General features: G+C 61.5%; 51 protein-coding genes and 2 pseudogenes (2 of these 53 only partly in view). 30 read left to right on the top strand and 23 right to left on the bottom strand.

The features are described 5' to 3' along the window. On the top strand, positions 1–714 hold the 3' portion of the coding sequence (locus HJC00_RS12735) for an AraC family transcriptional regulator (protein WP_221123557.1). The gene continues 285 nt to the left of window position 1, outside the view; the window shows 714 of its 999 coding nt (coding positions 286–999); its start codon lies off the left edge, out of view; it ends in the stop codon at positions 712–714. 51 nt (positions 715–765) lie between these two features. On the opposite strand, the gene HJC00_RS32485 is transcribed toward HJC00_RS12735, so the two are convergent. The 3 genes from HJC00_RS32485 to HJC00_RS12725 form a co-directional block, all read right to left on the bottom strand. Then, a complete protein-coding gene (locus tag HJC00_RS32485; protein ID WP_405048786.1) occupies positions 766–1,041 on the bottom strand; it encodes a hypothetical protein in 276 nt (91 codons plus the stop codon). Further along, positions 1,029–3,323 carry an FdhF/YdeP family oxidoreductase gene (locus tag HJC00_RS12730; protein WP_221164116.1) on the bottom strand — a complete coding sequence of 765 codons (2,295 nt, stop codon included), beginning with the start codon at positions 3,321–3,323 and terminating at the stop codon, positions 1,029–1,031. The genes HJC00_RS32485 and HJC00_RS12730 overlap by 13 nt, the downstream gene beginning before the upstream one ends. Before the next feature lie 95 nt (positions 3,324–3,418). Further along, positions 3,419–5,347, bottom strand: a complete 1,929-nt coding sequence (locus tag HJC00_RS12725; protein WP_221164115.1) for a diguanylate cyclase — start codon at positions 5,345–5,347, stop codon at positions 3,419–3,421. 232 nt (positions 5,348–5,579) lie between these two features. Here HJC00_RS12725 and HJC00_RS12720 point away from each other — a divergent pair, with 232 nt between their 5' ends. From HJC00_RS12720 to HJC00_RS12680, 9 genes and pseudogenes are all read left to right on the top strand, one after another. Beyond that, positions 5,580–6,605 (top strand): aldo/keto reductase, encoded by a 1,026-nt coding sequence (locus HJC00_RS12720; protein ID WP_210632165.1) that lies wholly within the window; start codon positions 5,580–5,582, stop codon positions 6,603–6,605. Between the two features lie 27 nt (positions 6,606–6,632). Beyond that, positions 6,633–6,980 (top strand): DUF488 domain-containing protein, encoded by a 348-nt coding sequence (locus HJC00_RS12715; RefSeq protein ID WP_221164114.1) that lies wholly within the window; start codon positions 6,633–6,635, stop codon positions 6,978–6,980. A 79-nt stretch (positions 6,981–7,059) separates the two neighbouring features. Next, positions 7,060–7,581 (top strand): DUF4142 domain-containing protein, encoded by a 522-nt coding sequence (locus HJC00_RS12710; RefSeq protein WP_221147149.1) that lies wholly within the window; start codon positions 7,060–7,062, stop codon positions 7,579–7,581. A gap of 7 nt (positions 7,582–7,588) precedes the next feature. Beyond that, positions 7,589–7,909 (top strand): cupredoxin family copper-binding protein, encoded by a 321-nt coding sequence (locus HJC00_RS12705; protein WP_210632162.1) that lies wholly within the window; start codon positions 7,589–7,591, stop codon positions 7,907–7,909. Between the two features lie 36 nt (positions 7,910–7,945). Further along, the gene (locus tag HJC00_RS12700) at positions 7,946–8,656 is read left to right on the top strand and encodes an RNA polymerase sigma factor (protein WP_210632161.1); all 711 of its coding nucleotides are present in this window, start codon (positions 7,946–7,948) and stop codon (positions 8,654–8,656) included. Between the two features lie 387 nt (positions 8,657–9,043). After that, entirely contained in the window at positions 9,044–10,408 is a 1,365-nt protein-coding gene (locus HJC00_RS12695) for a TadE/TadG family type IV pilus assembly protein (RefSeq protein ID WP_210632160.1), read from the top strand. Then, positions 10,405–10,935: a TadE/TadG family type IV pilus assembly protein gene (locus HJC00_RS12690; RefSeq protein ID WP_210632159.1), complete on the top strand. Its 531-nt coding sequence runs from the start codon at positions 10,405–10,407 to the stop codon at positions 10,933–10,935. The genes HJC00_RS12695 and HJC00_RS12690 overlap by 4 nt, the downstream gene beginning before the upstream one ends. Position 10,936: 1 nt before the next feature. After that, on the top strand, positions 10,937–11,521 hold the full coding sequence (locus HJC00_RS12685) for a TadE/TadG family type IV pilus assembly protein (RefSeq protein ID WP_210632158.1): 585 nt from the start codon (positions 10,937–10,939) through the stop codon (positions 11,519–11,521). An 83-nt stretch (positions 11,522–11,604) separates the two neighbouring features. Then, positions 11,605–11,862 (top strand): annotated as a pseudogene (locus tag HJC00_RS12680) (hypothetical protein); the annotation flags it as partial. Positions 11,863–11,946: 84 nt separating this feature from the next. Here HJC00_RS12680 and HJC00_RS12675 read toward each other — a convergent pair. Next, positions 11,947–12,786: a hypothetical protein gene (locus tag HJC00_RS12675; RefSeq protein ID WP_221164113.1), complete on the bottom strand. Its 840-nt coding sequence runs from the start codon at positions 12,784–12,786 to the stop codon at positions 11,947–11,949. 305 nt (positions 12,787–13,091) lie between these two features. Here HJC00_RS12675 and HJC00_RS12670 point away from each other — a divergent pair, with 305 nt between their 5' ends. Next, positions 13,092–13,928 (top strand): pyrroline-5-carboxylate reductase, encoded by an 837-nt coding sequence (locus HJC00_RS12670; protein ID WP_311044174.1) that lies wholly within the window; start codon positions 13,092–13,094, stop codon positions 13,926–13,928. Here HJC00_RS12670 and HJC00_RS12665 read toward each other — a convergent pair. Next, complete coding sequence (locus HJC00_RS12665) at positions 13,925–14,473, bottom strand: cupin domain-containing protein (protein ID WP_085781805.1); 549 nt, start codon at positions 14,471–14,473, stop codon at positions 13,925–13,927. The genes HJC00_RS12670 and HJC00_RS12665 overlap by 4 nt on opposite strands. Positions 14,474–14,613: 140 nt before the next feature. Here HJC00_RS12665 and HJC00_RS12660 point away from each other — a divergent pair, with 140 nt between their 5' ends. After that, positions 14,614–15,948, top strand: coding sequence for an aspartate aminotransferase family protein (locus tag HJC00_RS12660; protein ID WP_210632155.1), 1,335 nt, complete (start codon positions 14,614–14,616; stop codon positions 15,946–15,948). A gap of 48 nt (positions 15,949–15,996) precedes the next feature. Here the strand turns inward: HJC00_RS12660 and HJC00_RS12655 are convergent, their stop codons facing one another. Beyond that, the gene (locus HJC00_RS12655; protein ID WP_221164112.1) at positions 15,997–16,482 is read right to left on the bottom strand and encodes an Lrp/AsnC family transcriptional regulator; all 486 of its coding nucleotides are present in this window, start codon (positions 16,480–16,482) and stop codon (positions 15,997–15,999) included. 11 nt (positions 16,483–16,493) lie between these two features. On the opposite strand from HJC00_RS12655, the pseudogene HJC00_RS12650 reads away from it, so the two are divergent. Continuing rightward, a pseudogene (locus tag HJC00_RS12650) lies at positions 16,494–16,775 on the top strand (amidohydrolase); the annotation flags it as partial. 31 nt (positions 16,776–16,806) lie between these two features. Here HJC00_RS12650 and HJC00_RS12645 read toward each other — a convergent pair. The 3 genes from HJC00_RS12645 to alr all read right to left on the bottom strand — a co-directional run bounded on the left by HJC00_RS12645 (position 16,807) and on the right by alr (position 20,339). After that, positions 16,807–17,826 carry an AraC family transcriptional regulator gene (locus tag HJC00_RS12645; protein ID WP_210632154.1) on the bottom strand — a complete coding sequence of 340 codons (1,020 nt, stop codon included), beginning with the start codon at positions 17,824–17,826 and terminating at the stop codon, positions 16,807–16,809. Positions 17,827–17,906: 80 nt separating this feature from the next. Then, entirely contained in the window at positions 17,907–19,175 is a 1,269-nt protein-coding gene (locus HJC00_RS12640) for a D-amino acid dehydrogenase (RefSeq protein WP_221164111.1), read from the bottom strand. A gap of 30 nt (positions 19,176–19,205) precedes the next feature. After that, positions 19,206–20,339 (bottom strand): alanine racemase, encoded by a 1,134-nt coding sequence (alr, locus tag HJC00_RS12635; RefSeq protein WP_221164110.1) that lies wholly within the window; start codon positions 20,337–20,339, stop codon positions 19,206–19,208. A 124-nt stretch (positions 20,340–20,463) separates the two neighbouring features. Between alr and HJC00_RS12630 the strand changes: the two genes are divergently transcribed. Next, complete coding sequence (locus HJC00_RS12630) at positions 20,464–20,928, top strand: Lrp/AsnC family transcriptional regulator (protein WP_221156241.1); 465 nt, start codon at positions 20,464–20,466, stop codon at positions 20,926–20,928. 146 nt (positions 20,929–21,074) lie between these two features. Here the strand turns inward: HJC00_RS12630 and HJC00_RS12625 are convergent, their stop codons facing one another. Further along, positions 21,075–22,838, bottom strand: coding sequence for a bifunctional diguanylate cyclase/phosphodiesterase (locus tag HJC00_RS12625; protein WP_221156243.1), 1,764 nt, complete (start codon positions 22,836–22,838; stop codon positions 21,075–21,077). Positions 22,839–23,254: 416 nt separating this feature from the next. Between HJC00_RS12625 and HJC00_RS12620 the strand changes: the two genes are divergently transcribed. The 4 genes from HJC00_RS12620 to HJC00_RS12605 are packed head-to-tail and all read left to right on the top strand — an operon-like array spanning position 23,255 to position 27,110. Next, positions 23,255–24,568 (top strand): CmpA/NrtA family ABC transporter substrate-binding protein, encoded by a 1,314-nt coding sequence (locus HJC00_RS12620; protein ID WP_097601190.1) that lies wholly within the window; start codon positions 23,255–23,257, stop codon positions 24,566–24,568. 58 nt (positions 24,569–24,626) lie between these two features. After that, positions 24,627–25,520: a nitrate ABC transporter permease gene (ntrB, locus tag HJC00_RS12615; RefSeq protein WP_221164109.1), complete on the top strand. Its 894-nt coding sequence runs from the start codon at positions 24,627–24,629 to the stop codon at positions 25,518–25,520. A gap of 11 nt (positions 25,521–25,531) precedes the next feature. Beyond that, positions 25,532–26,329, top strand: coding sequence for an ABC transporter ATP-binding protein (locus HJC00_RS12610; RefSeq protein ID WP_085781813.1), 798 nt, complete (start codon positions 25,532–25,534; stop codon positions 26,327–26,329). Between the two features lie 46 nt (positions 26,330–26,375). Next, positions 26,376–27,110 (top strand): 4'-phosphopantetheinyl transferase superfamily protein, encoded by a 735-nt coding sequence (locus HJC00_RS12605; protein ID WP_221164108.1) that lies wholly within the window; start codon positions 26,376–26,378, stop codon positions 27,108–27,110. Here HJC00_RS12605 and HJC00_RS12600 read toward each other — a convergent pair. From HJC00_RS12600 to HJC00_RS12590, 3 genes are read right to left on the bottom strand one after another with little or no spacing between them, the layout of a single operon-like run. After that, entirely contained in the window at positions 27,068–28,426 is a 1,359-nt protein-coding gene (locus HJC00_RS12600) for a lysine N(6)-hydroxylase/L-ornithine N(5)-oxygenase family protein (RefSeq protein ID WP_221164107.1), read from the bottom strand. The two genes, HJC00_RS12605 and HJC00_RS12600, sit on opposite strands and share 43 nt — an antisense overlap. Beyond that, positions 28,423–32,415 carry a non-ribosomal peptide synthetase gene (locus HJC00_RS12595; protein WP_221164106.1) on the bottom strand — a complete coding sequence of 1,331 codons (3,993 nt, stop codon included), beginning with the start codon at positions 32,413–32,415 and terminating at the stop codon, positions 28,423–28,425. The genes HJC00_RS12600 and HJC00_RS12595 overlap by 4 nt, the downstream gene beginning before the upstream one ends. Before the next feature lie 18 nt (positions 32,416–32,433). Next, positions 32,434–32,652: an MbtH family NRPS accessory protein gene (locus HJC00_RS12590; RefSeq protein ID WP_210632133.1), complete on the bottom strand. Its 219-nt coding sequence runs from the start codon at positions 32,650–32,652 to the stop codon at positions 32,434–32,436. A gap of 194 nt (positions 32,653–32,846) precedes the next feature. On the opposite strand from HJC00_RS12590, the gene HJC00_RS12585 reads away from it, so the two are divergent. The 3 genes from HJC00_RS12585 to HJC00_RS12575 are packed head-to-tail and all read left to right on the top strand — an operon-like array spanning position 32,847 to position 36,449. After that, the gene (locus HJC00_RS12585; protein WP_210632190.1) at positions 32,847–33,836 is read left to right on the top strand and encodes a GNAT family N-acetyltransferase; all 990 of its coding nucleotides are present in this window, start codon (positions 32,847–32,849) and stop codon (positions 33,834–33,836) included. Then, positions 33,833–35,251 (top strand): MATE family efflux transporter, encoded by a 1,419-nt coding sequence (locus HJC00_RS12580; protein ID WP_221164105.1) that lies wholly within the window; start codon positions 33,833–33,835, stop codon positions 35,249–35,251. Before HJC00_RS12585 ends, HJC00_RS12580 begins: the two co-directional genes overlap by 4 nt. A gap of 10 nt (positions 35,252–35,261) precedes the next feature. Next, on the top strand, positions 35,262–36,449 hold the full coding sequence (locus tag HJC00_RS12575) for a PLP-dependent transferase (protein ID WP_210632131.1): 1,188 nt from the start codon (positions 35,262–35,264) through the stop codon (positions 36,447–36,449). Here HJC00_RS12575 and HJC00_RS12570 read toward each other — a convergent pair. Continuing rightward, complete coding sequence (locus HJC00_RS12570; RefSeq protein WP_221164104.1) at positions 36,340–36,996, bottom strand: sigma-70 family RNA polymerase sigma factor; 657 nt, start codon at positions 36,994–36,996, stop codon at positions 36,340–36,342. The two genes, HJC00_RS12575 and HJC00_RS12570, sit on opposite strands and share 110 nt — an antisense overlap. A gap of 164 nt (positions 36,997–37,160) precedes the next feature. On the opposite strand from HJC00_RS12570, the gene HJC00_RS12565 reads away from it, so the two are divergent. The 3 genes from HJC00_RS12565 to fhuB are packed head-to-tail and all read left to right on the top strand — an operon-like array spanning position 37,161 to position 40,476. Beyond that, the gene (locus tag HJC00_RS12565; protein WP_221164103.1) at positions 37,161–37,652 is read left to right on the top strand and encodes a GNAT family N-acetyltransferase; all 492 of its coding nucleotides are present in this window, start codon (positions 37,161–37,163) and stop codon (positions 37,650–37,652) included. A gap of 32 nt (positions 37,653–37,684) precedes the next feature. Then, positions 37,685–38,515, top strand: a complete 831-nt coding sequence (locus tag HJC00_RS12560) for an iron-siderophore ABC transporter substrate-binding protein (RefSeq protein ID WP_221164129.1) — start codon at positions 37,685–37,687, stop codon at positions 38,513–38,515. Further along, positions 38,515–40,476, top strand: coding sequence for a Fe(3+)-hydroxamate ABC transporter permease FhuB (fhuB, locus tag HJC00_RS12555; RefSeq protein WP_221164102.1), 1,962 nt, complete (start codon positions 38,515–38,517; stop codon positions 40,474–40,476). Before HJC00_RS12560 ends, fhuB begins: the two co-directional genes overlap by 1 nt. 10 nt (positions 40,477–40,486) lie before the next feature. Here the strand turns inward: fhuB and HJC00_RS12550 are convergent, their stop codons facing one another. After that, on the bottom strand, positions 40,487–41,236 hold the full coding sequence (locus HJC00_RS12550; protein ID WP_221147114.1) for an SDR family oxidoreductase: 750 nt from the start codon (positions 41,234–41,236) through the stop codon (positions 40,487–40,489). A 96-nt stretch (positions 41,237–41,332) separates the two neighbouring features. On the opposite strand from HJC00_RS12550, the gene HJC00_RS12545 reads away from it, so the two are divergent. After that, entirely contained in the window at positions 41,333–42,250 is a 918-nt protein-coding gene (locus HJC00_RS12545) for an AraC family transcriptional regulator (protein WP_210632126.1), read from the top strand. 12 nt (positions 42,251–42,262) lie between these two features. On the opposite strand, the gene fhuF is transcribed toward HJC00_RS12545, so the two are convergent. Both fhuF and HJC00_RS12535 read right to left on the bottom strand, forming a co-directional pair. Further along, complete coding sequence (gene fhuF, locus HJC00_RS12540) at positions 42,263–43,048, bottom strand: siderophore-iron reductase FhuF (protein WP_210632125.1); 786 nt, start codon at positions 43,046–43,048, stop codon at positions 42,263–42,265. 4 nt (positions 43,049–43,052) lie between these two features. Beyond that, entirely contained in the window at positions 43,053–45,227 is a 2,175-nt protein-coding gene (locus HJC00_RS12535) for a TonB-dependent siderophore receptor (protein ID WP_221164101.1), read from the bottom strand. A 381-nt stretch (positions 45,228–45,608) separates the two neighbouring features. Between HJC00_RS12535 and HJC00_RS12530 the strand changes: the two genes are divergently transcribed. Beyond that, a complete protein-coding gene (locus tag HJC00_RS12530) occupies positions 45,609–46,283 on the top strand; it encodes a L,D-transpeptidase (protein WP_210632123.1) in 675 nt (224 codons plus the stop codon). Between the two features lie 14 nt (positions 46,284–46,297). Continuing rightward, positions 46,298–46,834: an OmpA family protein gene (locus HJC00_RS12525; protein WP_210632122.1), complete on the top strand. Its 537-nt coding sequence runs from the start codon at positions 46,298–46,300 to the stop codon at positions 46,832–46,834. A gap of 285 nt (positions 46,835–47,119) precedes the next feature. Here the strand turns inward: HJC00_RS12525 and HJC00_RS12520 are convergent, their stop codons facing one another. Both HJC00_RS12520 and HJC00_RS12515 read right to left on the bottom strand, forming a co-directional pair. Beyond that, the gene (locus tag HJC00_RS12520; protein WP_210632121.1) at positions 47,120–47,590 is read right to left on the bottom strand and encodes an Hsp20 family protein; all 471 of its coding nucleotides are present in this window, start codon (positions 47,588–47,590) and stop codon (positions 47,120–47,122) included. 234 nt (positions 47,591–47,824) lie between these two features. Beyond that, positions 47,825–50,290 carry a glycoside hydrolase family 3 C-terminal domain-containing protein gene (locus HJC00_RS12515; RefSeq protein WP_221164100.1) on the bottom strand — a complete coding sequence of 822 codons (2,466 nt, stop codon included), beginning with the start codon at positions 50,288–50,290 and terminating at the stop codon, positions 47,825–47,827. A gap of 169 nt (positions 50,291–50,459) precedes the next feature. On the opposite strand from HJC00_RS12515, the gene HJC00_RS12510 reads away from it, so the two are divergent. Then, the gene (locus HJC00_RS12510; protein ID WP_221164099.1) at positions 50,460–51,089 is read left to right on the top strand and encodes a TetR/AcrR family transcriptional regulator; all 630 of its coding nucleotides are present in this window, start codon (positions 50,460–50,462) and stop codon (positions 51,087–51,089) included. Here the strand turns inward: HJC00_RS12510 and HJC00_RS12505 are convergent. Next, on the bottom strand, positions 51,086–51,931 hold the full coding sequence (locus HJC00_RS12505; RefSeq protein WP_221164098.1) for a carboxylesterase: 846 nt from the start codon (positions 51,929–51,931) through the stop codon (positions 51,086–51,088). The genes HJC00_RS12510 and HJC00_RS12505 overlap by 4 nt on opposite strands. 131 nt (positions 51,932–52,062) lie before the next feature. On the opposite strand from HJC00_RS12505, the gene HJC00_RS12500 reads away from it, so the two are divergent. Next, a complete protein-coding gene (locus HJC00_RS12500; protein WP_221156351.1) occupies positions 52,063–52,986 on the top strand; it encodes a LysR family transcriptional regulator in 924 nt (307 codons plus the stop codon). A 65-nt stretch (positions 52,987–53,051) separates the two neighbouring features. On the opposite strand, the gene HJC00_RS12495 is transcribed toward HJC00_RS12500, so the two are convergent. The 3 genes from HJC00_RS12495 to HJC00_RS12485 form a co-directional block, all read right to left on the bottom strand. Next, entirely contained in the window at positions 53,052–53,936 is an 885-nt protein-coding gene (locus HJC00_RS12495) for a DUF6030 family protein (protein WP_221164128.1), read from the bottom strand. Between the two features lie 350 nt (positions 53,937–54,286). Then, entirely contained in the window at positions 54,287–55,009 is a 723-nt protein-coding gene (locus tag HJC00_RS12490; RefSeq protein ID WP_210632115.1) for a response regulator transcription factor, read from the bottom strand. Positions 55,010–55,022: 13 nt separating this feature from the next. Continuing rightward, positions 55,023–56,261, bottom strand: a complete 1,239-nt coding sequence (locus HJC00_RS12485) for a sensor histidine kinase (protein WP_221147107.1) — start codon at positions 56,259–56,261, stop codon at positions 55,023–55,025. 280 nt (positions 56,262–56,541) lie between these two features. Between HJC00_RS12485 and HJC00_RS12480 the strand changes: the two genes are divergently transcribed. Beyond that, on the top strand, positions 56,542–56,978 hold the start of the coding sequence (locus HJC00_RS12480) for an ABC transporter substrate-binding protein (protein ID WP_210632113.1). 580 nt of this gene lie beyond the right edge of the window; the window shows 437 of its 1,017 coding nt (coding positions 1–437); it begins with the start codon at positions 56,542–56,544; its stop codon lies beyond the right edge, outside the window.

The raw sequence follows: 56,978 nt of genomic DNA, 5'->3' as shown, positions 1-56,978 counted from the left end.
TCGCGCAAGGCCGAGGCCGGGCAAGGCAAACTGCTTCTCTACAACAATTTCGAGCCCGACAGCGTTCTCATGCATGGGCAAGGCAACGTCATCGACGAGTTGCTGATCAACTGGCCCGTCATCCTCCAGGCGATTGGCCAGACATTCGAAATGCCGTTCAGCGGCTCGCTCGACTTGCTGCCGGAACTGGATCTGTCAACGCCGGCCGGTCGGACGATCGGCAACCTCACGGAGACGATCATATCAGGAATGCGCGACGACGGTCCCCTGCTGCAGTCGCCGATCGCCATGGCGCACATGACGCAGGCGCTCGCCGATCTCGTCGTGCGCATCGTGCCGCATCGGCTGTCGCATTTCCTTGAAAAGGCACCCGCCCTTATTGCTCCGAGGCATGTGCGCAGGGCGATCGAGTTCATGCAGGCCAATATCGATCAGCCGATCACCATGCCAAAGGTGGCGCAAGCGGCCGGCGTCTCCAGCAGAGCGCTCGAAACCGGCTTCCGCGCATTCAAGGGAACGTCCCCCGCCGCTTATCTGCTGACGCTTCGCCTGCGCGCGGCGCGGCAGGATCTGATCGATCCCGAGTGCAAGGAGACGATGAAGGCCATCTGCCTGAAATGGGGCTTCTTTCATTTCGGCCGCTTTTCCGCGGTCTACAAGGCAACATATGGCGAATACCCTTCCGATACGAGGAAGCGCGTGGGCCGCCGGTAACTTGCATCTGACGCGCACCGCGACCTTTCAAGTTCGATCTTTGCGCTATGTTTAGAGCGCGGCCAAACTGTAGTGCACTCGCATCGTCCTCGGATCCCGCTTGACGATCCGAAGCTTATCATCACGCTCCGTCAGGGCGCTGAGGTCCCGCAACACAAGGGCATGTGCGATCCCGAGCATACGCGCAAAGGAGCGGCTGTCGGATGCGATCCCGAGCTCGGCAGCAACGAGCAGACCGGCCTGTAGGGAGGTCAGTGCGGCGTCCCCGTCTTGGGTCGCAGCGACAAGGGCAAGAAACCTATCGACCGCTTCGCTCACGCGGCGTATCGCTTGCGCAAGGAAACCATGATCGACTTCGAGGTCGGCGTATCGCTTTCCTCGCCGGCGCTGCCAAGCGGCACGAGCACGTTCAATTCCGGGTAATAACCGGCAATGCTGCCCCGCGGAATATCATAGGGCACGAAGCGGAAATCCGGCGCGATACGCTCGACACCGTCATCGTGCTCGCCGATCACGTCAGCACGGTCACCGGCCTCGGCATTCATCGCCTTCAGATCCGCCGGATGAATGAAGATGACCTGCCGCTCTCCGTAGACGCCGCGATATCGGTCATCGAGACCATAGACCGTCGTATTGTATTGGTCGTGCGATCGGAACGTCTGCAGAGCGAACCGCCCCTCTCCTCTTCGCGCACGCTGGTGCACCGTCTCCTCAGGAAGCGGCTGGCAAGAAAATGATGCTCTGCCTGCCGGCGTCTGCCATTCCCGGTGGGCCGCCGCGTTGCGCAGATGGAAACCGCGCGGCTTGCGCAGGCGCATATTGTAATTCTCGAAGCCGGGAATGGTTGCCTCGATATGATCACGGATGCGGTCGTAGTCGTGGGCAAGCTCCGCCCAGTCGACCACGGAGGAGCCGACCGTCGCCTGCGCAATGCCGGCAATGATGGCGACTTCCGAGCGGAGATGCGGCGAGGCCGGGCGATTGATGCCGGCGGAACCATGCACCATGCTCATCGAATCTTCGACACTGACGAGTTGGGAATTGCCGGCAGCGTTCAGATCCATCTCGGTACGCCCGAGGCAGGGCAGAATGAAGGACGCCTCACCGGGCAGCAGATGCGAATGATTGGGTTTGGTGGCGATGTGCACCGTCAACTTCAGCCGCCGAAGCGCTTTTTCGACCAGTGCGCTGTCGGGCGTCGCACGGGCAAAATTGCCGCCGAGCCCGATGAAGGCCTCGGCCGAGCCGTCGAGCATCGCCCCGATTGCGGCAAGGACGTTGTGGCCATGGTCGCGGGGAACGGAAAAGCGGAAATGTTTCTCCAGCGCATCGAGGAAATCATCCGACGGTTTTTCATTGATGCCGACGGTGCGATCGCCTTGCACGTTGGAATGACCCCGCACCGGGCAAAGACCGGCGCCGGGCTTGCCAATGTTGCCGCGTAGGAACATAAAGTTGGCGATCTCTCGGATCGTCGCCACCGAATGCAGGTGCTGGGTCACGCCCATCGCCCAGGTGCAGATGACCCGTTCGGCCCTGATATAGACATCGGCGGCCCGTTCGACGTCCTGTCGGCTCAGTCCTGATTGGTCTTCGATATCAGCCCAGGCTGTCGCCTCGACCGCTGCCCGGTATTGCGCAAACCCGGCGCAATTGTCGGCCAGGAACGCATGATCGAGGACGGGTGGCAGACCGGCGGCAACCGCAGCGTCTTCGGCAGCCAGCACCGCCTTTGCCATTCCACGCACAGCGGCCATGTCGCCACCGAGCTGCGGTTGCAGATAAAGGCTGGCAATGTCGGTCGAGCCGCCGCGCAGCATCTCGATCTTGTCCTGCGGATCGGAGAAGCGCTCCAGCCCGCGCTCGCGGATCGGATTGAAGACGACGACCCGCGCGCCGCGCATCGCCGCCCGGCGCAGATCGCCGAGCATTCGGGGATGATTGGTGCCGGGGTTCTGGCCGATCACGAAAATCGCATCGGCCTCCTCGAAGTCCTCCAGAAGCACGGTGCCCTTGCCGACGCCGATCGCCTGATTCAGGGCGATTCCACTCGCCTCGTGGCACATGTTGGAACAATCGGGAAAATTGTTGGTGCCGTAGATGCGCACGAACAGCTGATAGAGGAAGGCAGCCTCGTTGCTGGCGCGGCCGGACGTATAGAACTCCGCCCGATTGGGATTATCGAGGCCCTTCAGAATGCTGCCGATCTCGGCAAAAGCATCCTCCCACGCCACCGGCAGGTAACGGTCGCTCGCAGCATCGTAACGCATCGGATGGGTGAGGCGGCCATTGAGTTCCAGTTCGTAATCCGACAACCGGCGAAGCTCAGCGACCGTAGTCGCCGCAAAGAAAGCGGGGGTCGCCCGCTTTTCCGTGGCCTCCCATGCGACGGCCTTCACGCCGTTCTCACAAAATTCGAACGACGATCCGTGTTCCGGATCGCCCCAGGCGCAGCCCGGGCAATCGAAGCCGTCCGGCTGGTTCGCCTTCAGCATCGTCCGCGCACCCGAGACCGGCGTGCCGCTTTGCAGCAATTGTTTGCCGCAGCTTTTCAGAGCGCCCCAGCCGCCAGCCGCCGCCGATTTCTTCCCGATGAATTTTGTGTCCATGCGCGCCCTGTATTGCTGAAGGGCGCTAAACATCAAGGGCGTACGAGCGATGACTCGATAGAAGAAACCTATCGAGAGATTCTGAAGCGCGGAGTTTAACCGGTTTCCTTCAGGGCATGCCCGTTCTCGCGGGAATGCGCCAGGATGCGGTTGCGGCCTTGCGTCTTGGCCTCATAGAGCGCGGCGTCGGCCTCTGCCAAAAGCCGGTTCGGGCTGGTCCGCAGGGTCGCGCCTGTAGCGCAGGATAGGCCGATGCTGGCGGTGACCCGCCCGAATTCGCTGCCGGAATGAATGATATTCTCCTGGGCCAGGCGACGCGCGAATTGCTCGGCGACGATCATCGCCCCCTTGGCGCTGGTATCGGGGAGGAACACGGCGAATTCCTCTCCGCCGTAGCGCGCGACGATGTCCGCGGGCCGACTGACGGCCTGGCGCAGACACTTGCTGACGACGCGCAGGCATTGGTCGCCGGCGGGATGACCATAGGTATCGTTATAGGCTTTGAAGCGGTCGATATCGACCATCAACAGGCTGAAAGGCGTGTTTTTCCTGGCGCTGCCCGCCGTCTCACGCGCGAAGGCCTCGTCGAAAGCGCGGCGATTGACGATGCCGGTAAGCCCGTCGGTCTCGGCAAGATTCTTCAATTGCTCCGCCGACAGCCTGAGCGCGATTTCCGCCTGTTTCGTCGCCGTGATGTCGGAGACGACGGCCATTGCCGTGCCGTCCCCGGAAATCCTTGTGCGGATGCTGCGCCAATCACCGTTGTGAAGCTGAACCTCCTCGTCCTTGTTGCTGTGCAGTGTCGCGGTGGCGGTCTTGATCCACTCTTCCGCATTACCCTCTGCGATAGCGGGCCGCTCGCCGGTTTCGACGACGCGGCGCAGGATGTCGCTGATATGCGCGCCGACCACGCGGGCAGCCCCGGAGAGCGGAAAGGCGTTGCGGTATTGATCGTTGCAGAAGACAAGAAACCCTTTGCTGTCGTACATGGCGATGCCGTCGGACATGTTCGCCATCGCATGTGACAGCAGGTTCTTGCTGTCGCGAAGCTCCCGCTCCAGCGCTGTACGCTCGGTCACATCACGGGTCACGCCTGCAAGGCCGATGATCCGCCCCTGCTTGTCCCTGAGCGGCACTTTGGAAGCGAGCAGGAAACGGCCTTCGATCCGCTCGGTGGAGTCGATCAGCGGCGTCCCTGTCTCCATCACCTGCTGCTCGAGATGATACAATTCTTCTGCGAGCGGCTGCGACATCAGATTGAAATCCGACAATCCGGTCATCTCCGCCGTCGTCCTGAAACGGAAGAGGCGCGTCATGTTTTCATTGACGGTGATGAAGCGGCTGTTTCGGTCCTTCACATAAAGGTAATCCGGCGATTGCGAAAATGCCGTCACCAGAATGCTGCGTTCGAGTTCCCATCGTTGCGTCTTCAGGAGAACAAAGCCACCGAGCAAAGTCGCCAGACAATTCGAGGCCGTCACGGGGAAACCCACGCCGGCCAGCACATGGGCAGCCACGAGAGTGGGAAGCAAGGCCATCGCTGCAACCAGTGTGCCGCCAAGGGCAAGGCCGAGCAGAACGACGTCGGTGAAACCGGGAGATCTCTTGCGGGTCCAGACATGGCCGGCGACGCCGATGCCGGCTGCGCATGCAATGGTGATAATGCCATCGACCATCGCCGTGCCGCCGACGGCAAAGCGGAAGGCGATCGCCAGCGACGCGGCAAAAGCCGCCGCCATCGGCCCCCCGAACATGCCGGCCAATGCCAGCGGCGAAAAACGCAGGTCGATATAGATGCCGGGATGAAACTCGATCGCGAGCAGTATGGACCCGATGGAGGCGCCGCCCGCTATTATCCCGAAGGCGATCTTCTCTTGCGCGAAGGAACGGCGCTGAAACTGGATAGAAAAGAGCGCCCACAGCGACATCGCCAGAGACACGAAGGAAAGGTTGCCACCAAATTGCGTCCAGATGCCATTCACCGCGTTGGGTCCACCTTCCAAACCATGTAATAAACATGTCATACGACAACACTGGTTTGGGCTTCGTTAAGTCGGACAGCCGGTTGCGCCATTCACCGGCTAATGCACCGGATATCGCGCTCTTCTGCGGGATCCGGCCGGATGGGACGCCATTGCCCGGACCACCGCAGACCGAGGTTTCTCACTTCAGTCTCGATTCCACGCAGAAGCGTTATTGGTTAGAATGCAGTGTCGACCACGAGCAGCAAACGAATATGGAATGCGGAGCCTTGACATGAGGACGCGACATTGGGACCGCAGGGGCGACGGCGGGCTGACCTTTACCGAACTCGGGTTCGGCACCGCGCCTCTCGGCAATCTTTATCGGGCGATAACCGATGAAGAGGCGGCAGCAGTCTTGGATGCGGCCTGGCAACACGGCATCCGTTACTTCGACACTGCGCCGCTCTACGGGCTTGGCCTCGCCGAGAGGCGGCTTGGCCGCTTTCTCGCTACGAAACAGCGTAAAGACTTCGTCGTCTCGACAAAAGTCGGCAGGCTCCTCAAGGTCTGTCGACCCGAACAGCGGACCGGCATCGGTAAATTCTTCGACACGCCCAATCGCCGAGAGGTTTTTGACTACAGCTACGATGGCATCATGCGATCGTTCGAAGCCTCTTTCGAGCGCACCGGGCTCGACTGCTTCGATATTCTCTTCGTGCACGATCTGGATGTCTTCAATCACGGCAACCAGGCCGCCTGCGACCATTATCTCGAGCAATTCATGAACGGTGGGTATCAGGCCATGACCTCGCTGCGCGATCAGGGAGTGGTGAAAGCCATCGGTGGCGGAATAAACGAGTGGGAGATGTGCCAGACGCTTGCCGAGCGTGGCGACTTCGACCTGTTTCTGCTTGCCGGACGCTATACTTTGCTCGAGCAGGAGGCGTTGGAATCCTTTCTTCCCCTGTGCGTCGCCCGCAATATCGGCATCGTGCTCGGCGGTCCCTATAACTCCGGCATACTGGTGACAGGCCCGATTGCCGGCGCGCAATACAATTACTCTGACGCCCCGTCACACATCCTCGATAAAGTCCGGCGCATCGAACAAGTCTGCCTGAAATACAACGTCGCTCTCTCGGACGCGGCTCTCAACTTTCCGCTCTTCCATCCGGCTGTCGTTTCCGTCATCCCAGGCGGCCAGTCGATCGATCAGGTGGCGTCCAACGACCGGGCGCGGAACAGACATATCCCTCGCGAACTGTGGGAGGACCTGAAATCGCTGGGCTTGATGCGCGGTGATGCGCCCCTCTCGCGCTGACTTACCTACTTCATTGCGGATGAAAAATTGGCCCTGCGCATCAAACGAATCTACGAGCCGAAAGAAGGCAGGGATGGCACGCGTATTCTGGTCGACAGGCTGTGGCCGCGCGGCTTGAAGAAGCAGGTGGCGGCGGTCGATGTCTGGCTGAAGGACATAGCGCCGAGTCCGGGGCTGCGCCGATGGTTCGGACATGATCCGGCCAAATGGAGCGAATTTCAGCGTCGTTACCGCGACGAGCTCAAAAAGAACTCATCAGCCGTCGAGGAGCTCGAACGCCTGATCGGGCGGTCGGACGCCACGCCTCTCTATTCGGCGAAAGACCAGGCTCACAATCATGCGATCGTGCTTCAAAGTTTTATCGGCGAAGACTGAAGCGCTTCGAAAATTTCCGGGAACCTTTTCGATCGATCTGCATCCAATGCTCGCTTCCATCCGACAAAGGAGACAGATCATGTTCAAACGAATTCTCGGCGCAACCTTCATCGCGGCATCGCTCGGCACCGCCTCGATCGCCGCCGACGCCAAGCCGACCGATCCTCAGATCGCCCACATCGCCTATACGGCGGGGCAGATCGATGTCACCGCCGCCGCGCAGGCGTTGAAGAAGAGCAAGAATGCCGAGGTTATCGAATTCGCCAAAACCATGGAGCGGGACCACAAGGCCGTCAACGACCAGGCGCTCGCCCTCGTCAAAAAGCTGAAGGTGACGCCTGAGGACAACAAGATCAGCCAATCGCTCTCGACCCAGGCGAGCAAGGAACTGAAGACGCTTGACGCCCTCGACGGTGCAGCCTTCGACAAGGCCTATGTCGAAAACGAAGTCGCTTATCACAAGTCAGTCAACGATGCCCTTGCCAAGGTGCTGATCCCCTCAGCTCAGAACAAGGAGCTGAAATCGCTGCTGGAAACGGGCCTGACCCTGTTCAAGCAACACCAGACGCATGCCGAGCATCTCGCTTCGATGATCAAGTAGGGTCGCGATGGGATCGCTGATGAAACTGCTGCCGCTGTTGTTGGCGCAGCTCTGGGCAAGCAGCGGGGTCGCCTCAGCGGCGGAATATCAGGTCACGATCGCGGGCATGAAATTCGGGGTGCCGCCTAACGAGCTGCATGTCGGCGATGTGATCGTCTGGCGAAACGATGATATATTCCGGCATACAGCGACGGCTCGCGACAAGAGCTTCGATGTCGACCTGCCGCCGAAATCGGAGGCGCGGATGACGGTCAACCGGGCGGGAGCGGTCGATTTCTATTGCCGCTTTCATCCCGCCATGACGGGCGAACTGGACGTCCGGCCGTAAGGCCGGGCTCCGATCCAAAGCAATGCGGAGATTTGCATGACAGCCATTGCGGTTCCGGTCGCGCGACGCCGGCAGAATATATCAGCGCTCCCCGATGTCGAACTCGTGCCCCTTGCGAGGCAGGGCGACGAACCCGCCATCCGCGTCATCGTCCAGCGGTACAATCAGCGCCTGTTCCGCACGGCGCGCGCCATTATCCGCAGCGATTGGGAAGCCGAAGAGGTCGTGCAGGCCGCCTATGTCAAGGCCTTCACCAATCTCGCGACATTCCGCGGCGAGTCCGAGCTTTCGACATGGCTGACGCGGATTGCGCTCAACGAGGCGCTGGGCCGCGTGCGCAGCCGAAAGAACACCGCCGGGCTTGAGGAAATCGACATGCAGACGACATCGGGGGGCGGCGAAGTCCTCCAGTTCCCCTCCTCGCTCTCCGCGACCGACCCGGAAAGCGAGCTTTCGCGAAGCCAGGCGCGGCATCTTCTCGAACAGGCCGTCGACGACCTTCCCGACGAATTTCGCGCCATCTTCGTGCTGCGGGATGTCGAGGGCATGAGCACGGAGGAGGCCGCATCCTATCTTGGCATCAAACCCGAAACCGCCAAGACCAGGCTGCATCGGGCGCGGAAGGCGATGCGCCAGTCGATCGAGAAACAGCTCTCGGGCGCATTTGCGGCCCTGTTCCCCTTCGACGGCGCCCGTTGTGCCTCAATGGGCGACCGCGTCATCGCAGTTCTTCGTCAGACATCGTGAGTTCCGACAACAGCACGCGTTTGCTTCGACGCAGCAGGTGACGGGCGCGATTACCCGCGACGCCACCTCTCGTTGGGGCTGGAGTCGCCAACTGAAGGGTGCCGCCGAAGCACGATGATTTCCGCCTTGGGCACGGCTCTGCTGTAACAGGAATATGTCATCGCAGAAGCTCAAAAGACGCCTGCGACCTGCTGAAGCGGCGCCGAGAAGGCTCACCCCGCGCGCCGACAGCGCGGCGATATCCACAATTCGCAAACATATCCGATAAGCGCAGCAAACAGCGAGCCGGCAACGCATCTTCTATCGCGAACGGAGAAATTAACAAACGCTCAAGTTTTCCAGATACATCTTGCTTTTGCTATTTTTTGTCTTGCGTCATGGTGTGTTTTGAAGTCGGCTCTTTCATATGCGCTTGCTCGAATTACGAGCGCCCTCCGCAGTCTCGAAAGGGACAGAGGCGGTAACGTCGCCATCGTCGTCGCGCTCAGCCTCGTGCCGATGCTCATCGCCGTCGGCGCGAGCTTCGACTATATTCGCAGCTACAATGTCCGGCAGAGGATGCAGAGCGATCTCGACGCGGCCCTGATCGCCGCGGTCAAGCAGATCAACAACACCGAGGATACCGACGCTCTCAAGGAGAAGGTTGCCGACTGGTTCCATGCGCAGGTGGACAACAGCTACACGCTTGCTGATATCGACATCGATACCGTGAACCACAACATCACGGCGACGGCGAGCGGCACCGTTCCGACGACATTCATGAAGATCGCCAACATCGAGACCGTTCCCGTCAGCGTGGCAAGCGCCGTCAAGGGCCCCGCCACGTCCTATCTCAATGTCTATATCGTCATCGACACATCGCCGTCGATGCTGCTGGCGGCGACGACGTCCGGCCAGTCGACCATGTATTCCGGTATCGGATGCCAGTTTGCCTGCCACACGGGTGATGCGCACACTATCGGCAAAAAGACATACGCCACCAACTATGACTACAGCAAGGAAAAGGGAATAAAGCTGCGCGCCGATGTCGCCGGCGACGCCGTACGCGAAGTGCTCGACATGATCGACGAATCCGACGAGAATCATGAACGTATCAAGGTCGGGCTTTACAGCCTCGGGGATACGCTTTCAGAGGTTCTGGCACCGACGCTGAGCACGGATACGGCGCGGACCCGCCTCGCGGACGCCAGCTACGGCCTCACCAGCGCGACCTCGAAGGCCGCCACTTATTTCGACGTTTCGCTATCGACGCTCAAACAGAAAGTCGGCGCCGGAGGGGACGGAACCTCCTCGAGCTCTCCGCTCAAACTGGTTCTGCTGCTGACGGACGGTGTCCAGTCCAAACGCGAATGGGTGACCAACGGAGTGGTCTGGAAGAGCGGGAAGGCGATCTCCGGATCCTACTGGAACAAGGTGGCGCCTCTTAATCCCGACTGGTGCGGCTATCTGAAGAACCAATCCAATACGATGGCCGTGCTCTATACCGAATACCTGCCGCTCACTTCGGACTGGGGCTATAACGCAACCGTCGGCTCGACCATGGCGAGCGCCAACTGGAAGAACACCTGGGGCGGCACCATGGACAGCGGCGTGTCGACCAGCATTACGAGACGCGATTATATTCCCTACGCGCTTGCCGACTGCGCATCGTCGAAGAGCCTGTTCATATCGGCATCATCGTCGACGGAGATCACGGCGGGCCTGTCGACGCTCTTCACTCAATATCTCTCTTCCGTCCGGCTGACCCAATGACCGCAAGAAACCGCTTTGCATTGCTTCGCCGCCTGCTCGGCGATCGCAAGGGGGTGGCTGCGATCGAATTTGCGATCCTGGCCCTGCCGCTCTTCATCATGATCTTCGGCATTATCGAAGTGTCGCTGATGTTCTTCGTCAACTCCTCGCTGGACGCTTCCGTTCATAAAATCTCCCGGATGATCCGCACCGGCGAGGTGGCGTCATCGAAGATCACACTGGCCACTTTCAAGAGCAAGATTTGCGACGACATGCTTCTGTCCTTCAGTTGCTCGAGCGGCCTCGTCGTCAAGGTCAGCGTGCTTTCCGACCTGTCCTCCGCCACCCGCGCCGATCCGATCGACGACAGCGGAAATCTCGCCGTCACCCAGACCTATGATATCGGCAAGGGCAGCGACTACATCCTCGTGCAGGCATTCCTGCCCTGGGAGGCCACCGTCAACTTCTTCAGCCTGTCGAGCGCCAAGCTTTCGGACGGCCGCTATCTCCTCGGATCCTCCGCTCTGTTTCGCAATGAACCTTTCTGACATGATCACGAAACGGAACCTCATCCTTCTCGGTCTCGCCCGATCCTGCACCGGCCGCCTCGCATGCGACCGCACGGCCGCTTCGGGCGTGGAATTCGCATTGGTGCTGCCGATCCTGATCGTGCTGCTGTTCGGCACCGTCGATCTCGGCCATGCCCTCACCGTCAGCCGCAAAATAGACGAGATCGCCTCCAGCACAGGCGACATGATCGCGCAGCAGAGCACCTGGACGAAGACCGACGTCACCAAGCTTCTTTCCGGCGCGAGCTTCATCCTGCAGCCCTATGAGACCACCGGGCTGACAATCACGGTCACGGTCAATGACGTCGACAACAGCGGCAAAGCGACGGTCAACTGGTCCGCCGCGTTCAACACCGCGTCGCTTGCTTCCGGGATGGCAAGCGCGATCGACATACCGGCGAAGATCCAGGAGACAGGCGTCCAGGTGGTGCTGACGCGGGTGCAATACACCTTGACGACACCGGTATCGGCATTTTTCTCGAACTTCACCGGGCAGAACGGCTACAGCTTCGACCACCATTTCTTCAATCGCCCGAGAGTCAGCGACACGATCAGTTACAACTAGACTGTATGTTCGTGATCGGTGGATTATGAGATTCCCGGTCGCTTGCCGTCACGTCGACAATGATGCATTGCTCGCCGGCTTGACCTGCCTTCTTAGGCAAGATGAAGGACGGGATTCCCGAGGTCGGGGGCATCGATCTCGCCGATGGATACAGGGCCGGCCGTTTTCATGGCGACATCGGCGGGCAAGCCGATCCCGATCCGCAGGATAGGATAGACGCCTTTCGTATCGCGGCCGAGGCGGCGCGGCTGGTCAGCGCCAAATTTGGGGCCGAGAAGAATGCGGGATCAGCGCGCCATTATGGAGAGCTTGTCAAGACATTGGAACAGCAGAACGATTGAATGACTTTCATATGAGCGCGTCACTGCAACGGCGATCCAGCGCTTCGCCCTGTCGCAGGCCGATAACCGCGAGATCGAGCCGGCTCACCCGGCGAGCTTGACGATGCCGTAGGGATTGAACTTGAACTCATCCACGTCATAGGTGGAATCGAAGGAGAGGCTTGCGCCCCGTGCCTTGAGCGTCGCATCGAGACCCTGCTTGCCGATCTCCCCGGCAACTGCATCCATGATGGCAACGACCTGCCTTTCGCTACCGACCGTCTCCGGCACATAGACCTCCGGCAGCCCCACGAGATGGAAGCCGACGCTTTCCAGATAACCGCGCGCCGAGAGCGGCCTCTTGGCAAAGGCCAGGCGGCCGACGCGCTGCTGGGCGAGCGGATCGCCGGCTTTCTGCGCTTCGGCGCCTTGGCCGATCAGTACTCTCCATCGATCGAGCCCATGTGCGATACCGGCGCTTTCGCCCTTGACGGCAACCGCTCCCGCGTCAATCAGCTGCTCGACGAGACGCAGAGCCGTCATCGACACCTTGATGGTGTCTGCCTGCGTCATGCTCGGCCCGAGGACATAGAGGACGGATTGATGATCGGCGACGGCTTTCTCGTCCGTCTCGTTCCAGGCATCGGGTTCGACCCGATCCCAGCAGACATCGAATGACCGGCTCATTCGGTCATCCGGCTCCGCCTGCGAATAATCCTCATCGACGCTGAAGCCGGTGGCGAAATCACGGATCGCTTTGGCCGCCGCTTCGGACAAGCGGCTGAGGTCGCGATCTCTCCCGAGAAAACAGAGGACATGCCGGGGTGTCACCGACGACGCCTCCTCCTGGGCGATTGTCTCCGGACTGGTGTCGATAGCGAAAGAAGGTTTCCAGCCAACCATGGCCCATAGGGACCCCAACAGCGCGCGACGCAGGATATGCAAGAGCGATGCCTCCGTTCGGCCGAATCTTTACAGCTTCCGCTTGTAAACAAATGACACCCGAAACGAAAGCGGATCTCGCGACTATACGTCGTGCTATTCAATCCCAGATATCCTCTTGAGCAGAGCCTTCAGGGTAGGGATCGTCATCGTCTGCCACCTTTAATCGGGCCGTCCTTTCTTGGGCGATGCGCTGGTTCCATCCGCCGGTCGGGGGCAGCGTCGACAAGATCACGTGAAAAAATTAAATTTGCCTGCAAGCTGTTTTTCTGGCGCAATGGATACCAGGTCGAGAGAAAGGGACTTAAGTGTCTCAAAGAACCGAAAATGAAGCGAATTCGCGGAACGGGCTCGAAGGACATTACCAGGTCAACAGCATCGGATTCGTCGGAACCGGCGTCATCACCGAGGCGATGGTTCGCGGGCTCCTCGCTGAGCCGGCCTATGCCTCGCAGATTCACGTCTCTCCGCGAAGCGCCCACATTGCGGAAACGCTGGCAGGCGAATTCGCCGCCGTGAGGATCGCCAAGGACAACCAGGACGTCGTCGATCGCAGCGACACGGTGTTCCTGGCGATACGACCGCAGATCGCCGAGGAGGTCGTGCGGGAACTGTCGTTCAGGGCCGGGCAGACAGTCGTCAGCGTCGTCGCGGCGACGGAGCGCCAGGCTCTCATCGACTGGATCGGCGCCGACGTGCATCTCGTGCAGGCGATCCCCCTGCCCTTCGTCGCAGCTCGCCAAGGCGTGACCGCCATCTACCCGCCTGATAATACGGTCGCAGCGCTGTTCGACACGCTCGGTGCCGCCGTCCAATGCCAGTCGAGGAAGCAATACGATCTACTCGCAGCCGCAAGTTCGATGATGTCGACCTATTTTGGGATCATGGAAACGGTTGCCGGCTGGCTGGAAAGGAGCGGCCTCGAAAGGGCGAAAGGCCACGCCTACATTGCCCCGCTCTTCGCAAGCCTGGCGCAAAAGGCGAGCGGCCCGGGCGCTGAGCCCTTCAGCACACTGAGCCGCGAATTCGCAACCAGGGGCGGGCTGAACGAGCAGGTTCTGTCCGACTTCGAGAAAAAGGGCGGCATCGCGGCGCTGACCGAAGCGCTCGACGGCGTGCTCGCTCGCATCGAGGGCAGAAACTAAAAAGTAGGCGGCGTGCAGGCGCTGATGACTTCGCAGGCCACCGGCCCGATGCAGCGGAACCGGTGTGGGCGCCGGCTTTCGAAATAGTAAGCGTCACCAGGCCCCAGCACGCGCCGTTCGTCGTCGACCGTGACCTCGAGCCTTCCCGAGAGCACGATCCCGCCCTCCTCTCCCTCGTGGACAAGAGGAATTTTTCCGGTGTCGGCGCCCGGCTGGTAGCACTCCTTGAGCATCTGCAGGCTGCGCCCGAACAAGGTTTCGCCAACCTGCTTGTAGGAAATGGCACCCTTGCCGATCTCCACCAGTTCCTCGGCCGCGTAGAAAGCCTTTTTTGGACGTTCGGGTTCGAAGGCGAAGAATTCCGCCAGCCCGATCGGGATGCCGTCGAGAATTCGCTTCAGGGCTCCAACCGAGGGATTGGAGGCGTTCGATTCGATCAGCGAGATCGTCGAGTTCGGCACACCGGTGCGTTTGGCGAGCTCACGCTGGGAAAGCTTGTGGGCGATGCGGAGATGGCGAAGGCGGCTGCCGATGTCGACTGACATGATGCGGTCCGTTTGCGTTGTCCAGAATAGCTAAAATATGTCAGATGAACCAATATATTTCAACAGCTTGCGCGGGCACAGAAAAGGACTTGTTCGTAAAGGAGAAATCATCATTCTCGGTCCATCCCAAGGAGGCCAGAATGGATCAGCTGAACAAGACGAACGCGCCCGTACTCGAAAATTTCTGGATGCCATTCACGGCGAACCGGCAGTTCAAGGCCACGCCACGGCTTTTGGCCACTGCGGAAGGAATGTATTACACCGACGTCGATGGAAACCGGGTGCTGGACGGCACGGCCGGGCTCTGGTGCTGCAACGCCGGCCACGGCCGCAAGAAGATCGCCCAGGCGGTCGAGCGGCAGCTTGCCACCCTCGACTATGCCCCGACCTTCCAGATGGGGCATCCGATCGCCTTCGATTTCGCCGCGAAGCTCGCGGCAACCGCGCCGGGCGGGGCAGACGCCAATCTCGACCGGGTCTTTTTCACCGGCTCGGGCTCGGAATCGGTCGATACGGCTCTGAAGATCGCCATCGCCTATCAGCGCGCGATCGGCCAGGGCACACGCACGCGCATCATCGGTCGCGAGAAGGGCTATCACGGCGTCGGCTTCGGCGGCATTTCCGTTGGCGGTCTCGTCAATAATCGGCGGGTCTTCCCGCAGATACCGGCCGACCACATGCGCCACACGCTCGACGTCGAGCGCAACGCGTTTTCGAAGGGGCTTCCCGCCCATGGCGTGGAACTGGCCGACGATCTCGAACGCCTGGTGCAGTTGCACGGTGCCGAAACCATCGCCGCTGTCATCGTCGAGCCGATGGCGGGATCGGCAGGCGTTATCCTGCCGCCGAAGGGTTATCTGGAGAAGCTGCGCGCGACCGCCGACAAGCACGGCATCCTGCTGATCTTCGACGAGGTCATCACCGGCTTCGGCCGTCTCGGCACGCCTTTCGCGGTGGATTACTTCGGCGTCGTGCCTGACCTGGTCACCACGGCAAAGGGCCTGACCAACGGCGCGATCCCGATGGGCGCGGTCTTTGCCAGCCGTAAAGTCCATGACGGGCTGATGATCGGACCTGACAATGCGATCGAACTCTTCCACGGCTATACCTATTCCGGCCATCCGGTCGCTTGCGCCGCGGGACTCGCAACCCTCGAAATCTACGAGGAAGAAGGGCTGCTGACGCGTGCATCCGACTTGGCCGAATATTGGCAGGACGCTCTCCATTCGCTGAAGGGCCTGCCCAGTGTCGTCGACATCCGCAATCTCGGACTGGTCGGCGCAGTGGAACTCGCTCCGCGTGACGGGGCACCGGGAACCCGCGCCTACGACGTCTTCGTCGATTGCTTCAAGAAGGGCCTGCTGATCCGTGTGACCGGCGATATCATCGCGCTTTCTCCACCGCTGATCGTCGAGAAAGACCAGATCGACACGATCGTCTCGACGATCGGCGATGCACTGAAGCGCGCGGCATAATCCCACCGCTTCCTGCCGATGCGGTGGCGAACCGGCCACCGCATCGGCTTACTCCAGGGGCACGCCAAGCCCGACTTCGACCCGGTCCATCGCAACAAAGGTGCGGAAGCGCTTGACGTTGTTGTTGCCGAAGAAGAGCCGCCGGGTGAGCGCCTCGTAATCGGCCATCGACAGCACGACGATGACAAGAATGAAATCGGCTTCGCCGGTGACGTAATAGCATTGCTGGATCTCGGGCGCGGCTGCGAACTCCGTCTTCGCCGCCCGCTCGATCTGATCGGCGGTTTCGCTGATCACCTCCACCTCGACGAAGATCGTGATGGACTGCCCGACTGCCTCCGGCGCGACAACCGAGACGTCCGCCCGGATCACCCCTTCCTCCCGCATCCGCTTGATCCGGCGCTGAACGGCGGGCGCGGACAGGTTCACCGCATCGCCGGTCGTGCGCTGCGGGGTCATATTGTCCCGCTGGAGAACGGCGAGAATCTTGCGATCGAAGGCATCGAGAGGCGATGGCTGAACGCGCTTGTTCAAATGGCCGGCTGGTGGTGACCAACCTGCAGACCATCGTCTCCAGGCGACTCGACCCGGCCGATATCGGCGTCGTCTCGGTTACCGAACTGATCACCGACGGAACGCGCAATGCGCTTCCCGGCGTCGCCCGCATTCTCGGCGATGCCCGCAGCTTCCGCTCCGAGATCAGCGAGACGATCGAAAGGCCGATGCGGATAATCGCCGAGGGCACAGAGGTCCTCTACACCAGGGAATTCGTCCCTCTGGCGAACGACCCTGGCTTGACCGAGGAAGCGCTTGCCGTCGCGCGGGATGAATCCCGGCCGTGGTTAGCGCGTCGGCGCCCTAGCGCTTTGCGGTCTGCGACGGCAACTGGCCGAAGCGCTTCCTGTAGTCGGCTGCAAATCGCCCGAGATGGGTGAACCCCCATCTCAGCGCGATTTCGGCGATGGCCTGGGTTCCGTCTGATTCCAGCAGCTCGCGATGGGCGGCAATCATTCTGATTTCATGCAGATAGGCGATTGGAGTGGTGTTCCTGAACTGACGGAAGCCCTGCTGCAAAGTCCGAACGCTTACCTTGGCCGCCACGGCGATTTCGCTGAGGGAGATCGGTTCGGCGATGTGTTCCTGCATGAAATCCATGGCCCATTTCACATGGCGCGGGGCCGGGAGCGGAGCGGCACGCGCCAACTCCTCCGAATAGTGATGGGGACATGTCTCCAGAAGCAGGTAAACCGCCGCATCGCAGAGCGATTTTACGGCCAGTGGTGAGCGCTGCAGCAAGCCGTTGCCAGTGAGACCGCTGTGGAGGTTCGAGACGAGCTGCTGCAGGAGGAATCCCGGACCGGCCGTCAGATCGATGTCGGTATGGAAGCCGATATCGCCGCTGATCGTCCGCTCGCACATATGGGTGAGCTGCGCGGCGATCTTGGCGCGATCGATGAAAAGGCAGAAATGACGGCGGGGGCCGATGATCCTTGTTCCCTTGACGGCGCCCTGTTCCAGGATCACCCCGCGACCGGGTAGCGAATATATCGGCTCCCGCTTGCCGCCGAACAACATCATCCCCTGCGTCGGCAGGAACACAGCCAATCTATCAGCGACCCCGTCTCGCCTGCTGGAAATCGAGCCTTCATAAGAGCAATCGGCCACGCTTACATCTTCCATCGAGATGAAATTGCAGCGATACGCGATGGGCATCGTGCCTTCGGTCGAGACCCTTATTGTGGATGTCGGCGTCGACAGTGCTTCCGCGAGCTCATCCGCGTCGGTTCCGTTCTGCACCGTTGCCCGAAACGACACATTCGATACGGCCGACGATTGGACCACGCTGCCTGGTGCATGCCGATCGGGGCTAACGGACATTCGTGACCTCCTACGGTGATGCCCGCGAGTGACAGGCAATTTGTACCATATCGTTCATTCCTCCTGTCGTCCATTTCGCGTCAGCCGTATCGGCTGATTGCCAGGTCCTTGGCGTCGATTTCGGGCGAACGGTTGCTGACGAGATCGCCGATCAGCCGGGCCGAACCGGTGCTCATGGTCCAGCCGAGCGTGCCGTGACCGGTATTGAGGAACAGGCCGGCGACCTTGGTCGGGCCGATGACCGGCGTGCCGTCCGGCGTCATCGGGCGGAGGCCGGACCAGAAGGAAGCCCTGGAAACATCACCGCCGGGGAAAAGGTCGGTGACGGAATGTTCGAGCGTGCTGCGGCGAGCGAGACCGAGATCATTGGTATAGCCTGATATTTCGGCCATGCCGCCGACGCGGATGCGGTCGCCGAGCCGAGTGATCGCGATCTTGTAGGTTTCGTCCATCACGGTCGATTCCGGCGCGCGTGACGCATCGTTAATCGGGATGGTGAGCGAGTAGCCTTTGACCGGATAGACCGGCAGGCGGATACCAGAGGGCTTCAGCAGCAGCGGCGAGTAACTGCCCAGCGCGACCACCACAGCCTCGGCACTGATCCGCTCGCGGTCCCGAACGGGATCGGGAGCGGTGACAATCCCGCGCACGCGGCCTCCCTCGACATCCAGCGCCTTGATCGTCGTCCCATAGGCGAAACGCACACCGAGCGCCTCGGCTTTGGCGGCGAGCGCATTGGTGAACTTGAAGCAGTCGCCGGTTTCGTCCTTGGGCGTCAGCAGCCCGCCGACGATCTTGTCGCGTACGTGCCTGAGCGCCGGTTCGACGCGAATGCAGCCGTCGCGGTCCAGCAGTTCATAGGGAATGCCGTCGGCGGCCAGCGCCTTGACGTCCTTGGCCGAAGCATCGAGCTGCTGCTGCGTGCGGAACAGCTGCAGGGTTCCCTGCATGCGTTCGTCATAGGTGATGCCGGTTTCTGCGCGAAGCTCGGCGAGCGCAATGCGGCTGTAATCGGCAAGGCGCAGCATGCGGCTTTTGTTGATCGCGTAGCGCTCGGAGCTGCAGTTCGACAGCATCCTCGCCATCCATGAGAGCATGGCCATGTCCAATTTCGGCCGCAGGATGAGCGGCGCATGTTTCATGAACAGCCATTTCATTGCCTTCATCGGAATGCCGGGTGCCGCCCATGGCGAGCAATAGCCGAAGGAGACTTCGCCGGCATTGGCAAAGCTCGTCTCCAGCGCCGGCCCCGATTGCCGGTCGACGACGGTAACCTCATGGCCTGCCTTGGCCAGCTGATAGGCGGATGTGACGCCGACGATGCCGGCACCCAGAACGATGACTTTCATGATGTCCCCAAGAATGAAGCCAGCCGGCTCTCAGCGATATTGCCTGTGATACCGATCGCCGAGACCGGTCAGGATTTCATAAGATATGGTGTCGGCATCGCGCGCAATATCCTCAAGCGTCTGATGCTGCCCGAGCACCTCGACAAGACTGCCGAGCGTCAGCGCGCCTTCGGGCAGCGCCGATATATCCACCGTGATGCTGTCCATCGAAACGCGGCCGACGATCGGCAGGCGCGTGCCCTTGTAATAGACGGCGCCGCGGTCGCTGAGGCAGCGCGGCAGGCCGTCGGCATAGCCGGCGGCAATGGTGGCAAGACACATTTCCCGTTGCGCGACATGCGCGCCGCCGTAACCAACCTTCGTGCCCGGTGATACGGTCCGCGTCTGCACGACGGCGACATCGAGGCTGACGACCGGCTCCATCAGGTTCGGCGCGCCGGCGCTCGCAGCGCCGCCATAAAGCGCGATGCCCGGCCGGGCGAGCACGCCATGATAGGCTTCGCCGAGGAAGACGCCGCCGGAATTGGCGAAGGAGATGTCGAAGCCTGGAAATTCGTCGGCGATGCAGGACATCTCTGCCAGCTGGTCGCCATTCTGCTCGCCATCGGTCTCATCGGCCGAAGCCAGATGGCTCATGATGAACAGGACTTCGATATTGGTGCCATTGCGAAGGGCTGTCGCCAGCTCCGCCCTTTCCTCCGGGGGAAAGCCCAGCCGCGACATGCCGGTGTCGAATTGCAGGACGGCCGGCAGGCAGCGCTTCAGCGCGCGCGCCGCCGCCGACCATTGCTGCCACTGGGCAAGCGAATTCAGAACAGGGACAATATTCATTTCGGCGCAGGCAATTTCATTACCCGGCTGCAAGCCGTTCAGCACGAAAATCTGGGCGTCCTGCGCAAGCACCGGCCGGAGCCTCGCCGCCTCGACGAATTGAGCAACGAAGAAATGCCGGCAATCTTTGCCGTAGAGCGTTTTCGCCACCCGTTCCGCGCCGAGTCCATAGGCATCGGCCTTGACGACGGCGCCCGCACGAACCGGCGCCAGCATCGACACCAGCTTGCGATAATTGCGGCCGAGCGCAGCAAGATCGACCGTCAGGTAGCCTGTAGCCCCCTGCATGGTCGCGGCAGTATGTGCATGCGAAACCAAAATATCGCTGTCCATGTTCACCCTCTTGTTTCCCTGCAGTGTATGAAAGAATAAGCGATATTGCAGGTCAATTTGTCATTGATCATTGCATCCATTGCATCTTATGCGCATGATCGGTGAAAATTTGGAATAATCGATCATGCCCGCCCTTGACACCACAGATCGCAACATCCTCAGGCTCCTGCGCCTCGACGCCCGGATGAGCAATGCCAAGCTTGCCGTCGAGGTCGGCCTGTCGCCGTCTGCTTGCCTCAGACGCATCAAGATCATGGAAAAGACGGGCGTGATCCGCGGCTATACGGCGCTTCTCGATACGAGCAATGCGGATGCGATGATTGCCGTCATCATCAACATCACTCTCGAACGGCAGACGGAGGACTATCTCGACCGTTTTGAGGCGGCCGTCCGCCGCCATCCGGAAATCCGCGAATGTTTCCTGATGACGGGTGGATCCGACTATCTGTTGCGCGTGGAAGTCGCCAATGCCGGCGAGTTCGAACGGATCCACAAGGAAATATTGTCGGCCTTGCCAGGCGTCCTCAGGATTCACTCCAGCTTCTCGATCCGCAATGTCCTGGCGACGCGCACCAAAAATAAGCGATGAGCAGGCGTCGGCCTGAATCGCTCTCCAGTCTTGCAGCCCGCGTCTCCAGACGCGTAGACGACACTGATCCTCGAATTGCTTCCCTGAAGCAGTTGCGGTGTCGGGCCGATCACTCCAACGGAGTCACTGATCACTTCGAGGCTCTGTCAGGCTAACCGGATAGAGTTGGCTTGCCCGAACTCCAATGCTTCCTGCGCCAATCGCCCTGCCAGTTCGGCAAACGACTGCGGCCGTCCAAAAGCATAACCCTGGAGAGTGTGGACGCCAAGATCGGCGAGCACTTTGGCATGCTCGAAGGTTTCCACGCCTTCCGCAATCACCTCCATGTCAAGCGCGCGCGCTATGTCGACCAGCGAACTGACAAGCCGGCGGCTGGGAACGGATTGCAGGATCGGCATCACAAGCTGGCGATCGATCTTGACGCGGTCCGGTCTGAGCTCGAGCAGGCCCAGCAAGGAGGCATGCCCCGATCCGAGATCGTCGATCTCAATGTCGATACCGAAGGACTTGATGGCCTGGATGTTCTGGCGCACCCGATCGCTCAGGCTGTCCAGGAATATCGTCTCTATCAGCTCGAAGCTCAATCGGCCGGGCGGGATGTCATAGCCGCCGAGTTTCGTTGTCAACTCGGGATCATCGAGACGCTCGGCGGAGAGGTTGATCGACAGCCGAACGCGCTCGAGCAGCGAGGCCGAGGATCTCATATCCAATAGGACGGCTCTCAGGATGACATCGTCAAGCTCTGCGACCAATCCGTTCGACGAGGCGAGAGGCAGGAAATGCGCCGGAGCGAGAATTCCTCTCGTCGGATGGTGCCATCTCGCCAGAGCTTCGACGCCGTTTACCCGGAAAGACCTGGCGTCGACCTGCACCTGGTAAAATGGACGGATCTGGCCGAGCGCCAATCCGGATCGCAGATCCTGGACGAGCTGCCTTTCGTTCGCCAGCCTCGAAGCCATCTCGTCGGTAAAAATCTCGGCGCGATTCCGGCCATTCCGCTTGGCGTGGTACAAAGCCAGGTCCGACTGGGAGAGCAGCTTGGCAAAGTCTCCGCTCATGGCGCTGGCAACGCCAATGGAACACTGCACGCTGAGTGCCTGGTCGACACCAGGAAGCGGGCTTTCCAGGCGTCGCTGAATATGATCGAGCACCGCCCTCGTCCTGTCGGGCTCGTCTTCAGTGACGATGACTGCGAACTCATCGCCGCCGAGGCGCGCTGCGACGTCATCTGCGGAAATGGCCTCCAGAAGAATCTCGCTGACATGACACAGAACGAGGTCGCCGACCGCATGCCCGAAGCGATCATTGATCTCCTTGAAATGGTCCACGTCTATATGGAGAAGCGCAACCTTGACGCCCTCCTGCCTGGCAAGCTCGGACAGGGCGAAATCGAAACTACGCCGGTTCAAGAGACCGGTGAGGTGATCGTGATCGGCCGCGAACCGAGCTTCCGCGCGGCTCCTCTCCAGTTCCTTGTTGAGCAGGACGTCGTCGGTCACATCCCATTCGGCGCCGACAAAGCAGGGGTCGCCGGCCACATCGACGAAATAGCGAGCGCGCGAACGCAGATAGCGGATCGCTCCGTCTGGTCGAACAATGCGAAATTCCGATGCGTAATCCGATCTGGTTTCGATCGCCCGCAGAAATATTTCATTGGTCGCCGCCAGATCATCGGGGTGGACGCTGTCCAGCCAGATAACATCAAGCGGCGCTTTCGGAACGCCATAGATCAGCTTGAGCTGCTCGTCCCAGCGCGTCTGATTTTTTGCGATATTGTGTTGCCAGATGCCAATCCTGGATGCCTCAAGAGCCAAGCCAAGCTGGCGAAGCAGATTTTCAAGTTCGACATTCGTTCTGGATCGTTTGCTGCTCAAGGCAATCTCGCTGTTACGTTCGCCCGAGTGTCGCATTGAATATCTTAAAGAGTGCTAATCGAACGAAGGCCAAAAACCCTGTTGGCCAATCAGTCAGCCGATAAACGGCCAGTGCGATGCACAAATATAACGCTCTTGCGAATGCCACCGCCCTGGTAACAGCACAAATACTAATCACATATTCAGACTGCCCAGGAAATAAGCAAGCTGGAACTGACCTATTTTTGCCTTTCAGCTCATGAAGTTACTGCCGTCGCTTTGGACTTGGCACACCAATTGCAGGCCTTCAATGTGCATCGGTCAACGGCGACCGCTGCAGATGGGCGCGACATAAGCGCTTGCGTTAGACATCGACGTCGCAAGGATTGCCATCCGGGATGCACTCATCCCGTGGACGCATTCCGGCGGCGTTTTTTTGCGTCCGAATTCACCAAGCAGAGGGGAACCTGCAGATGAAGAAGATTTCGACGACTGCGATATCGGCAACCGGCATCACCCGCCGGAGCATGCTCAAGACGACTGCAGCGGCCGCCCTCATCGGCGCCGTCAAGACCGCCTTTCCCTCCGGCGCCTTTGCGGCCGGGGCAGGCCCTGAAGTGAACGGCATCAAGCTCGGCTTCATCGCGCTCACGGATTCCGCGCCGCTGATTATCGCCAAGGAAAAAGGCCTGTTCGAAAAATATGGACTTCCGGAAACGGATGTCGCCAAACAGGCGTCCTGGGGTGCGACGAGAGACAATCTCGTGTTGGGCGGCGCAGCCAACGGTATCGACGGCGCTCACATCCTCTCGCCGCTCCCCTATCTCATGCACACCGGCAAGGTGACGCAGAACAACAAGCCGGTGCCGATGGCAGTCCTTGCCCGGCTCAATCTCGACAGCCAGGGCATCTCCGTCGCCAAGGAATATGCCGAAACCGGCGTCCAGCTCGATGCCTCGAAGCTGAAGGCAGCCTTCGAAAAGAAGAAGACCGAAGGCAAGGAGATCAAGGCCGCCATGACCTTCCCGGGCGGCACCCACGACCTCTGGATCCGCTACTGGCTTGCCGCCGGCGGCATCGACCCGAACAAGGACGTTTCGACCATCGTCGTGCCGCCGCCGCAGATGGTGGCCAACATGAAGGTCGGCAACATGGACGTTTTCTGTGTGGGCGAGCCTTGGAACGAGCAACTCGTCAACCAGGGCATCGGCTTCACGGCAGCCACCACCGGCGAGCTCTGGAAGGGCCATCCCGAAAAGGCGCTGGGGCTCCGCGCCGAATGGATCGAAAAGAACCCGAATGCCGCCAAGGCCCTGCTGATGGCCGTCATGGAAGCGCAGCAATGGTGCGACAGCATGGACAACAAGGCGGAGATGGCGGAGATTCTCGGCAAGCGTCAATGGTTCAACGTTCCGACCAAGGATGTGCTCGGCCGCCTGAAGGGCGATATCAATTATGGCAATGGCCGCGAGGTCAAGGCGACCGATCTCTACATGAAGTTTTGGAAGGACGGCGCCTCCTACCCGTTCAAGAGCCACGATGCCTGGTTCATGACGGAAAACATCCGTTGGGGAAACCTGCCGGCGACGACCGATGTGAAGGCGCTGGTCAACCAGGTGAACCGCGAGGATATCTGGCGCGAGGCTGCCAAGGATCTCGGCATCGCTGCTGCCGACATTCCCGCATCGTCGTCCCGGGGCAAGGAAACCTTCTTCGACGGCAAGGTCTTCGACCCTGAAAATCCCTCCGCCTACCTGGAGAGCCTTTCGATCAAGGCCGTCTCCTGATCCCGCCTCCGGCGCGCGACCGGCGCGCCGGCCTTCCATTCCCGTGAGGAGCGCGCTGATGTCCGCCCTGGCAAATAAAGAAAATCCCTCGATCGTCGCCTCTGCAAAGCCGGCGGCGAAGGTTCTGTCATTCTCCGGCAAGCAAGCATCGCGGATCGATTTTCGCCGCGCGGCGCTGACCGCACTTCACAATGTCGTTCCGCCGGCCGTCGTGCTGGCTCTCGTCCTCCTCCTCTGGCAGGCGCTCTGTTCATCGGCGGACGCCTCTCTGCCTTCGCCGCACCAAGTCTGGCGGGATAGCTACGACCTCATCGCCTATCCGTTCTTCAACTACGGCTCCCAGGATATCGGGCTCGGCTGGCGGGTGCTGGTCTCGCTGCAGCGCGTGGCTTATGGCTTCGGCCTTGCCGCAGTCACCGGCGTCATCATCGGGGCGATCATCGGTCAATCGGTCTGGGCCATGCGCGGCCTCGATCCGATCTTCCAGGTGCTGCGCACGGTGCCGCCGCTCGCTTGGCTGCCGCTGTCGCTCGCCGCATTCCAGGATTCCAGCCCTTCGGCGATCTTCGTCATCTTCATCACCTCGATCTGGCCTGTCATCATCAACACCGCCGTCGGCGTCCGCAATATTCCGCAGGACTATCGCAACGTCGCCAAGGTGCTGCGGCTCAACCAGCTCGAATTCTTCTGGAAGATCATGCTGCCGTCGGCGGCCCCTTACATCTTCACCGGCCTCAGGATCGGCGTCGGCCTTTCCTGGCTCGCCATCGTCGCGGCCGAAATGCTGACCGGCGGCGTCGGCATCGGCTTCTTCATCTGGGATGCGTGGAACTCCTCGCGCCTTCCCGACATCATCGTCGCGCTCGCCTATATCGGCATCGTCGGTTTTGCTCTCGACAAGCTGGTGGCCGCGCTCGGCAAACTCGTCACCCGCGGCGCCATGGCCAACTGAGGACCATATCGATGAACGCCTATCTCAAGCTCGATCATATCGACAAGCATTTCGATCGCGGCGGCGTGCGCGCCGAAGTCCTGAAGGACATCAACCTGACGATTTCACAGGGCGAATTCGTCTCGATCATCGGCCATTCCGGTTGCGGCAAGTCCACCCTGCTCAATCTCATTGCCGGCCTGACCCCGGTTTCGGCAGGCGCCGTGCTTCTGGAAAATCAAGAGGTCAACGAGCCGGGCCCGGAACGCGCCGTCGTTTTTCAGAACCATTCGCTCCTGCCCTGGCTGACGGTCTATGAGAACGTGAATCTCGCCGTCTCCAAGGTCTTCAGCCGAACGAAGACCAAGGCCGAGCGACATGACTGGGTGATGGCCAATCTCGACCTCGTGCAGATGGCCCATGCCAGGGACAAGCGGCCCGCGGAGATATCCGGCGGCATGAAGCAGCGCGTCGGCATTGCCCGCGCGCTTTCAATGGAGCCGAAGATCCTGCTGCTCGACGAGCCGTTCGGGGCACTCGACGCATTGACCCGCGCCCATCTTCAGGATGCGGTGATGGAGATCCATAGCCGGCTCGGCAACACGATGGTGATGATCACCCATGATGTCGATGAAGCGGTGCTGCTCTCCGACCGCATCGTGATGATGACCAACGGCCCGGCGGCCCGCATCGGCGAAGTGCTCGACGTCACCATGCCCCGCCCCCGCAACCGCATCGAGCTCGCCTCCGACCGGACATATCTCAAATGCCGCGAGGCCGTGCTCAAATTCCTTTACGAACGCCACCGCTTCATCGAAGCCGCGGAGTAAATCCCGCGGAGATTGCCAATCGGGCCGCGTTACGCATACTGGCCTGATGCAGCAATCAGAAAATCAACCGGCCGCCATCGATGTCGTGCTCTGGAAATATCCGAAGAACGACAGCGGCGAGAAGCGCTGGATGCAGTGGCTTTCACCGAATGAGCGGAAGCGCGCCGCGACCTATCGCTTCGAGCGCGACCGGACCTCGTTCATCGCCGGCCGCTGTCTGCTGCGGCAAGTGCTGAGCGCGCATACCAAGACGCAGCCTGACAAGCTGCTGTTGCAGGCGGATGCGTACGGCAGGCTGAGGGCCGAGGGTCACGACGGGCTGCACTTCAGCCTTTCCAATGCCGACGGGCTGGTGGCCGTCGCCGTCACTTCAGAATGCAGGCGCGTCGGGATCGACTGCGAACGCGCCGACGCCGAAATCGAAGCGGCGGCGTTGGAGAGCTATTGCAGCCTGGACGAACGGCAGTGGCTCGATCAACTGCCTCCGGGCGAACGATCGCGTGCAGCCGTTGCCCTTTGGGCGCTCAAGGAGAGCCATCTCAAGGCACTCGGGGTAGGCTTGCGTGAAGATCCCCGCAGCGTCGCCTTTTCCTGGCAGGACGGCATCCCCGACCTGGTTCAGAGCGGCGCACCGGACCGGCAATGGCATCACCGCCTGATCGAGAGCGGCAGCCAGCACGTCGCCGCGCTGGCCGTCCACTCACAATTTCGCGCCCCCAGCATTCATGTCCTGACGTTTCAGGATGACAGCATGCCGTCCGAATGGCCGGCCCGGAGCTGATGCGACATGGCAGAAGCTGCCTCCGTCGCCCAGACCAGTTGGGCATTGTCAGGCTCGGCATCGAAATGCTGCCGGCCGAGAAGGGTGTTGACGATCTTGGCGCTACGCCACGCCATGAGGCTGAGCTGCGAGTCGGCAATGCCGTGCGAGTATCGGCCGGCGTTCTGCGCAAACAGGCGGTTGGTCCTCGGGCCTGTCCACTGCATCGTGTAGTCGTCGTTCAGGGTGGGATAGCCGTTTCTGTCGAGGCTGATCCTTTCGCTTAGCGATCCGAGCGCATCCGGCAAACGGAACCTGTAGCCGGTTGCCAGCACCACCGCATCGGCATGCAGCACCTCGATCCCGCCATCGAAATGGTTGCGGACGATGAGCCGATAGGCATTGCCGTTCCGCTCCATCTGGATCACATCGCGGTTCGGCGACAAAGATGCATTCAGCGTGCTCTGCTCAAGGTAACGCAGCGCATAGAGGCGGCGGTAGATCGAGTGGATCGTCGAAATCGACAAGCCGTCACTGGTCAGGATCGAGTTCTTCAGCGCCGCCTGCTTCTGCTCGCTGCTGAGCTTCAGATAGGCCTGCACATATTCCGGCGAGAAGACCTGGTTCGAAAACGGCGTATCGTTGATGGGCTCGAAATTATGGCGCCGGCTGATCCAGGTCAGTTCCGTCATCGAGCCAGGGTCCCCAAGCAGCGCTTCCACCACCTCGCCGCCGCTCTGGCCGCCGCCGACCACGACAATGCGGGAAGCGCCGAGATCGATGAGGCGCGATTTGGCCTCGCTATTGTGGAAGCAATCCGCACCCAGGAAGGGTTTTGCCCAGTCAGGCACGAAGGGCGAAGACCCGGTGCCGATCACCAGGTTGCGCGCTTCTTCTTGGCCGTTGTCGAAGCGCAGGACGAAGCGGTCGTCGCGGTGCTCGACGTCGCGGATCTCGGCGGAGAACCGCAGACCTTCCACGCCCTTGGCGACCCAGGCGAGATAACGCGCGAATTCCTGCCGGGGGACGGCCTCATAATTGGCGTTCAGGAAGGCGTAGAGCCGCTTATGGGCGACCAGATAGGAGATGAATGACCAGCGGCTGGTCGGCAGGACCGGGGTGACGAGGTCCTTGAGGAAGGACGATTGCAGCTCGACGCCGGGCATCATCATGCCGGGATGCCAGTCGAAGGCGCCGCGCCGCTCGAAGAAGCGGCTGCGGACGTCGGGCACGGATTCGAGCAGGCAGGCAAGGCTCAGATTGGAAGGACCGATGCCGATGCCGGCAAGATCGAGCGGCTCATTCAGGGCATCCCTGCGGGTAAAAGCGACGGTCATGCGTTATCCTTCTCTGTTTCCTTGAGACGCAGGGCAAGCCTTGAGTGGAAGGCGGGTGACCCGATCATGTGCAGGTGGTTGGTGCCGGTAATGATCTCGGCCGCGTGCGCCCTCGGCGACAGGCGGCGCCAATCGATCAGGTTCAGGCCGCGATTGAGGCTGTCGTCGGCTGCCCAGGGATAGATCGGCACGTCATGGGGAACGAGCCGATGCTTGCGGAAGATCAGAGCATTGTCGATCAGCACCCAGAACGTATGTTCGCGGCTACTGATATCAGGCCCATCGGTCGGCAGCGGGTCCTTCTCGTCGCCGACGAAGCGCAGGAACTGCTCGTAGGTATCGGCGTCCATCGTCGACAGCAGCCGGTCCCATTCCGGGCGCATCGCCGTCTTTTGCAGCCATGCCTGCACGTCGCGATGCAGCGCATCACGCTCGCCCGGCCGGAAGCGCGGTTTGGCGCCAATCGCGAATTCCGATCCGAGATCGCAGACATCGACCATCGCCATCATCCGGACGTCGACCTCGTTGGCGAGAGTGCGGGCAGCCTCATAGGCCAGAAGCCCGCCCCAGGACCAGCCGAGAAAGTAGCAGGGCGCACCTTTACTATGCGTTCTGATGTAATCGACATAGCTCTCTATGATCTCTTCAACGGGCGCGCCGACTTCCTTCTTCTCGGACAGCGAGTGGCAAATGAAGCCAGTCGCCGGCTGGTCGGCGCCGAGATAATCGACGAGTTTCACATATTCGCGGGTGCTGACGAGAAGCCCCGGGAAGCAATAGAGCCGCGGCTTGGCCCCTGAAGCGCGCAGCACGATCACCTCGGAGAGATCTCGCTCCTCCCCCTGTTCCATCACGCCGGCAAAGGCGCGGATGGTCGGGTTGTTGAAGATATCTGCGACGGTGAGCGGGATTTTCGGCCGTCGCCGCCGCAGCTGCGTGAGGATGCGGATCGCGCCCAGCGAATTGCCGCCGATCGCGAAGAAATTATCCTCGACGCTGATCGCTTCCAGCTTGAGAACCTGGCGCCAGACATCCAGCACCTCTTCTTCGAGCGCGGTCGCCGGCTCGACGATGGCACGCTTGACCGGCTGGGGTGCGGGCAGCGCGAAGCGGTCGAGCTTGCTGTTCGGATTGGTCGGCATCTTTTCCAGTTCGACCACGGCCGCCGGCACCATGTAGGATGGCAGACTGCGTTCGAGGCCGGCGCGGACCGTCTCGACATCAAGCCTCTCGTCCTTTTTGGGAACGACATAAGCAACGAGGGCCTTTTCGCCGCCGGCATCGTGATCACGCAGCACGACCAGGGCTTCGCCGACGCCGGGCTGCTGCAGCAGCGCCGCTTCGATCTCGCCGAGCTCGATGCGGTATCCACGCAACTTCACCTGATGGTCGACGCGGCCGACGAATTCGACGGTTCCGTCCTCGCGCCAGCGCGTCAGGTCGCCGGAGCGGTAAAGCCGGCCGCCCTCTATCGAAAACGGATCGGGGATGAAGCGGTCCGCCGTCGTATCCGGCTTGCCGAGATAGCCGCGCGCAATGCCCTCACCACCGATATAAAGCTCGCCGGTCACGCCGATCGGGCACGGATTGAGGTCGGGGTCGAGCACATAGACGCGCCGGAGCCCAACGGCGCGGCCGAGCGGGGCGTAGACGCCCTGGAACTTGGTGCCGGCCCTCACCTTCCAGACCATCGGCGTCATGATGGTTTCCGTCGGACCGTAGCCGTTGATCAGCCATTCCGATTTCAACGCCCGCGACAGGAGATCGAAGGTCGATTGCGCCAGCCCTTCGCCGCCGAAGGAGTAAAGCCGCATCGGCGGCGCGCCGTCGATAATGTCGGCCCATTCCACCAGCTGCTGCAAATAGGTTGTCGGGATGCTCGCATTGTTGGCGCCATGCTTGCGCATCGCCGTCAGCGTCTCTTCCGGTGTCCAGAGCGGCTGGTCGGGAAGAATGATGCTGCCGCCTTCCATCAGCGGGTTCATCCAGCGCTCATGGCCGCCGTCCGAGCTGAAGGGCAGGAATGGCAGTTCGCGGGACTCCGAGCTCATGCCGTAGACACGCGAGGTATTCTGCAAATGATGCGTCAGTGGGCCGTGCTCGACGGCCACACCCTTCGGCAATCCGGTCGATCCCGAGGTGTACATGACATAGGCGAGCTGATCCTTATGCGTGGGAACGTAGAGCGGCGTCTCCGGCTCGCCTTCGAGATCAAGCTTGTCGAGTTCGAGGATAATCGCATCGAGTTCGTCCGGCAGGCGATGGCGCAGCCAGCTGTGGGTCAGGACGATCTTGACGCCGCCGTCTCGCAGGATGTGATGGTTGCGGACCGGCGGATGGTCGGGCTCGACCGGGATATAAGCGCCGCCTGCCTTCAGCGTGGCGAGAATGCCGACGATCGCCTCCGGCGAACGCTTGATGAAGATCGCGACCGTCACCTCGGCGCGAACGCCGAACTGCCGCAGCCGATGCCCGAGGCGATTGGTGCTCGCCTCCAGCCAGCCATGGCTCCACTCCTCGTCACCATAGACGATCGCGGTCTTTTCAGGCGTCCGGCGCGAATGGGTTGAGATCAGTTCGTGCACCGGCCGATCGTCGTTGACGACATCATCCTCGTAGGGGGCGGACAACCAGTCGAGCTCTTCGCTGCCGACGAGTTCGATATCCTTGATCCGGAGATCCGGCTGCGCGACGATCTGTTCGAGCACCAGGCGGAAATGCTTGGCGACACGGGCGATCACGGCACCGTCGTAAAGATCCTGGGCATAGTCGATCAGCCCGAATGCGCCGCCTTCCAGACGCGCCTCGACCACCAGGGAAAGCTCGCTGTCGGCGCGCGCGCCTGACGGTTCCAAATTTTTCGCATCTCTCGGCACGGGATAGGGCTCGCGGAATTCGAACAGCGCCTTGACCACGGCTTCCTGGGCGGCCGCTTCGTCGACCACCAATTCCTGCGTGATGCGCTCCAACGGCACGAGCCGGAGAAGCCCTTCCTCCGTCACCTTGGAGATGGTCGCAACAACGTGGTCGAGGGAATGCCGGGAGGCGAGCGGCAGGACGAGGGGAAGGACCTGTTCGGCGCGGCCGCGGCTGGCGAAATGTTCCGTGCGGGGCCGCGCGACCAGCAGCCCGGTCAGCAAGGCATAGTTGCCGCTGTAGCGCGCCAGCAGCGCGCAGAAGGCGGCGTGAAGCACGCGCTCGATCTGGTATCCCTTGCCCTGTGCATGCCGTTCGAGCTTGGCCCAGAGGTTGGGCTCAATCGCAAACCGATGCTCAGCGCGCGCCACGCCCGCAAGCCCGCCGCTGTTGAAACGGGTGGGAAAGGCCGAGGCCGCATAGTCGAGACCGATCGTCTCGCACCAATAGGCAAACGCTTCCCGCGCCTCATCCGTCTCCAGCCATTCTTCCTCCCGCGTTCCGGTCGAAACTTCCGCCGGCTGCACGTCGCCGGCCGGCGCGCCGTCGAGGATGCGCGCCAGCGAAGCGGCAAGCACGGATTTTTCGCGGTCGTCTGAGACGATCGGATGCAGCACGATCGTCAGCATTGATTGCCCATCGGCAAGCAGGATGATCTGAATGCGCGCCCCCGGCCCGTCCAGCAGATCGAAGCGTCTGTCGCGAAAGGCTTTTCGCGCGGCCAAGGCTTCAGCCTCGGAAAGAGCGGCTCCTTCCTTGCCGAGAATTTCCATCGGCACGGCGTTCGATGCGCCGCGATACTGCTCGATGCGGCCGCCCGCCAGCCGACGGAAGCGGGTGGCAAGCGACGGGTTCTCAGCCACGAGCGCACGGCAGGCTCCGGCAATCGTCTCGACGTCGATTGCGGCACCCAGCCGCAAGCCGATGATCTGGTCGGGAAAGACCGTGTAATTGCCGATCTGCTCCAGCGACCAGATGCGCTTCTGCGCGATCGTCAGCGGAAAGCTCTCGAAGACGGTATCCACAGCGTCGGTCGGGCGGGCATCGGCGAAATTGGTAATCTGCTTGTTCATCTTGCCATCCAGACCTTTTCAGAGACGCGCATCGGCGGCCATCGCCGAACGCAGCGAGAGCGGGCGAGGATCGGTCCAGATTTCGCGGATATGGGCGAGGCACTCCTGGCGCGAACCGGCAAAACCCGCGGCCTGCCAGCTCACCGGAATCCGCTTGTCCTGCGGCCAGACCGAGTAATGTCGCTCGGTGTCGATGACGACGATCCAGAGATCGTCGCGGGGCTCAAGATTGTCCATTCGAAGCTCCTGCAAAGATTGACGTCATGCGCAAATGACGGATCCCCCCTGCCGGAGTTTAGAAAATTGCTGAGAATTTTTTTCTTCGTTTACCCCTAAATCTGCCTGGGGATGGATCGTCATTCTATCAAATCGGCGCAGGAGCGGGCTTCATGCTCGCAGCATCAAAAGCCCTGCCGATCAAGGAGAACATCATGGATTTCGATGCCGCCAAGCAAAGGCGGGTTCTGCAGGCGCGCAGCTATGTCAGGCTTGCCCCCAATATCGTCCATCTCCACACCGCACACGGCAATCACGAACTCACAGTCGAAGCCGAAGCCGGCATCGCCTTGCTGACCTTCTACGAGGGAAATCCCGTGCAATCGGCGGAGCTTCTCATGGCGGCCGCCGAGGCGGTGACGGCGCAAGACCGCTCGATCAAATCGGTCGCTTTCGAAGGCCATCAGGCGAGCCTTCCCCGGCACATCGCAGGCATCGACGGACGGCTCGATTCCGCGATCCTCTGGCAATGGCCCTCCCCGTGGCTGCCGCAGATGTCCTATCCGCTGCCGCCCGTGCAGGAGATGACGGCAGGTCGCTATCATCCGCGCCGGCCGGCAAAGCCGAAGGACACGGTCTACCAGCGCTTCATCCCCTGGCTGGAGCGGGATATCAGCTTCAGGGTGGCCGATCCCGAAACCGATCTTGCGGTCTTCCATCGCTGGATGAACGACGAGCAGGTTAACACGATCTGGGAGGATGCGGGCTCGATCGACAAGCACCGGAAGATCCTGGAGGAGAGGATCGCCGATCCGCATATCCTGCCGCTGATCGGCAGTTTCGCCGATATTCCCTTCGGCTATTTCGAGGTCTACTGGGCCAAGGAAAACAGACTCGGCCCCTATTACGATGCCGACGATTACGATCGCGGATGGCATGTGGCGATCGGCGAGCCCGATTATCGCGGCAAGAAATGGATCAGCGCCTGGCTTCCCTCGCTGATGCATTTCATCTTCCTCGACGATCCCCGCACCAAGCGCATCGTCGGCGAGCCGCGCGCCAGCCACGAGCAGCAAATCCGCAATCTCGACCGCTCAGGCTTTGCCAAGGTCAAGCATTTCGATTTTCCGCACAAGCGGGCGCTTCTCGTCATGCTGACCCGCGAGCGCTTCTTCGGTGATCATCTCTGGGTGCCCGCATCATGAACGACATGAGCGAGATGAGCGGCAGCCTGCGCAAACGCCGGCTTGCCCCGGAAGATCTTGCCAGCCCGCAGCTTTTCCGGCTGCTGCTGCGCCTCGGCCTGCCAGCCATGTTCGGCCTGTCGATCAATGCCGCGCATCACACCATCAACATGGTGTTCGTCGGCATGATCGGCGAAGACCAGATCGCCGCGATCATGATCGTGCTGCCGATCCTGATGCTTGTCGCCGCCTTCGGCGAAGGCATCGGCGTCGGTGTGGCAACCGAGGTCGGCCGGGCGCTCGGCGCCGGAAACCGGTCGCGGGCGAGCACGCTTGCCTCGATCAGCCTTGCCGCCGGCATCGCCTTCGGCGTGGCAAGCGCGGTCGCCATCGTCGCATTCCCATCTTTCCTGCTGTTCGGCGCCACACCCGCCATCGAGCCGCTTGCGCAGCATTATCTCCTCATCATCGCAGTCTCGATCCCGCTGACGATGGGGCAGATCATTCTCGACTTCCTGGCGATCGCCGAGGGCAATGCCCGCTTCAGCATGTGGACGCTGGTTGCCTGCTTCGCGCTGAACATCATCCTCGACCCGATCATGATCTTCGGCTTCGGCCTCGGCCTGCAGGGGGTGGCAATGGCAACCATCCTCTCCCAACTCGTGGCGCTCTCCATCTACGGCGCCTATCACGCGAGACGGCTCGGCACGATCCGGCTGACATTCGGCTGGCGGCTCGGCGATGTCAGGCATCTGAGGCCGGTCCTTGCCGTGGGCGCGCCGACGACGCTGACGAGCCTCGCAACCGCTGGCGCAATCGCCGCGATGCTGTCGTTCGCCGGCACCTATCGTGGCGAGGACGGCATTGCCGGAGTCGGGATCGCCCTGCGGCTGCTTGCGGTCGGCGCACTTCCCGTCATGGGCATTTCGCTGGGCGCGCAGGCCATCCTGAGTTTTGCCTGGGGCCGCGGGGATATATCACGGGTGCTCTCGTCAGCCCGGATGCTGACCGCCGTCACGAGCGCGGTCGGCGGCGTCTACGGACTGGCGGCGATCATCTTTTCCGAACACCTCGCCTCATTCTTCACCGACGATGCGCCCGTGGTGTCGATCGCAGGCCAGGCGATCGTCGCGGCCCACCTGCCCTTCCTGCTGTTTGGCATCCGGCAGACCGTGCTGATCCTCTTCCAGGCGCAGGGCAGGCCGAAAGCCGCCCTTGCCCTCGGCCTGGCGCAGAACGGATATCTTCTCTTTCCGCTGCTTGCTCTCCTGCCGCCCTTCTTCGGTTTTTCGGGTCTGCTCGCAGCCATGTTTCTGGCCTCGGCGCTCACGGGCCTGCTGTCATGCTTCTGCCTGGCAAGGTCGATCGGCGCACTCCGGCAGCGCTCGGCCGAACCTCTGAGCGCTATCCGTCCCCCTCCCAGCTTTTGTCCATGAAAGGATCATCATGAACCAGTCCTTCAGCCCGCGCGACCTTGGCGCCCATGCGGCCGCCGACGATCTCTTCACCCCCGTCGATCCGGCCGCCTTCAACGCCGTATCGCCGCCAATCTTCCAGACCTCGCTCTTCACCTATGACAGCTACGAGGCGATGGAGGATGTCTTCGCCGGCCGGGCGCGCAACTTCATCTATTCGCGCGGCGACAATCCTACCGTCCGCGAATTCGAGCTCTTGGTCGCCCGCCTCGAAGGCGCGGAGGATGGGCGCGCCTTTTCCAGCGGAACGGCCGCCATCACCGCGACTATTCTGAGCCTCGTGGAAGCGGGCGACCGGGTCGTTGCCGTCCGCCACCTCTATAATGACGTCTATCGCCTTCTCGTGAAGCTGCTCGGAAGGCTCGGCGTCACAGTGGATTTCGTCGATCCTTCCGACCATGACGAGGTGCGCAAGGCGCTGCCGGGCGCCAAGCTGCTCTATCTCGAAAACCCCTCCTCCTTCGTCTTCGAGCTTCAGGACATCGTGGCGCTGTCTGCCATGGCGAAGGAGGCTGGAGTCACCACGATCATCGACAACTCCTGGGCAACGCCGCTCTTCCAGAAGCCGATCCAGCACGGCGTCGATATCGTCATTCACGCCGCCTCGAAATATCTCGGCGGCCACAGCGATACGGTTGCCGGCGTCGTCGTCGGCACGAAGGAGGCGATCGCCAGGATCAACTCGGCCTCCTATCCCTATGTCGGCGCAAAACTCTCGCCCTTCGAGGCATGGCTCCTGCTGCGCGGCATGCGCACGCTGCGCGTCCGTCTCAAGGAGCATGAGCGCAGCGGGCTTCTGCTCGCCGACCGGCTGAAACAGCATCCCGACATCGCCGACGTTCGCCACCCGGCCTTTCAGGACCATCCCGGCCGGGCGACGCTGTCGGGTTATGCCGGGCTCTTCGCCTTCGACCTCACGCCCGACATCGATGTCGGGCGCTTCGTCAACGCGCTTCGCGAGATCCGTCTCGGCGTCAGCTGGGGAGGACCGGAAACGCTCGTGGTCCCCGCCAAGGTCGCGCTGCAAATCCCCGACCGGATGACCACATTCATCCGGTTCGGCGTGAGCGAGCAGACGGTTCGCTTCGCCGTTGGACTGGAAGAACCGGAACTGCTGTGGAGCGATTTGCAGCAGGCGCTGCACGCCGCACGGCGGTAGTATCCCGGCGAGGTTCATGATCGGGGCGGGCGGGTTCAGTGATCGCCGAATGGCAATGCTGCTCCGCCGCCTTGATCATGAAATTGACAAGCGTCCTCGAGACGCCGAGTTCGGCCGCGATATCCTTCTGCGGCACGCCGTTCAGGCGGTGGCGGATGAAGGCGTCGTTGGTGCGCTTCGGCAGCGCCTCGAGCGAAGCAAGCACGTCACGCAGGGTCTCTGCGGCAACGAGCTGGTCGAGCACGGTGGGGATCGGTGCGGTGATTTCCTGCACCTGGTCTAGCGACCTATAGTTGTTCAACTGCTGGCGTCGGCGACGGCTCTCGTCCAGGGCGAGGTTATAGACCATCCGGAATGCGTAACCGATTGGGCAACGAATGCCTTCGACGTTCACTCCGTAAGCTTTGATGACGCCATCCTGAAATATATCCTCGGAATATGACTTTGATTTAACAACACTTTCTATCGTTTTCAGGAGTTTATCCTTGTTTTCGATCATCGCATTGACAACCGCATTTCCGTTCACATCACGATGCGATGCTCGCATTGCCCTGTACCCTTTTTACAAATGGAAAATCAGGCTCTGTGGTTGCTGGTCGGTTCGGTCGCGGTGTTCCTTTTTGAGCAAATGCACACGATGTGATTGCAGTGTCTAATTTAAGATGATAACCAGAGTCAAGTTTAAATCGATCGGCCGGAGACGAGAAAAAAATGGGACGAACAGTTGAGATCTTGACGGGCAAGGCGGAGCTCTGCCGGTCGATCATGGGAGCCTTGCCCGATTGGTTTTCCGAACCCGAGGTCATCGAAGCAAGCGCAGAGGCGGTCGAAGATCTGCCGGTGTTCGGCTATATCGAGGCGGATGTCGTCACCGCCATGATCGCGCTGAAGCCGCACCTGCCAGGCGCAGTCGAGATCGCGCTGATCGCGACGCGGCCAGAATATCGCGGCCGCGGCGGCGGACGACATCTTGTCGATGCGGCCGAACGCTTCGCCCATCAATCGGGCGCCCGGCTGCTGACGGTCAAGACGCTCGCGCCGCGCGGCCGCAACGAGCCGCAATTCGAGGCGACGCGCCGCTTCTATGACCGGAACGGCTTCGTCAGGGCGGAGGTGTTTGACAAGCTCTGGCACGAGGGCCATCCGTGCCTCTTCATGGTCAAGCCGCTCGTCGGAAATCAGCCGAGCGAGACCGCGCCTTGAAACGACGGGACTTTCTTCTGGGCGCGCTGGCAATGACGAGCGCGCCCGACACGGCGCGCGCCGGCGATGGCGGCGTCGTGTCGCTCGATTACGGACTGGCATCGACGATGCTGGCGCTCGGCAGCATGCCGCGTGCGATCGCCTCGCTCAGGAACTGGTCGGAATGGGTCGTCGAGCCGGCCATGCCGCAAGGCGTCGTCGATATCGGCACAACGTCCGAGATCAATCTCGAAGTCCTTACCAGCCTCCGGCCATCGCTCATCCTCAGCACGCCCTTCCTGGCAGCGCTGGATGAAAAACTCTCCCGCATAGCACCGGTCGCGACCTTCACCATCTATGCCGCGAACGGCGATGCACTCGACCGCTCCTACGCCGAGACGCGACGTCTCGGCGCCATGATCGGGCGACTGAGGCAGGCGGAGGCGTTTCTCGCCCGCGCCGATGCTACATTCGAGCGGTTGCGCGAGACGGCGAAGAGCCTGTCCGCGCCTCCTGTGGCGGTCATCAACTTTATCGACCAGAGGCATGCGCGCATCTATGGCGGCCCCGGGCTCTATGGCGGCGCCATGAGACGCATCGGCCTTGAGAACGCCTGGAAGGGAGAGGCCAGCTACTGGGGATTTCAAACGATCGGCCTGGAGCAGCTCGCCGAACTCGGTGACGAGGTGCACCTCGTCGTCGTGTCGCCGCTGTTTCCACCCGATGTCCTGACCCGGCTTTCCGAAAGCCCGCTCTGGACAGGCCTTCCCTTCGTCCAGCGCCAGCGAATCTCGGTCGTTCCAGGCGTCCTGATGTTTGGAATGGTCCAGGAGGCGCTGCGCTTTTCGATCCTGATGGTCGATGTTCTGGAGACTGCCGCCTGATGAAGCCTCACTATTCCCGCTTCGGCGCGCCGGCACTTGCGGCGCTATTGCTGTTTTCAGGCCTCAGCCTCGCCGCCCTCGATCTCCTGCCGGCGCTGCCGCATCTCGAGACGACAGGCGGTTACGACGCCCAGCACCTGTTGCTTCTCTATTCCACGCTGCCTCGCATGGCGACGGCACTGATCACGGGAGCCGCCCTTGCACTTTCGGGAACGATTCTGCAGCAGGTGCTGCGCAATCCGCTGGCCTCGCCGACGACGCTCGGCGTCTCGGCCGGCGCCAATCTGGCGCTGGTATCCGTCATGCTCGCCTTTCCCTCACTGGCGGGATGTGGCCGCGACGCGGTCGCGCTCGGCGGAAGTGCGGCTGCTGCCTTCGCGATCTTTTCGATCAGCGCCCGGCACGGCTTCTCGCCCTTTTCCCTCATCCTGTCGGGCATGATCATCGGCCTCTGGTGCGGAGCGGCGGCGGCCATCCTCATTCTGATGAACGATCAATATCTCTCGGGGATCTTCATCTGGGGCGCCGGCTCGCTCTCGCAGCAAAGCTGGGCGATCCCGCTATCGCTGCTGCCGAAATTGGCGCTGCTCGCCGCCCTTGCCCTTCTCGCTACCCGGCCGCTGGCGCTGAGCCAGCTCGGCGATGCCGGCGCGACCAGCCTCGGCCTGCGGATCAAATGGGCGCGGGGCTTCGTCCTGGCGATCGCGATTGCGCTGAGCGCCCTCGTCACCAGCGCCGTCGGCGTCATCGGCTTCGTCGGGTTGGCCGCCCCGCAGATCGTCCGGATGGCCGGTGCAAGGCGCATCCTCAGCCAATTGATCTGGTCGCCGCTCGCAGGCGCCGGCCTTCTCCTCGTGACGGACGAGACCATCAAGCTTCTGGCTCCCGGTGATTTCGTGCCGACGGGAGCGGTGACGGCACTGCTCGGCGGGCCGATTCTGATCGCTCTGCTCCCACGCCTCGCCACCGCCTCGCGCGCACTGCCCGGCATCGCCTCGCCACGGCTCGCGGTCGGCAGCAAATGGGCTCCCCTTGTCCTGCTGTTGGCCTCGATCGCATTGGCGATCGCCGCGATCTTCTTCGGCCGGGCACCCGACGGAGACTGGGCCTGGCTGCCGGCCGCCTCATGGGACGACATCCTTCCCCTTCGCCTGCCGCGCGTCGCCGCGGCATTCGGCGCCGGAACGGTGCTCGGCGTGACCGGCCTCATTCTGCAGCGGCTGACCGGAAACGAAATGGCAAGTCCCGAGGTGCTCGGCGTATCGGCCGGGGCGACCCTCGGCGTCGCCGCCGCCCTCTTCGCCGTTTCTGCACCGGGGCTGACGGTCCAGCTTGCCTTTGCCGGCGGCGGAGCGCTCGCCGTGCTTTTGCTGATCTTCCTCCTGAGCGCCGGTTCCGGCTTCGGCCCGAACCGCGTTCTGCTCGCCGGCATCGCCTTCGGCGCAATGCTCGATGCCGGGATCGGCGTCCTTGCCGCGAGCGGCGATCCCCGCGGCCTCGCGCTCATCCGCTGGATGGCGGGCTCGACCTATTTCGTCGACAATGCGGTTGCCGCAAGCGCCCTGTCGATTGCGCCGGCCTGCCTCGTCGCCGCCTTTCTCGCCAGCCGGTGGCTTGCGCTGCTGCAACTCGGGCCGGAAGCGGCGAGCGAACTCGGCCTCAGGATCGTCCCCACGCGCGCGGCCCTGTTCGGGCTCTCTGCGATCATGACGGCAGCCGCGACGCTGGTCGTCGGCCCCTTGAGCTTCGTCGGGCTGATGGCGCCGCACCTCGCCCACGGCCTCGGCTTTCGCCGCCCCTCCGTCCAGCTCCTCGCCGCCGCCCTCATCGGCGCGACCCTGCTCGTCATCGCCGACTGGGCCGGCCGGATGATCGCCTTCCCCTATCAGGTGCCGGCCGGCTTGATCTCGGCCCTGGTCGGGGCGCCGATGCTGCTGATCGTGCTGCGCCGGCGGCCTTGAGAAGCCGCATTCATCCCGCCAATGCTTCGGCGTCGGCCCCTGCAGGGATGCGCAATGGAGAGGAAGGATCGGTCGCAGCGCGCCATACAGCCTCGACGACGTCGACGGGCTGTGTCAGGGCGGTCACCGAGTGTTGCTCCCATGATGCGAACACCTCTGCGACGACCGACGAATAGGCGTGCGGGAAGCCGCCCTGTTGTTGAATCCGTGCGCGCGCCGTATCGCCGAACCGAGTCTCCGGCGCGCGCCCCGGAAGCACGATCCTCACACGCACATTGAAAGCCTCAAGCTCGAGCGCGACAGATTCGGTGAACGCGTTCACTGCGGCTTTGCTCGCCGTATAGACCGAGAGGAGCGGAAGCGGCTTGAGCGTCACGCTTGACGTGACGTTGACGATAACGCCTTCCTGGCGCTCCCGCATCTGCGGCAGAATCGCCTGGGTCATCGCGATCGTTCCAAGGGTGTTCGTCTCGAAAATTTCGCGGGCGATCTCGATCTGCGTTCCCTCAAGCGCGTTGAGCAAACCGATGCCGGCATTGTTTACCAGCACATCCACAGGCCCGGCGGCCTCAACCGCAGCACGGATGCTTTCAGGGCTTGTGACATCGAGCGCAATGATCGTGAGTTGGTCCGAAGGCGGCAGAAGGTCTTGGCGAGGCGTTCGCATGGTGGCGATCACCTTCCAGCCCTGCGCAAGAAAGAACCTGGCAATTTCCAGCCCGAACCCCGACGAGCATCCGGTAACAAGAACGGTCTTCATATTTTTGTCTCCTATCCATCTGCCAGCAACAGATGTAGACGGCGAACGCGGCACTTACTATCATGCATCGTCCTTGTTTCATTATCAGGAGTATCAATGAGCGACCCGCTGGCCGATATGGTCACGCTGCTGCAGCCAGCGGCGCGCCATTCAAAGCTCGTCAGCGGCGCAGGGACGTGGCGCGTCGAGCGCCAGGAGACGGGTCAGCCTTTCTATTGCGTCGTGCTGGAAGGTTCTTCAAGGTTGAGCGCGGAGGACGAGCAAGTCACACTCCTAGAAGGCGACTTCATCCTGATCCCGGCCGCCCATGCCTTCACGATGTCGAGCCTGGACGACGGATTATCGCCCGGCATTGATCCCTTTACCGTCACGATGCTTCCTGAAGAAACCCGTCACGGCGATCCCGAAGGGGCTGTGAATGCACGCTTGCTTGTCGGCCACTTCGCCTTCGGCTCGCCGGATGCAGCGTTGCTGGTTTCCCTGCTGCCGCGGATCATCCACATCCGCGGCGACAGCAGACTGTCGGCGATCGTCCAGCTCGTCACCGACGAAGCCCGCGCCGAGCGGCCGGGAAAGAACATGATCCTGGCGCGCCTGTTGGAAGTCTTGCTTGTCGAGGCGCTGCGTTCGAATTTCGGGGAGAAGGCGCCGCTTGGAATTCTGCGGGGCCTGAGCGATACACGCCTCGCCCTGGCTATCCGTCGGCTGCATGAAGATCCATCCAGGGAATGGACGGTGGAACAGCTCGCCGGCGAGGCGGCCCTGTCGCGGTCGGCGTTTTTCAATCGCTTCCGTCGCACTGTGGGCATGGCGCCAATGGAATATCTCATATCGTGGCGCATGGCGCTCGCCAGAAATCTGCTGAGGCAGGAGGATATCGGAATTCAGGAGATCGCCGAGCGCGTCGGCTATGGCTCCGCGAGCGCGTTCAGCACGGCATTCACGCGCTTTGTCGGGTTGCCGCCGTCACGATATGCCGAGCAGGCAAAGACCATGTCAAATGCCGCCGCATAATTCTAATCGGCCTCAATGCCGCCCGTCCGGCAGCGGGCAGGCCTCGCCGCAGCCGCCGACGCCAGGCAGGTTATAGCGCAGGCAGCAGACCTTGCGGCGAGCGAATTCCAGACCGCATTGCTGCCGCGCCATGCGGATCATGCCGAACATTGGATTGCGACCGCCGCCCGGCCACTCGGCATCGTTCAGCAGCGCCAGGCCGCCTTCGACGAGGGCAGGCTCGTGGCGGTGAGCGATCTCTTTCAGGATCCAGGAAAGATAGGCCGCGAGATTGTTCCAGAGAAGCTTCGGCGCCACGCCGGCAATGGCGGCAATCGCCGCAATGACCGGTTCGGCATGGCCGAGCATCAGTCGGTGAAGCTCGCCGGCCGGATCGGTCGTCGGCTCTGGCCTGCCCGACATCACGAACGCTTCCGGCTCGCCTGTCTGTTCGTTGCAGACGAGAGAGAGCCGGTCGATTTCCATCGGCAGCGCGATGCGGTTGACGAACATATGGACGCTAGGCGCGATCGTCAGCATGCTGAAATAATAGAGCGTCCACATGGAGACAATCGCGCGGCGGTCGCTGCCCGGAAACTTCTGGCCATAGCGGGCGATGATCCCGTCAAAGACGTCGCGGTCGCCGAGATCCCTGCAGGAAACCACCAAACCAGCCGGCGGCGGAGAGGCGAGCAGCTTGCCGCGGCAATAGGCGAACGGGCCATCGCCCACCAGGCCGTCGAGGTCGATGGCCTGGCGGCCGACAGGGCGATCGCCGATCGAAGGGCGCGAGGCCGCCCCGTTCGTCTCTAACGTCATGGTGCTACCACCGATACTTCAGGGTGCCGGTCATGTTGCGACCCTGGCCGAGGTAGCAGAAGCCCTCGTTGCAGACGGTGTCGCGCTCGTCGGCGATGTTGCGGATGGCAAAGGCCGCCGTCAGGCCTTCGTATTTCTTGTCGGCCGCGCCGAAATCATAAGCGGCGGAGGCGTCGATGTAGAAGCTCGCAGGATTCTTCGACGTATTGGCCGTATCCGTCCAATTTTCGCTGACGTAACGGACACCCGCGCCGACTGACAGACCATGGAATGGATTGGTTTCCTGGAACGTATAGTTGGCCCAGAGGCTTGCCACATGCGAGGGCGTCAGGGCAGGCGTATTGCCCTCGTTTTCACCGCCTCCCGTCACTTCCGACTGGTTGTAAGTGTAGGCCGCAATGAGATCCCAGCCGTCGGCGACCGCCGCGCGGGCTTCGAGTTCGATGCCTTTTCCGGTTACTTCACCGATCGAGCCATAGGCAAACATCACCGGATCCACCAGCACCGGCTTGTTCTTTTCGACAATATGATAGGCAACGGCCGACAAGAGGATATCGGAGCCGGGCGGCTGGTACTTCACACCGAGCTCGTACTGTTCACCCTCTGTCGGCGCCAGTATCTTGCCTGAGGTCGACCGGTTGGTCACCGGATCGAATGAGGTTGCATAGGAGACGAAGGGAGCAATGCCGTTGTCGAACAGATAGAGTGCACCGGCTTGCCAGGAGAAGGCGCTCTTGTCGACCTCCTCCGAGCTGATCGAAGGCAGGGTCGCATCGCGCGTCTGGTTCACCCATGTTTGCCGGCCGCCGAGATTGAAGCGCCAGTTTCCAGCCTCGATCTGGTCCAGGGCATAAATGCCGACCTGCCGCATGTCGGCCTTGGACGCTAAGATACTATAGTCCGGCGTATCGCCTGAGACTCCATAGGTCGGGTTGGCGATATCGAAGTCGAATGCCGGATCGGCTGCTCCAGCGCCATAGCCAAAGCTCGATTTGAGATTGGTATAGTCCAGCCCGAACAGCATCGTGTGAGCAAGCGGGCCGGTATCGAACTTCGCCTCGAGCTGATTGTCGAGCTGGAAAACGTTCATCTCGTCCCGGATCGCATTCGTGCCACGATGTGCAACGGTCCCTGTCCAACCGGTAACACCGAGGTAGCGAGCCCTGAGATCGAGATGCGAATAACGCAGGTTCTGCCGGAAGGTCAGGCCATTGTCGAATTCATGCTCAAATTGATAGCCGATCTGCTGCTGCTTGACCTTCTGGTAGTCGTAGTCGGGGTCGCTCGCCCTGAGTTCATGAATCTTACCGTCCAGGGTCGTGATCGCGCCGACGTTGGAGTCGGTCTCGTCGGATTGCACAAGGCCGTAAACCGTGAAGGTCGTGCCCTCGTCGGGCTTCCAGGTAAAGGACGGCGCCAGGAAATAGCGGTCGTCGGCAATATCGAAATTGGTATCGCCACGCCGGGCGAGGCCGACGATGCGATAGAGGAAATCGTCGTTGCCTTCGCTGATCGGCCCGCCGAAATCGAACATCCCTTGCACCCGGTCCTTGGTGCCGTAGGTAATACCGACTTCGCGGATCGGCTCCTCGGTCGGAAGCTTCGAGATCTTGTTGACGAGACCGCCCGGCGATCCAGCACCATAGAGAACGGAAACCGGCCCCTTGATCACCTCGACGCGCTGCAACTGATAGGGATCGGTTCGGAACATCCCGTAGTTCATGTAGGGCTGGCGCAGGCCGTCACGAAAGTCTCCGACCGTCGTGACGTTGAAGCCGCGAATGTAGATCTGGTCGAAACGCGGATCGAAGCCATTCGGTCCGGTCGTCACGCCGGCCGTATAACGCACCGCCTCGATGATCGACTGGGCGCCGCGCTGCTCGATTTCCTTCTCGGTGGTGACCGAGATCGAACGCGGCGTCTCGACGAGCGGCGTGCTGATCTTGGTCGCACCCGCGCTGTTCTTGGCGGTGACGGATGTTCGGTCGGTCTTGCTATCAGAGGCTGCACCCTGGATGACGATGGGCTCCAGTGTCGTCGCGGTGTCCCCTGCGGAGGTGCTCTGAGCGGAAGCCGGCGATGCTGCAATGCCGATCAGGACGACCGCAGTCGTCGCAAAAAGGCTCTCTCTGTAAATTCGCGATACATTATTAGAAACGTTCAAAAAAACACGCGCCATTACCTGGTCCCTACGTCACGGATGCGGGCGGAACCTATGAAGCGAAGTGGAGCTTGTCAACATAAGATGATTATTTTTGTCACCTTTTAATTCGATGGTCCGTCTGTGACTGTCATTCGCGAACAGGTTGCACGCAGATCGTCTGAACCGCTCGGAGGGCACACCTCCGATGCGGGCTCCAGCCGCTCCTCCTGTCCGTTCCCGAACCCGTACCCAGACTGCATAACCTTATCCCAGCCGGAGTAACGACCGAAGCAATACAGCTTCAGAAGACCCCCAATTCCCTACAGTTCTTGATAGGAAGAGAAGTTTCCTATTGAGGCAAACAAAAAATCTGGTTTACTGCACTTCGCTTGTTGGCTTTCAGGGGGAGTTTAGCCGATGGTGTGGACCCGCAGGAGTATTATGCTCGGTGGATTGGCGTTGCTGGGGACCGGCGCCGCCAGCAAACCGGCAGCCGCCGCGGCAGCTTCTTATTTCGGCGGCGCAGCCGTCGACAACGGCGTGACATTTCGCAGCACCAATTTCGCAAAAATCGACAAGCGCTGGCATCGCCAGGTCGTCAAATATTTCAGCAGCGAGCCGATCGGCACCGTTGTCGTCGATACAAGGCACCATTTTCTCTACCTGATCATGGAGAACAAGACCGCCATCCGTTATGGCGTCGGGGTCGGCCGCGAAGGCTTCAAATGGTTTGGCCGCGCCACCATCGACGCCAAATCGCTCTGGCCGCGCTGGACGCCGCCGCCGGAGATGCGCAAGCGCCATCCCGAACTGCCGGAATTCGTCTCGGGTGGCTCACCGAAGAACCCGCTTGGGCCCCGCGCCATGTATCTGCATCGCGACGGCGTCGACACCGGCTATCGGTTCCACGGCACGCTGGAGCCATGGAGCATCGGCAAGGACGCCTCCAGCGGCTGTATCCGCATGTTCAACGAAGACGCCATCGATCTTTATCAGCGCTGCCCCATTGGCACCGCTGTACAGGTTCTGCCGCATATTGCCGACCAGGCTGAGGGCGCCACCCAGGTTAGCGAAACAACTCCGGTCGAATGAGGAATATCACCCCTATGTCTGCGATGATCGGATACACCAAGCGCCTCGCTGGCGCAGCCATGCTCTTGGCGCTCGCCGCCTGCTCCACCACCGAGGTCGCCTCCCTGGAAGAACCGGCGGCGGCGCCGATGACCGGGCAGACCAACGACCCCGCCCCCGGCTTCGAGAATGTCGCGCAGGGCAGCGAGGAGGATTTCATTCTTAGTGTCGGCCGACGGATCTACTTCAAGCAGGACTCCGCCGCGCTCGATGCCGTCGCCATGGCCACCCTGGATAATCAGGCGGCCTGGCTCAACAAGAACCCGACCTGGCTGCTCAAGCTTCAGGGATTCGCCGACGATTCCGGTTCCGCCTCCAAAATGCAGACGCTCTCGCAGAAACGTGCCGATGCGGCGATGGCCTATCTGACCTCGAAGGGTGTGGACCCCAAGCGCATGTGGGCCAAGGGCTACGGCAACGACCGCGAAGTCCGCGACTGCACAGAGCGCTCCTGCAAGGTGCAGAACCGGCGCGTGGTCACCAATCTGCGCACTCAGCCTGATGCGGTCTGATTGCGCCCACAGGAGGGACCGAACAAAGGCAGGCTTGGTCCGCAAGGGGTTGCGGCAAGAGAATTCGAGGGGATCATTCGTGCACAAGGGCCGGCCCCACGGCGCCGGCCCCAGTTGATGTGAATCCCTGTTCAGGATCGCGCTTCAGAAACCGCGTCCGCGCTGCGGAGCTTGCTTAACGACTTCGAAAACAGAGCCTTAGCCGCATTTTTCGCGCTGCTTCCGCGACGTTTCCTGATCTCCACGATAAACGGCTTTATCCGGGACTTCATGGAGAGGCTCTCCTTAAGCCACCTGACGCTCGGCTTCGATCTGAAGAGGCGCCTGCTGAAAGGAGCCGTCTCCGATGGCGATCTTGCGCGGTTTCATGGCTTCGGGCACTTCACGCTTCAGCGCAATCGAGAGAATACCATTCGTCAGCGAGGCATTCTCGACCCTGACGTGATCGGCGAGCTCGAAGCGGCGTTCAAATGCGCGCCCGGCGATGCCGCGATGGAGATATTCGCCGTCCTTGCCGTCGGCTTTTTGCCCCTTCACGAGAAGGACGTTCCGCTCCTGGGTGATGTCGAGGTCGCCTTCGGCGAAGCCGGCCACTGCCATCTGAATGCGATAGTCGTCTTCGCCCGTCTTGACGATGTCATAGGGCGGCCAGGCCTCGATTGCCTGCAGGCGCTGCGCATTGTTCAGGAGATTGAAGACACGGTCGAAGCCGATGCTGGACCGGTAAAGGGGGGCGAAATCAAGTTCATTTCTCATAGCCATATCCTCCGTAAAGCAACATGGGTTGGAGACGCGTTGGAAACCTGCGTCTCCGCTCTGATCATCGGCCCGCTTTTGCGCTGCCGACGACGATGATCTGGTTTCGCACGATTTTCGATTCAAGAGGAGAATCTAAAAATTTTCAGTCTGCTTTATCCGGTAATCCGGAGCACCTCTTGACACTGTTTTCATTCAACTCAACGATAGGCGCCTGGCCGTTCGATATCGGAATCATGAGGTCGAAGGCGGCAGCACGTAGCCGGCTGGCGACGGCAGGTCGATCACGGATCTTGCGTCCGCGGCATTCGCCGCCAGGACCAGCTGATAATCACCCGGTTCGGCTCGGAAGGCGCCGGCCTCGATATCGAAATAGGCCAGATCGCGTGGCACGATTTTCATGACGGCTGTGCCTGTTTCGCCGGGTTGCAGCGAGAGCTTTGCGAAGGCGCGCAGTTCCTTGTCCGGACGTTCCACTTTGGCTAACGGTGAGCGTACGTAGAGCTGGACCAGTTCCGAACCTGGCCGGTCGCCTGTATTGGTGACGTCAATGCTGACGGTTATGCCGTCCGGTCCCATTTCACGCACCGAAAGCCGCGGCTCGCCCCAGCGGAAACTCGTATAGCCGAGGCCGAAGCCGAAGGGGAAGAGCGGTTCGACCGCGCTGATATCGTGATGGCGGTAGCCGACGAAGACGCCTTCGGCATAGTGCACATGCCCGTCCTTGCCGGGATAGACGGCAGGATCGCCCGTGATGGCGGAATTGTCGGTCAGCGCCTTGGGGAAGGTCTGCGGCAGGCGGCCGCCCGGCTCGGCATCGCCGAACAGAATGTCGGCGACGGCATTGCCGAGTTCCTGGCCGGGATACCACATCTGCAGCACGGCGCGGACCTTGCCGAGCCAGGGCATCTCGATGGGACCGCCGGTCTGGAGCACGACGACGGTATTGGCGTTGGCGGCAGCGACCTTCTCGATCAGTTCCTCCTGCCGGCCAGGCAGCCGCATGTCGGGCAGATCAAGTCCTTCCGTGTCCCACTCGCCGTCGCGGCCGACGAAGAGCAGCGCCACGTCGGCATTACGGGCGGTTTCGACGGCGGCCTCGATATCGGCCTCGCCGAGCGGCTTTTCGACGCCGAAACGGACGGCGATGAGGTTGATCCCCTCCTCGCTCGCCGTGGACGGCTCATATTCGACGGTGATTTCGTACAGCCGGCCCGCTTCCAGGCTCACCCCACCGCGCTGCTCGTCATTGGCGGTGCCGAAATAATTCTCGCCGCGCGTCCAGCCCCCATGGCCATCGACCGTGAGCTCACCATCGACGAAGAGCCGCGCCAGCCCGGCATTGGTCATGCCGAAGAGATGTTCGCCGCTCTCCTCCGGCGCGTATTGCATCACCATCCGGGCCGAGAAATCGGCGGGATCGAGTTCGCCCGACGGCAGCTCGAACCAGAAGAACTCGCCCTTGTCGACGGTCTCGACATGAAGGGGATTGCCCTTGCAGCCGCGCCCCTTGAAATATTCGACGGTGATCTTCCCTTTGAACACGTCGATCAGCCGGTTGTGGCGGCAGCCGACCGCATGGCTGATGCTGTTGGCGTTGGAAAGGGCGGCGCGAATGCCTTCGAGCGGGCTCACCGTATAATGCGCTGCGATCTGCGCGCTGCCGCCGCCCATGACACGGGCGGTGGCCGCATTCGGCCCAATGACGGCGATCCGGTCGAGCGAGGTCTTGGCAAGCGGCAGCATGCCGTCATTCTTGAGGAGTACCGCGCCTTCGGCACCGAGACGCCGGATCAGCGCCCGATCCTCGGGCAGGTCGATCGCCCGCTCCGTAAGATCGGGTTTGCTCTTAAATGCGCCGACCCGCTCGAGCAGCAGCAACATGCGCCGTGCTGCCGCACGCACCGTCGCCGATTCCACCTTGCCCTCACGCACGGCCGCAACCAATTTCTCGCCGCGGTCGCGCGCCGGACCCGGCATTTCGAGATCGAGGCCAGCATTGATCGTCTCAGCCGTCGAATGTGAGCCGAACCAGTCGGACATGACGATGCCGTCGAAGCCCCATTCCTCGCGCAACACCTTGGTCAGCAGCCAATGATGCTCACTCGTATAAGTGCCGTTAAGGCGGTTATAGGAGGACATGACAGCCATGACGCCGGCGCGGCGCACCGCCTGCTCGAAGGGCGGGAGATAGATTTCGCGCAGCGTCCGCTCGTCGATATCGGACGACATAGTCTGACGCTCGATCTCGGATTCGTTGCCGGCGAAGTGTTTTATGGTCGCCGCGATCCCCTCGCCCTGCACGCCCTCGATATAGGCGACGGCGAGTTCCGATGTCAGCATCGGATCTTCGGAATAACATTCGAAATTGCGGCCGTTGAGGCCGGAGCGATGGATATTCACCGTCGGTGCGAGCACCACGGCTGCTCCCTTGCTCTTGGCCTGGCGCGCAAGGGCAACGCCCATCTGCTTGACGAGATCGGGATTCCAGCTGGCGCCGAGCGCGATTGCGACGGGAAAGCAGGTCGCCTTGACGCCGGCGACCAGCGAACCCGCGCCGCGGGCGCCGTTCGGCCCATCCGTCACCTTGATCTTCGGCACGCCGAGCCGCTCGACGGGAACGGTCGTCCAGAAATCGGCGCCTGACAGCAAAGAGACCTGCTCTTCGAGCGTCATCCTGTCGAGAATGGAATCGATCATGCAAACCTCCTCAAAAGACCGCGAGCATCGCGCTATTAAACCTACCGATTACTCGGTATTTTTAAGATGTCAATCCGACGGGCCTAATGTAAGGAGAAAGCAGACGAGATATCGGCCGGAGCATTGTGGACCGTCGCATCGCCGCTAAAAAGGCCGGACAGGAGAAACGATGGCAGAACACAAGGCAGGACAGGAAGAAAAACGACGGCGCCGTTCCCGCAAGGGAGAGGAACGACGCGCAGAGATCCTGGCGGCGGCGATGCGGCGTTTTGCCGAAGACGGCTATCAGAATGCCGCGATCGGCGATATCGCCCGGGATGTCGGCCTGTCGCTGCCCGGCCTGCTGCATCATTTCCCGACAAAGGTCGATCTGCTGCTCGCCATTCTCGCCAAGCGCGATCTCGATAGCGCCGATTTCATCGGACATTATCGCTCCGATCTCCGCGGCTTGCTGAAAGGCATGGTCGAAATCTTCCGCCGCAATGCCGGAATGATCGAGGTCATCAGAGCCTTCGCCATCCTGAATGCCGAAAGCTTGATGAAGAACCACCCCGCCAAGGCGTGGTTTCTCGCCCGCGCCACGGAGATGCAGAAGGACATCGCCGCGACCTTCGAGCGGGCGATCGCCGATGGCTCGATCGACAAAGGGATCGACGGCAAGGCCATGGCCGCCGAGCTGATCGCCGTGATGGACGGCCTGCAGATGCTCTGGCTGCGTGATCCCGATCGCTTCGATATGGTCGGCGGCCTGGAAGCTTATGTCGGTCGCTTGTTGGCGAGCCTCGGCCTCGATGGCTAGACACTCTCTTCATCGAAGCGCGTGAGCCAGATCATGATGCGATTGACGGATTCGTGATATCTTTGCCCGACCAACAAGCCCGTATGCGTCGTGCCCCAGAGACCGAGATACTCGCCGCCGATATGCCGGGCCGTCGCCTGCCCTCGCCGATCGGCGGCGGCGTCGTTGACAGCTGAGATGACCAGGCTGGGGCAGGTGATCTTGCCGCCGTCGATGGAAATCCCCTCGGCTCCGCAATGAAAGGAAAAAGCGCCGAAGGCTCTGGCGGATTCCATGGACAGGTACTTCCGCTGGAAGGCGATATCGTCGGGCGTTTCGTCGGGGCTGGATTGCTCTTCACGCACCGGCGCGGGAATAACGACGCCAGGTATCTCAGGCGCAAGATCCTGGTAGGGCACCTCGTCATGCACCTGCCTCGAGATGCTGGAATCGATCAGCACCAGTCCGGCGATCTCCACGCTTTCCGCCAGTTTCTGACTGAGGATTCCACCCATGCTGAAACCGATCACAACAGGAGCGACGGCACATTCCCCAGCGATTGCGGAAATTGCCTCAAGAATGTCTTCCAGATAGTTCTCGAATTCGACCTTCGTCAAATCCACCGACCGGCTTTTGTAGTGGCCTCGCAGATTGATGCAGTAGGAGGTCCATCCCGCGGTTATGAAGTGCGGAATATATTTGCTCCACATCCAGCTGCCGGTGTAAGCGCCGTGGACAAAAAGGAGAGGCGGTCGACCGGCCTCATCCGAGCGATTGTTCCCAGGAAAGATTTCCAGGAACAGGTCGTTCTCTCCGATATATCTCGCAGTGTGCTCCGGCAATTCTTTCGTGTAGTCCCGCATGCCATCCACTCCTTGACTCGGCAGCCCCATCCGTTCCGGCTGCCGAACAAAGGATATTTGTTATGCAATGTTGATCAATCGCCGTAAGTGGACTTAGATAAAGGACAAAATGTCTCCAATCGGATCTTGCCGTGGATAGTCTCGCGAGCCTCTTCGCCTTCGTTCATGCGGCCGAACAGCAGAGTTATGTCGGAGCTGCGCGCGTTGCCGGCGTTTCGCCGTCCGCGATCGGCAAGGCCGTGGCGCGCCTGGAAAACCGGCTCCATGTGCGGCTCTTCAACCGCACGACGCGCAGCATCAGCCTGACCGAGGAAGGGGCTGTCCTCTACGAGCGCTACAAGCGCATCATCGACGAGATACAGGACGCGGAGGCAACCGTCCTGCAAAGCCGAAAACGCCCAAGGGGGCGCCTGCGCGTCAGCGTCCCGCATATCGTCGGGCACCATCTGCTGATGCCGATGCTGCCGGCCTTTGCCGAGCGCTTCCCGGAGATCGAACTGGATGTGGATTTCGAAGACAGGGTCATCGACATGGTCACGGAAGGTCTGGATGTGGTGGTGCGCAGCGGCGAACTTGCCGATGCGCGGCTGATCGCCCGCCATCTCGGCGAGCAGCACTTCGTGGTGTGCGGCAGTTCCGAGTATTTGGAGCGCCATGGACGGCCTGAGACGCCGGGCGATCTCTTCAAGCACGCCTGCATTCACTTCAAATATCCCTCCAGTGGCCGCCTGGCACCCTGGGCGTTCAGCGCACCATACGAGCGGCTGCTTCTGCCAAAAAGCCTGACATTCAACAATACAGATGCAGGGCTGCGGGCAGCACAGGATGGTTTGGGCCTCGCGCATCTGCCCGTCTATGTCGCCGAGGCAGCCATGCGGGCGGGAACCCTGAGCCCCGTCCTCACTTCCTTCATGGTGCCCTTCGGTTCGCTCTCGCTCGTCTGGCCGTCGAACCGCCAGCTATCGCGCAAGGTCCGCGCTTTCGTGGACTTCGTGGTCGAGACCTGCGCCGCCCGGCCCGGCGCTTTTCGGCCGGCAGGCAGCCTGTCGCGCTGATCCGTTGCCGCGCATACCCGAGGCGGGTCCACTTTCCCTATTCACAGCACTGGGGGCTTTGGTGCTCAGCCGCAGTTCCGGCTTGGTCTTGGATCGGAACCGGCACTTGCTCCGTCAGTGAGTGCCATTGGCCGATCTGAACGCGCCGATCCGGTCGATGCGGATGACGTTTGCGGGACGCGCGGATCCGTCGTGGCCAGCCAGCGGTCTGCCGAAAAATACGCCCTGGTCCTTGCCTGCGAGCCCGGAGTCGCCTTGAGACCAAGAGCAAAATTAAAGATGTTTTTGCTGCCGGCTTCGAGCGTGAAGCTGAGATAAGAGCCAAATCGCTCGGTCTCTACCTGGCGAAGGCTTCGGATCGACGCAAGCGCATCTTCAAAATCGCGCCAGCACGCCTGCTTCACAATGATCTCGAAAATGCGCAGCACATCAGGGGCGAGGCGCCCCCCAGCGTCAATCGCCGGCCCGACGATCTTGGCGCGGATCTCAACAATATGACCCGCTTCATCTCCACGAACCCTGAGGAAGGTAGAGCTGAGCGGCCGCACCTCGTCCCGTTCGTAGATGCGCTGAAAATAACATTCATAATCGCGATTGCGTATCGATGCGGCTTTCCATTCGCTCACCTCGATGCCGGCCTCTCGAAGAGCGCCACAAATATTCGCGCCTGAGACCAGCCACATCCGCAGAAACTGACTTGCCAAATCGAGCTTTGGAAGCTCCATCAGATGCCGCGAAATGGGCATCGGCGGAAGAGCAGAAGGAGCCGACGCATGGGAGTCGGCAGCTACGGGTGATGGTCGGGCTGCCTTATCGAGGCCTGCATACTCAAAGTGCTGAACCGGGCCTGCGGAGTGGCGGATTTCACGGTAAAGAACAGCGGTGCCTGCAAGAAGTAAAATGGATATTGAAAGCGCCGACCAAAAAAGCCAGCGGCGGCGGCTCCGCAATGGGAACTTCCACTGCCGGGGTGGGCTGCCACGAGGAGGAGGGACTGCTGAGAACACTTTATCCACGGCGTCACCTCGCACACTTGCGACCAGCGGCGTTGGCCGGCGAACGGCCAATCAGCCGCTGCGCCACGTCCTTCCAAGGCGAGCAACGATGTCAAAGCGGGCGCCGTCGACTCACCTCGACCTCGCGATTCTGATATCGAGTATATTAGGCGTCAAGCAAGAACCCTGGCTATGCGCTCACCACCGATCCGAGGCTTTTTCAGTTGGCGACAGACGAGCGCGGGCCGAGCCGGAATGGGAGACTGCAACGCCTCGCTACTGCCGCATTCACGCCGCGTCGGAGACTACTTTCCGTCGAGCCATTCCTGCAGCTCCGCCTCAGCCCGTTCCAGAGCGCTGTAGTTCAGAAGTTTACGCAATAAAGCAATCGTGACAGCGCGGGCGCGGAGATTGAAGCGGCCGTCCTCGTGGTCGTCGCCAGCCGTCTGATAGACGTCGAGCTTGTCGTAGAGCTGCTGCAGGCGGTTCTGCACGCTGCGCAGCGACAGGCTCCGGCGTTTGGCGATGGCCCGGTCGGTTAGACCGAGGGCTATGTCGACGAGGATCTCGTATTCGGAATCGGTGAAGCCGTTGGTCTGGCCGAGGCTCTTCTGCTGCAGGCCCCGCACCTCCCGGTCGATGACGCACTGGCTCTCGATGAAGATCGAGCGCAACGCAAGCTTCAGCCGCTCGTCGGAAGCGGATTTCAGCACATAACCATAGGCTGCGCCATCCGGCACAATGCGCGAGACGCCGCGCACATAAGCCTCATCCGAATAATTCGACCAGAACAGGATACGGGTCTCCGGTCGCTCCTTCCAGATCGTCCGCGCCGCCTCGATGCCGTTGCGGCTCGCCATCTGCAGATCCATGACGATATGCGCCGATTTGTGGTCGCGGGCGAGCTTCTCGCCGACGGTTCCGTTCTCCGCCTCGATCACCGTGTCGCATTCCGGCAGGGCGGCGTTGACAGCCTCGTGCAGGTAGGACCGGTGCAGCGGGTCGTCCTCGACGATCAGAACCTTCATCGTGTCTTTCTCCTCAGTCTGGCTCGCCCGCCGGGCCGTTCGGCGCCAGCGGCAGCACGACGCGCACCGCGGTCCCGCGATGATTATGGCCGGGGCCGATCGTGAAGCGCGCCGAGATCAGCCGCGCGCGTGTCTTCATATTGTCGATGCCGCCGCCGATCCGTCCCCGCGTCTTGGCAAGCCCGGTCCCGTCGTCGGAGATTTCGATCAAAAGCTGTTCGTCGTCTGCTTCGAGCCGCACCATGATCGCAAGCGGCGCGGCATGGCGCACCGCATTATTGATCGCCTCCTGCGCTATGCGGAACAAGGCGACGCTGACGGTCGGTTCCAGCCTTTCCAGCGCCCCGTTCGTCTCGTCGGTAAGGCCGCATTCGATGCCCGATCCGGTGTCGCGGGTCGATCGGTCGAGATGATGCTCGATCGCCTGGGCGAGGCCGAACAGCTGGAGCACGGAAGGTTTTGCCTGTTCGATGATCTGCCGCAGATCCTGCATGCAATGCTGCAAGGACCGAGAGACGGGCTCGAGCGCCTCCGGGGTCACCTCGCCGTTGCGCGACAGCCGATCGATCCGGCGAGCAAGTCGCGTCAGGTCGGCGAGCGTCTGATCGTGAAGGTCCATGCCGATCCGCTGACGTTCCTGCTCCAGCGCTTCGGTCAGCTTCAGCGCGCCCTGACGCAGCCCCTCCTCGCGAGCGCGCGCCTCCGCCTCGACGATCGCCGAGCGTTGCGCCTGCTCGGCTGCCTGCAGCGCGAAGAAATAGGGTGTCAGAAGGTCGGCGATGATGCGGGCGCGCTCGACGTCCTCCATCGTATAGACGCCCGCCCTGTGAGAAGAGCAGGAAAGTGCTGCGATGATCGTACCTTGCACCTTCATCGGAACATGCAGCCGGCTCCTCAGCGATTGCTCGACGATCGGCCGCTTGAAGGCGCCCTCGAAATGGAAGCGCGGGTCTTTCATGGCATCGTCCGAAAGCAGAAAATCGACCTCACCCCGCAGCAGCGAGCGGATGGGGCTGTTGACCACTGGCGCGCCGGCGATCTCGCCCCAGGCGGTCTCGATGCCCGTCTCATAGGCCGTGTGATAGTTGCCGCCCTCGAGCAGCACGCAGACGTCGAGATGATCGTGCGGGATGATGTGAGCGACTTCAGCCGCGACCGAACGGATCGCCGAACGGAAGTCGAGCTGGCCCGCGAGCAACCGGGAAATGCCGAGATAATGGTCGAACAGGGCTGCCGGTGCGAGATGCAGCATTGTCAGTTCCTCCCCGTCACGACAGGCTCCTCAACCCGCCGCAATCATTTCCCAGTAAGCGCCCGCAAATGGGCCGCCGTCTTGCATAAACCCGCAGCTTGTTGCGCAAAACCCGCAAACGAGTTGCCGCCTTGCCCCTGTACAGGCCGGCTGATCTCCCGCATCCTGCCCTTACTGAGAGGAGGAAGCTCAGTGCAAGAACAATTTTCACTCGGAGCCCGCTTGAGCCGGCAGGAGTGAAGCGATCCCGCCGACCGGCGCGATCATGAGGGAGGAAGACATGACAATCCGTAAGATGCTTCTGGCATCGGCCGCCATTGCTTGCGCCGCCATGCCCGTTTCCGCCTTTGCCGACACGTCGGCCAAGAAGATCGCCCTTTCTAATAACTATGCCGGAAACTCCTGGCGCCAGGCCATGCTGACGAGCTGGGGCAAGGTGACGGGCGAAGCCGTAAAGGCTGGCGTGGTCGCCGCAGCCGATCCTTTTACCACCGCCGAGAACCAGGCGACGGAGCAGGCGGCGCAGATCCAGAACATGATCCTGCAGGGCTATGATGCGATCGTGCTGAACGCCGCCTCGCCGACAGCGCTGAACGGCGCAGTGAAGGAAGCCTGTGACGCCGGGATTACCGTCGTCTCCTTCGACGGCATCGTGACCGAACCCTGCGCTTGGCGCATCGCCGTCAACTTCAAGGAAATGGGCCGCAGCGAGGTGGA

This window comes from Rhizobium sp. NLR22b (assembly GCF_019685295.1).
In the GTDB taxonomy this organism is placed as follows: Bacteria; Pseudomonadota; Alphaproteobacteria; order Rhizobiales; family Rhizobiaceae; genus Rhizobium.
This window is presented reverse-complemented; position numbering and strand designations above follow the sequence as displayed.

Coding starts and splice junctions, on each gene's coding strand:
- HJC00_RS12730 (WP_221164116.1), bottom strand. CDS start 3,323: ATGGACACAAAATTCATCGGGAAGAAATCGGCGGCGGCTGGCGGCTGG.
- HJC00_RS12725 (WP_221164115.1), bottom strand. CDS start 5,347: ATGACATGTTTATTACATGGTTTGGAAGGTGGACCCAACGCGGTGAAT.
- HJC00_RS12720 (WP_210632165.1), top strand. CDS start 5,580: ATGAGGACGCGACATTGGGACCGCAGGGGCGACGGCGGGCTGACCTTT.
- HJC00_RS12710 (WP_221147149.1), top strand. CDS start 7,060: ATGTTCAAACGAATTCTCGGCGCAACCTTCATCGCGGCATCGCTCGGC.
- HJC00_RS12705 (WP_210632162.1), top strand. CDS start 7,589: ATGGGATCGCTGATGAAACTGCTGCCGCTGTTGTTGGCGCAGCTCTGG.
- HJC00_RS12700 (WP_210632161.1), top strand. CDS start 7,946: ATGACAGCCATTGCGGTTCCGGTCGCGCGACGCCGGCAGAATATATCA.
- HJC00_RS12690 (WP_210632159.1), top strand. CDS start 10,405: ATGACCGCAAGAAACCGCTTTGCATTGCTTCGCCGCCTGCTCGGCGAT.
- HJC00_RS12685 (WP_210632158.1), top strand. CDS start 10,937: ATGATCACGAAACGGAACCTCATCCTTCTCGGTCTCGCCCGATCCTGC.
- HJC00_RS12665 (WP_085781805.1), bottom strand. CDS start 14,473: ATGTCAGTCGACATCGGCAGCCGCCTTCGCCATCTCCGCATCGCCCAC.
- HJC00_RS12660 (WP_210632155.1), top strand. CDS start 14,614: ATGGATCAGCTGAACAAGACGAACGCGCCCGTACTCGAAAATTTCTGG.
- HJC00_RS12645 (WP_210632154.1), bottom strand. CDS start 17,826: ATGTCCGTTAGCCCCGATCGGCATGCACCAGGCAGCGTGGTCCAATCG.
- HJC00_RS12640 (WP_221164111.1), bottom strand. CDS start 19,175: ATGAAAGTCATCGTTCTGGGTGCCGGCATCGTCGGCGTCACATCCGCC.
- alr (WP_221164110.1), bottom strand. CDS start 20,339: ATGGACAGCGATATTTTGGTTTCGCATGCACATACTGCCGCGACCATG.
- HJC00_RS12630 (WP_221156241.1), top strand. CDS start 20,464: ATGCCCGCCCTTGACACCACAGATCGCAACATCCTCAGGCTCCTGCGC.
- HJC00_RS12625 (WP_221156243.1), bottom strand. CDS start 22,838: ATGCGACACTCGGGCGAACGTAACAGCGAGATTGCCTTGAGCAGCAAA.
- HJC00_RS12620 (WP_097601190.1), top strand. CDS start 23,255: ATGAAGAAGATTTCGACGACTGCGATATCGGCAACCGGCATCACCCGC.
- ntrB (WP_221164109.1), top strand. CDS start 24,627: ATGTCCGCCCTGGCAAATAAAGAAAATCCCTCGATCGTCGCCTCTGCA.
- HJC00_RS12610 (WP_085781813.1), top strand. CDS start 25,532: ATGAACGCCTATCTCAAGCTCGATCATATCGACAAGCATTTCGATCGC.
- HJC00_RS12605 (WP_221164108.1), top strand. CDS start 26,376: ATGCAGCAATCAGAAAATCAACCGGCCGCCATCGATGTCGTGCTCTGG.
- HJC00_RS12600 (WP_221164107.1), bottom strand. CDS start 28,426: ATGACCGTCGCTTTTACCCGCAGGGATGCCCTGAATGAGCCGCTCGAT.
- HJC00_RS12595 (WP_221164106.1), bottom strand. CDS start 32,415: ATGAACAAGCAGATTACCAATTTCGCCGATGCCCGCCCGACCGACGCT.
- HJC00_RS12590 (WP_210632133.1), bottom strand. CDS start 32,652: ATGGACAATCTTGAGCCCCGCGACGATCTCTGGATCGTCGTCATCGAC.
- HJC00_RS12585 (WP_210632190.1), top strand. CDS start 32,847: ATGGATTTCGATGCCGCCAAGCAAAGGCGGGTTCTGCAGGCGCGCAGC.
- HJC00_RS12580 (WP_221164105.1), top strand. CDS start 33,833: ATGAACGACATGAGCGAGATGAGCGGCAGCCTGCGCAAACGCCGGCTT.
- HJC00_RS12575 (WP_210632131.1), top strand. CDS start 35,262: ATGAACCAGTCCTTCAGCCCGCGCGACCTTGGCGCCCATGCGGCCGCC.
- HJC00_RS12570 (WP_221164104.1), bottom strand. CDS start 36,996: ATGCGAGCATCGCATCGTGATGTGAACGGAAATGCGGTTGTCAATGCG.
- HJC00_RS12565 (WP_221164103.1), top strand. CDS start 37,161: ATGGGACGAACAGTTGAGATCTTGACGGGCAAGGCGGAGCTCTGCCGG.
- HJC00_RS12560 (WP_221164129.1), top strand. CDS start 37,685: ATGACGAGCGCGCCCGACACGGCGCGCGCCGGCGATGGCGGCGTCGTG.
- fhuB (WP_221164102.1), top strand. CDS start 38,515: ATGAAGCCTCACTATTCCCGCTTCGGCGCGCCGGCACTTGCGGCGCTA.
- HJC00_RS12550 (WP_221147114.1), bottom strand. CDS start 41,236: ATGAAGACCGTTCTTGTTACCGGATGCTCGTCGGGGTTCGGGCTGGAA.
- HJC00_RS12545 (WP_210632126.1), top strand. CDS start 41,333: ATGAGCGACCCGCTGGCCGATATGGTCACGCTGCTGCAGCCAGCGGCG.
- fhuF (WP_210632125.1), bottom strand. CDS start 43,048: ATGACGTTAGAGACGAACGGGGCGGCCTCGCGCCCTTCGATCGGCGAT.
- HJC00_RS12535 (WP_221164101.1), bottom strand. CDS start 45,227: ATGGCGCGTGTTTTTTTGAACGTTTCTAATAATGTATCGCGAATTTAC.
- HJC00_RS12530 (WP_210632123.1), top strand. CDS start 45,609: ATGGTGTGGACCCGCAGGAGTATTATGCTCGGTGGATTGGCGTTGCTG.
- HJC00_RS12525 (WP_210632122.1), top strand. CDS start 46,298: ATGTCTGCGATGATCGGATACACCAAGCGCCTCGCTGGCGCAGCCATG.
- HJC00_RS12520 (WP_210632121.1), bottom strand. CDS start 47,590: ATGAGAAATGAACTTGATTTCGCCCCCCTTTACCGGTCCAGCATCGGC.
- HJC00_RS12515 (WP_221164100.1), bottom strand. CDS start 50,290: ATGATCGATTCCATTCTCGACAGGATGACGCTCGAAGAGCAGGTCTCT.
- HJC00_RS12510 (WP_221164099.1), top strand. CDS start 50,460: ATGGCAGAACACAAGGCAGGACAGGAAGAAAAACGACGGCGCCGTTCC.
- HJC00_RS12505 (WP_221164098.1), bottom strand. CDS start 51,931: ATGCGGGACTACACGAAAGAATTGCCGGAGCACACTGCGAGATATATC.
- HJC00_RS12490 (WP_210632115.1), bottom strand. CDS start 55,009: ATGAAGGTTCTGATCGTCGAGGACGACCCGCTGCACCGGTCCTACCTG.
- HJC00_RS12485 (WP_221147107.1), bottom strand. CDS start 56,261: ATGCTGCATCTCGCACCGGCAGCCCTGTTCGACCATTATCTCGGCATT.